General features: G+C 70.1%; 54 protein-coding genes and 2 pseudogenes (1 of these 56 running past the window's edge). 34 read left to right on the plus strand and 22 right to left on the minus strand.

Annotated features, from left to right (window positions below):
• A protein-coding gene (locus tag BT364_RS15665; RefSeq protein ID WP_256259833.1) for an N-acetylmuramoyl-L-alanine amidase crosses the window boundary here: on the plus strand, window positions 1-850 show its 3' portion. The gene continues 1,217 nt to the left of window position 1, outside the view; the window shows 850 of its 2,067 coding nt (coding positions 1,218-2,067); the start codon falls outside the window, past its left edge; the stop codon is at window positions 848-850.
• Window positions 851-910: 60 nt separating this feature from the next.
• Here the strand turns inward: BT364_RS15665 and BT364_RS15670 are convergent, their stop codons facing one another.
• A complete protein-coding gene (locus BT364_RS15670; protein ID WP_072485759.1) occupies window positions 911-1,438 on the minus strand; it encodes a PadR family transcriptional regulator in 528 nt (175 codons plus the stop codon).
• Between the two features lie 106 nt (window positions 1,439-1,544).
• On the opposite strand from BT364_RS15670, the gene BT364_RS15675 reads away from it, so the two are divergent.
• Entirely contained in the window at window positions 1,545-2,321 is a 777-nt protein-coding gene (locus BT364_RS15675) for an alpha/beta fold hydrolase (RefSeq protein WP_072485760.1), read from the plus strand.
• Between the two features lie 172 nt (window positions 2,322-2,493).
• On the opposite strand, the gene thpR is transcribed toward BT364_RS15675, so the two are convergent.
• Window positions 2,494-3,069 carry an RNA 2',3'-cyclic phosphodiesterase gene (thpR, locus tag BT364_RS15680; RefSeq protein ID WP_072485761.1) on the minus strand — a complete coding sequence of 192 codons (576 nt, stop codon included), beginning with the start codon at window positions 3,067-3,069 and terminating at the stop codon, window positions 2,494-2,496.
• 100 nt (window positions 3,070-3,169) lie between these two features.
• Here thpR and BT364_RS15685 point away from each other — a divergent pair, with 100 nt between their 5' ends.
• On the plus strand, window positions 3,170-3,754 hold the full coding sequence (locus tag BT364_RS15685; RefSeq protein ID WP_072485762.1) for a Uma2 family endonuclease: 585 nt from the start codon (window positions 3,170-3,172) through the stop codon (window positions 3,752-3,754).
• Between the two features lie 76 nt (window positions 3,755-3,830).
• Here BT364_RS15685 and BT364_RS15690 read toward each other — a convergent pair whose 3' ends face one another.
• A complete protein-coding gene (locus tag BT364_RS15690; RefSeq protein ID WP_072485763.1) occupies window positions 3,831-5,165 on the minus strand; it encodes an MFS transporter in 1,335 nt (444 codons plus the stop codon).
• Between the two features lie 95 nt (window positions 5,166-5,260).
• Window positions 5,261-5,701: a MarR family winged helix-turn-helix transcriptional regulator gene (locus BT364_RS15695; protein WP_072485764.1), complete on the minus strand. Its 441-nt coding sequence runs from the start codon at window positions 5,699-5,701 to the stop codon at window positions 5,261-5,263.
• A gap of 145 nt (window positions 5,702-5,846) precedes the next feature.
• Here BT364_RS15695 and BT364_RS15700 point away from each other — a divergent pair, with 145 nt between their 5' ends.
• The gene (locus BT364_RS15700) at window positions 5,847-6,062 is read left to right on the plus strand and encodes a ribbon-helix-helix protein, CopG family (protein ID WP_072485765.1); all 216 of its coding nucleotides are present in this window, start codon (window positions 5,847-5,849) and stop codon (window positions 6,060-6,062) included.
• Here BT364_RS15700 and BT364_RS15705 read toward each other — a convergent pair.
• A complete protein-coding gene (locus BT364_RS15705) occupies window positions 6,055-7,509 on the minus strand; it encodes an NCS2 family permease (RefSeq protein ID WP_072485766.1) in 1,455 nt (484 codons plus the stop codon). The genes BT364_RS15700 and BT364_RS15705 overlap by 8 nt on opposite strands.
• Before the next feature lie 211 nt (window positions 7,510-7,720).
• Here BT364_RS15705 and BT364_RS15710 point away from each other — a divergent pair, with 211 nt between their 5' ends.
• Together BT364_RS15710 and BT364_RS15715 are read left to right on the plus strand one after the other, a co-directional pair.
• The gene (locus BT364_RS15710; protein ID WP_072485767.1) at window positions 7,721-8,011 is read left to right on the plus strand and encodes a DUF2530 domain-containing protein; all 291 of its coding nucleotides are present in this window, start codon (window positions 7,721-7,723) and stop codon (window positions 8,009-8,011) included.
• A 110-nt stretch (window positions 8,012-8,121) separates the two neighbouring features.
• Window positions 8,122-10,602 carry a cation-translocating P-type ATPase gene (locus BT364_RS15715; RefSeq protein ID WP_072485768.1) on the plus strand — a complete coding sequence of 827 codons (2,481 nt, stop codon included), beginning with the start codon at window positions 8,122-8,124 and terminating at the stop codon, window positions 10,600-10,602.
• 49 nt (window positions 10,603-10,651) lie between these two features.
• On the opposite strand, the gene BT364_RS15720 is transcribed toward BT364_RS15715, so the two are convergent.
• The 4 genes from BT364_RS15720 to BT364_RS15735 form a co-directional block, all read right to left on the minus strand.
• Complete coding sequence (locus tag BT364_RS15720) at window positions 10,652-11,425, minus strand: DUF5707 domain-containing protein (RefSeq protein ID WP_072485769.1); 774 nt, start codon at window positions 11,423-11,425, stop codon at window positions 10,652-10,654.
• A 135-nt stretch (window positions 11,426-11,560) separates the two neighbouring features.
• Window positions 11,561-12,448, minus strand: a complete 888-nt coding sequence (locus BT364_RS15725; RefSeq protein WP_072485770.1) for a calcium-binding protein — start codon at window positions 12,446-12,448, stop codon at window positions 11,561-11,563.
• A 178-nt stretch (window positions 12,449-12,626) separates the two neighbouring features.
• Entirely contained in the window at window positions 12,627-15,833 is a 3,207-nt protein-coding gene (locus tag BT364_RS15730) for a sacsin N-terminal ATP-binding-like domain-containing protein (protein ID WP_072485771.1), read from the minus strand.
• Window positions 15,834-16,285: 452 nt separating this feature from the next.
• Window positions 16,286-17,221, minus strand: a complete 936-nt coding sequence (locus BT364_RS15735; protein WP_079179483.1) for a DUF3027 domain-containing protein — start codon at window positions 17,219-17,221, stop codon at window positions 16,286-16,288.
• Window positions 17,222-17,669: 448 nt separating this feature from the next.
• Here BT364_RS15735 and BT364_RS15745 point away from each other — a divergent pair, with 448 nt between their 5' ends.
• The 4 genes from BT364_RS15745 to BT364_RS15760 are packed head-to-tail and all read left to right on the plus strand — an operon-like array spanning window position 17,670 to window position 21,177.
• Window positions 17,670-19,088, plus strand: coding sequence for an MFS transporter (locus BT364_RS15745; RefSeq protein ID WP_072485772.1), 1,419 nt, complete (start codon window positions 17,670-17,672; stop codon window positions 19,086-19,088).
• Between the two features lie 27 nt (window positions 19,089-19,115).
• A complete protein-coding gene (locus tag BT364_RS15750) occupies window positions 19,116-19,595 on the plus strand; it encodes a DUF2771 domain-containing protein (RefSeq protein WP_072485773.1) in 480 nt (159 codons plus the stop codon).
• 27 nt (window positions 19,596-19,622) lie between these two features.
• Window positions 19,623-20,327 carry a futalosine hydrolase gene (locus BT364_RS15755; protein WP_072485774.1) on the plus strand — a complete coding sequence of 235 codons (705 nt, stop codon included), beginning with the start codon at window positions 19,623-19,625 and terminating at the stop codon, window positions 20,325-20,327.
• Window positions 20,308-21,177, plus strand: a complete 870-nt coding sequence (locus BT364_RS15760; protein WP_072485775.1) for a 1,4-dihydroxy-6-naphtoate synthase — start codon at window positions 20,308-20,310, stop codon at window positions 21,175-21,177. The genes BT364_RS15755 and BT364_RS15760 overlap by 20 nt, the downstream gene beginning before the upstream one ends.
• A 64-nt stretch (window positions 21,178-21,241) precedes the next feature.
• On the opposite strand, the gene BT364_RS43950 is transcribed toward BT364_RS15760, so the two are convergent.
• A complete protein-coding gene (locus BT364_RS43950; RefSeq protein ID WP_072485776.1) occupies window positions 21,242-21,625 on the minus strand; it encodes a cold-shock protein in 384 nt (127 codons plus the stop codon).
• Between the two features lie 244 nt (window positions 21,626-21,869).
• Between BT364_RS43950 and BT364_RS15770 the strand changes: the two genes are divergently transcribed.
• The 14 genes and pseudogenes from BT364_RS15770 to BT364_RS15840 all read left to right on the plus strand — a co-directional run bounded on the left by BT364_RS15770 (window position 21,870) and on the right by BT364_RS15840 (window position 33,802).
• Window positions 21,870-22,094 (plus strand): hypothetical protein, encoded by a 225-nt coding sequence (locus tag BT364_RS15770; protein ID WP_072485777.1) that lies wholly within the window; start codon window positions 21,870-21,872, stop codon window positions 22,092-22,094.
• A gap of 319 nt (window positions 22,095-22,413) precedes the next feature.
• A complete protein-coding gene (locus BT364_RS15775; protein WP_072485834.1) occupies window positions 22,414-22,779 on the plus strand; it encodes a DUF6507 family protein in 366 nt (121 codons plus the stop codon).
• An 89-nt stretch (window positions 22,780-22,868) separates the two neighbouring features.
• Window positions 22,869-24,722 (plus strand): hypothetical protein, encoded by a 1,854-nt coding sequence (locus tag BT364_RS15780; RefSeq protein ID WP_072485778.1) that lies wholly within the window; start codon window positions 22,869-22,871, stop codon window positions 24,720-24,722.
• On the plus strand, window positions 24,719-25,735 hold the full coding sequence (locus tag BT364_RS15785) for a hypothetical protein (protein ID WP_072485779.1): 1,017 nt from the start codon (window positions 24,719-24,721) through the stop codon (window positions 25,733-25,735). The genes BT364_RS15780 and BT364_RS15785 overlap by 4 nt, the downstream gene beginning before the upstream one ends.
• A gap of 42 nt (window positions 25,736-25,777) precedes the next feature.
• A complete protein-coding gene (locus BT364_RS15790; RefSeq protein WP_072485780.1) occupies window positions 25,778-26,155 on the plus strand; it encodes a hypothetical protein in 378 nt (125 codons plus the stop codon).
• On the plus strand, window positions 26,152-26,520 hold the full coding sequence (locus BT364_RS15795) for a toxin-antitoxin system YwqK family antitoxin (RefSeq protein ID WP_256259799.1): 369 nt from the start codon (window positions 26,152-26,154) through the stop codon (window positions 26,518-26,520). Before BT364_RS15790 ends, BT364_RS15795 begins: the two co-directional genes overlap by 4 nt.
• 177 nt (window positions 26,521-26,697) lie before the next feature.
• Window positions 26,698-28,104 (plus strand): DUF6177 family protein, encoded by a 1,407-nt coding sequence (locus tag BT364_RS15800; RefSeq protein WP_072485781.1) that lies wholly within the window; start codon window positions 26,698-26,700, stop codon window positions 28,102-28,104.
• A 141-nt stretch (window positions 28,105-28,245) separates the two neighbouring features.
• Complete coding sequence (locus BT364_RS15805; protein ID WP_072485782.1) at window positions 28,246-28,890, plus strand: hypothetical protein; 645 nt, start codon at window positions 28,246-28,248, stop codon at window positions 28,888-28,890.
• A gap of 186 nt (window positions 28,891-29,076) precedes the next feature.
• Window positions 29,077-29,541, plus strand: a pseudogene (locus BT364_RS39175) (transposase); the annotation flags it as partial.
• 268 nt (window positions 29,542-29,809) lie between these two features.
• Complete coding sequence (locus BT364_RS15820; RefSeq protein ID WP_072485785.1) at window positions 29,810-30,667, plus strand: helix-turn-helix domain-containing protein; 858 nt, start codon at window positions 29,810-29,812, stop codon at window positions 30,665-30,667.
• Window positions 30,664-30,849 (plus strand): DUF397 domain-containing protein, encoded by a 186-nt coding sequence (locus BT364_RS15825; RefSeq protein ID WP_072485786.1) that lies wholly within the window; start codon window positions 30,664-30,666, stop codon window positions 30,847-30,849. Before BT364_RS15820 ends, BT364_RS15825 begins: the two co-directional genes overlap by 4 nt.
• A 324-nt stretch (window positions 30,850-31,173) precedes the next feature.
• Complete coding sequence (locus BT364_RS15830; RefSeq protein ID WP_072485787.1) at window positions 31,174-31,983, plus strand: DNA-binding protein; 810 nt, start codon at window positions 31,174-31,176, stop codon at window positions 31,981-31,983.
• 316 nt (window positions 31,984-32,299) lie between these two features.
• Window positions 32,300-32,671, plus strand: coding sequence for a hypothetical protein (locus BT364_RS15835; protein WP_143166497.1), 372 nt, complete (start codon window positions 32,300-32,302; stop codon window positions 32,669-32,671).
• Between the two features lie 135 nt (window positions 32,672-32,806).
• Window positions 32,807-33,802 carry a hypothetical protein gene (locus BT364_RS15840; RefSeq protein ID WP_143166498.1) on the plus strand — a complete coding sequence of 332 codons (996 nt, stop codon included), beginning with the start codon at window positions 32,807-32,809 and terminating at the stop codon, window positions 33,800-33,802.
• Between the two features lie 266 nt (window positions 33,803-34,068).
• On the opposite strand, the pseudogene BT364_RS39180 reads toward BT364_RS15840, so the two are convergent.
• The 5 genes and pseudogenes from BT364_RS39180 to BT364_RS15865 all read right to left on the minus strand — a co-directional run.
• Window positions 34,069-34,176, minus strand: a pseudogene (locus BT364_RS39180) (DUF397 domain-containing protein); the annotation flags it as partial.
• 10 nt (window positions 34,177-34,186) lie between these two features.
• Entirely contained in the window at window positions 34,187-34,600 is a 414-nt protein-coding gene (locus tag BT364_RS15850) for a DNA-binding protein (protein WP_072485790.1), read from the minus strand.
• Entirely contained in the window at window positions 34,582-34,866 is a 285-nt protein-coding gene (locus tag BT364_RS15855) for a hypothetical protein (RefSeq protein ID WP_072485791.1), read from the minus strand. Before BT364_RS15855 ends, BT364_RS15850 begins: the two co-directional genes overlap by 19 nt.
• A gap of 72 nt (window positions 34,867-34,938) precedes the next feature.
• The gene (locus BT364_RS15860) at window positions 34,939-35,130 is read right to left on the minus strand and encodes a DUF397 domain-containing protein (protein ID WP_072485792.1); all 192 of its coding nucleotides are present in this window, start codon (window positions 35,128-35,130) and stop codon (window positions 34,939-34,941) included.
• Between the two features lie 11 nt (window positions 35,131-35,141).
• The gene (locus tag BT364_RS15865; RefSeq protein ID WP_072485793.1) at window positions 35,142-35,375 is read right to left on the minus strand and encodes a hypothetical protein; all 234 of its coding nucleotides are present in this window, start codon (window positions 35,373-35,375) and stop codon (window positions 35,142-35,144) included.
• Window positions 35,376-35,437: 62 nt separating this feature from the next.
• On the opposite strand from BT364_RS15865, the gene BT364_RS15870 reads away from it, so the two are divergent.
• Window positions 35,438-36,007, plus strand: coding sequence for a hypothetical protein (locus BT364_RS15870; protein ID WP_072485794.1), 570 nt, complete (start codon window positions 35,438-35,440; stop codon window positions 36,005-36,007).
• Between the two features lie 39 nt (window positions 36,008-36,046).
• On the opposite strand, the gene BT364_RS15875 is transcribed toward BT364_RS15870, so the two are convergent.
• The 3 genes from BT364_RS15875 to BT364_RS15885 form a co-directional block, all read right to left on the minus strand.
• On the minus strand, window positions 36,047-36,241 hold the full coding sequence (locus tag BT364_RS15875; RefSeq protein ID WP_072485795.1) for a DUF397 domain-containing protein: 195 nt from the start codon (window positions 36,239-36,241) through the stop codon (window positions 36,047-36,049).
• 93 nt (window positions 36,242-36,334) lie between these two features.
• Window positions 36,335-36,529 carry a DUF397 domain-containing protein gene (locus BT364_RS15880; RefSeq protein ID WP_072485796.1) on the minus strand — a complete coding sequence of 65 codons (195 nt, stop codon included), beginning with the start codon at window positions 36,527-36,529 and terminating at the stop codon, window positions 36,335-36,337.
• An 11-nt stretch (window positions 36,530-36,540) separates the two neighbouring features.
• Complete coding sequence (locus BT364_RS15885) at window positions 36,541-37,392, minus strand: helix-turn-helix domain-containing protein (RefSeq protein WP_072485797.1); 852 nt, start codon at window positions 37,390-37,392, stop codon at window positions 36,541-36,543.
• Window positions 37,393-37,603: 211 nt separating this feature from the next.
• Here BT364_RS15885 and BT364_RS15890 point away from each other — a divergent pair, with 211 nt between their 5' ends.
• The gene (locus tag BT364_RS15890; protein WP_072485798.1) at window positions 37,604-38,038 is read left to right on the plus strand and encodes an ATP-binding protein; all 435 of its coding nucleotides are present in this window, start codon (window positions 37,604-37,606) and stop codon (window positions 38,036-38,038) included.
• A gap of 33 nt (window positions 38,039-38,071) precedes the next feature.
• Here BT364_RS15890 and BT364_RS15895 read toward each other — a convergent pair whose 3' ends face one another.
• Complete coding sequence (locus BT364_RS15895; protein WP_072485836.1) at window positions 38,072-38,689, minus strand: HAD family hydrolase; 618 nt, start codon at window positions 38,687-38,689, stop codon at window positions 38,072-38,074.
• A gap of 139 nt (window positions 38,690-38,828) precedes the next feature.
• Between BT364_RS15895 and BT364_RS15900 the strand changes: the two genes are divergently transcribed.
• From BT364_RS15900 to BT364_RS15915, 4 genes are all read left to right on the plus strand, one after another.
• Window positions 38,829-39,839 carry a FecCD family ABC transporter permease gene (locus BT364_RS15900; protein WP_072485799.1) on the plus strand — a complete coding sequence of 337 codons (1,011 nt, stop codon included), beginning with the start codon at window positions 38,829-38,831 and terminating at the stop codon, window positions 39,837-39,839.
• Window positions 39,836-40,918, plus strand: coding sequence for a FecCD family ABC transporter permease (locus BT364_RS15905; RefSeq protein WP_072485800.1), 1,083 nt, complete (start codon window positions 39,836-39,838; stop codon window positions 40,916-40,918). Before BT364_RS15900 ends, BT364_RS15905 begins: the two co-directional genes overlap by 4 nt.
• On the plus strand, window positions 40,915-41,775 hold the full coding sequence (locus tag BT364_RS15910) for an ABC transporter ATP-binding protein (RefSeq protein ID WP_177328139.1): 861 nt from the start codon (window positions 40,915-40,917) through the stop codon (window positions 41,773-41,775). Before BT364_RS15905 ends, BT364_RS15910 begins: the two co-directional genes overlap by 4 nt.
• Before the next feature lie 68 nt (window positions 41,776-41,843).
• Entirely contained in the window at window positions 41,844-42,833 is a 990-nt protein-coding gene (locus BT364_RS15915; RefSeq protein WP_072485837.1) for an ABC transporter substrate-binding protein, read from the plus strand.
• 49 nt (window positions 42,834-42,882) lie between these two features.
• Here BT364_RS15915 and BT364_RS15920 read toward each other — a convergent pair whose 3' ends face one another.
• Window positions 42,883-43,941: a hypothetical protein gene (locus BT364_RS15920; protein ID WP_072485802.1), complete on the minus strand. Its 1,059-nt coding sequence runs from the start codon at window positions 43,939-43,941 to the stop codon at window positions 42,883-42,885.
• 278 nt (window positions 43,942-44,219) lie between these two features.
• Here BT364_RS15920 and BT364_RS15925 point away from each other — a divergent pair, with 278 nt between their 5' ends.
• Entirely contained in the window at window positions 44,220-46,679 is a 2,460-nt protein-coding gene (locus tag BT364_RS15925) for a helicase C-terminal domain-containing protein (RefSeq protein ID WP_072485803.1), read from the plus strand.
• A 113-nt stretch (window positions 46,680-46,792) separates the two neighbouring features.
• Window positions 46,793-48,436, plus strand: coding sequence for a DNA repair helicase XPB (locus tag BT364_RS15930; RefSeq protein WP_072485804.1), 1,644 nt, complete (start codon window positions 46,793-46,795; stop codon window positions 48,434-48,436).
• A gap of 11 nt (window positions 48,437-48,447) precedes the next feature.
• Here the strand turns inward: BT364_RS15930 and BT364_RS15935 are convergent, their stop codons facing one another.
• A complete protein-coding gene (locus BT364_RS15935; RefSeq protein ID WP_072485805.1) occupies window positions 48,448-48,639 on the minus strand; it encodes a hypothetical protein in 192 nt (63 codons plus the stop codon).
• 375 nt (window positions 48,640-49,014) lie between these two features.
• Here BT364_RS15935 and BT364_RS15940 point away from each other — a divergent pair, with 375 nt between their 5' ends.
• On the plus strand, window positions 49,015-51,096 hold the full coding sequence (locus BT364_RS15940) for a HelD family protein (RefSeq protein WP_072485806.1): 2,082 nt from the start codon (window positions 49,015-49,017) through the stop codon (window positions 51,094-51,096).
• A 42-nt stretch (window positions 51,097-51,138) separates the two neighbouring features.
• On the opposite strand, the gene BT364_RS15945 is transcribed toward BT364_RS15940, so the two are convergent.
• Complete coding sequence (locus BT364_RS15945; RefSeq protein ID WP_072485807.1) at window positions 51,139-51,828, minus strand: copper homeostasis protein CutC; 690 nt, start codon at window positions 51,826-51,828, stop codon at window positions 51,139-51,141.
• 247 nt (window positions 51,829-52,075) lie between these two features.
• Here BT364_RS15945 and BT364_RS15950 point away from each other — a divergent pair.
• Window positions 52,076-53,823, plus strand: a 1,748-nt coding sequence (locus tag BT364_RS15950) for a heavy metal translocating P-type ATPase (protein ID WP_072485808.1), incomplete at its 3' end; no start/stop codon positions are given.

Consider the following 53,823-nt stretch of genomic DNA (forward strand, 5'->3'; position numbering starts at 1 on the left):
CACCAGGTCCGCGGTCACCGTGGGCTGGTCGGCGAGCACCCCGAGCGTGTTCGTCTCCAAGTACGAGCTGCTGGTCGACGGCAAGTCCGTGGCCACCACCGCGGGCACCGCGACCTCCGCGCCGGCCACCCTCGCCATCGGCTCCCACACGATCCAGGTCCGCGCCACGCACCAGTCGGGCAAGGTCACCACGTCGGCGGCGGCCACCGTGGTCGCCGAGCAGACGGCGCCCGCGTTCTCCACCAAGCCGAACCTGGCGCTGCGCACCGGCACGGTCAACACCACGGCCGTCCCGCTCACCCTGAAGTGGAAGGCCACCGACGCCGCTTCGCTCAAGGAGGTCCGGCTCACCGCACCGGTGGCCAGGACCTACGGCCCGACGACCACCAGCGCCTCGCACACCGCCAAGTCCGGCGCGGCGACCACCTGGTCCATGAAGGCGTACGACCAGGCGGGCAACACGGCCACCGCCTCGGTCGCCGGTACGCCGGTCATCGTGCAGGAGAGCTCGGCGACGAAGTCCGGTTCGTGGACGTCGCGGTCCTCGTCGAGCTACCTCGGCGGCAAGTCGTACTCCAGCTCGTCGAAGGGTGCCGCGCTGAGCTGGACGTTCACCGGCCGCTCGGTCGCCCTGGTGACCTCCCGGGCGACCACGTCCGGGCAGGTGTACGTCTATGTGGACGGGGTGAAGGTGTCCACGGTGGATCTGAAGTCCAGCACCACCAAGTACCGCGACGCGCTGTGGACGAAGAGCTGGTCGTCCAGTACCAAGCACAGCGTCAAGATCGTCGTCGTCGCCACCTCGGGCCGGCCGACGGTCACCACCGACGGCATCGTGTATCTGAAGTAGCCGGGGCCGCTGCCGCCCTCGCCTCCGGCGGGGCGGCGGCGGCCCGTTTCCGTACCCGGCTCAGGGCGCGTCCAGTTCCTCCAGGGTCGCCGCCAGCCAGTCCAGCTCTGCCTCGCTGGTCGCGCGGGCGATCCTCAGCAGCCCGCGCCGGAACGGGTCGTCGAAGGACTCGGCGCCGAGCGGGCGCTCCCCCTCGTAGAAGAAGCTGCTCGGCTCCTCCAGGAACGCGAGCCTGCGGCGCAGCACCTCCGCCTGCTCGGCCGGGGACGGCAGATGGCGGAGGAAGGCGAGGACGGTGAACCAGCGGTTCTCGTCGCTGATGTCCACCTCGCCGGCCTCCCGCAGGCGTCGCCGCAGCTCCTCGCGCCCCGGGCCGGTCAGGGTGAGGGTGTGGCGGGGGGCGGCCCTGCTGCCGGGTTCGGTGCGGCGCTCCAGCCATCCGGCACGCTCCAGGCGCTTGATCGCCGGGTACAGCGTGCCGTCCGCGATGGGGCGGACGTGCCCGGTGAGGTGGGCGACCCGGCGCTTCAGCTCGTAGCCGTGCAGCGGTTGCTCGTACAGAAATCCAAGGATGGCCAGTTCCAGCATGTGCGTATCCTCTCCGACGCATCTTATACATCGGCATCTATGTATAGTCTTCCCGATGCTCAATGGCAGCGATGGCGATGGCAACAGCGATGACGAGGAGGACGACATGCATGACGCCCGGGTGACCGCCGACGGCGCGCGCATCAGGTGGGTGGAGCTTCCCGGCCGCCCCGGCAGTACCCGCACCCGGGTCTGTCTGCACGGGCTCGGGGCCTCGTCCGGCCCGTACTTCACCGCGAGCGCCGCCCATCCCCTGCTGGCCGGCAGCCGCACGCTGCTCATGGACCTGCTGGGCTTCGGCATCAGCGACCGCCCCACCGATTTCGGCTACACGCTGGAGGAGCACGCCGACGCGGTGGCGGCGGCGCTCGAGGCGGCCGACGTGTACGGCGCCGACGTGATCGCGCACAGCATGGGCGGCGCGGTCGCCATCGTGCTCGCGGCACGCCATCCGCACCTGGTGGCCCGGCTGGTGCTGGTCGACGCCAATCTGGACCCGGTCGCCCCCGGCCCCGCCCGGCCGGGCAGCAGCGGTATCGCGGCGTACTCGGAGGAGGAGTTCCTGGCGCACGGCCGGCCCGAGGTGCGCGAGCGGGTGGGGCCGCACTGGTGGGCGACCATGCGCCTGGCGGGCCACGAGGCACTGCACCGCAGCGCGGTGCACCTCGCCGCCGGGACGACGCCGACCATGCGTGAACTGCTGCTCGACCTGAAGATCCCGCGCACCTTCCTGCGGCCGCTGGACGACGGGCCGCTGCCCGGCGAGGAGGTGCTGGTCGAGCACGGGGTGCGGGTCGTGGCGGTCCCGGAGTGCGGGCACAACATCATGCTGGACAACCCGGAGGCGTTCGCCGAGGAGACCGCGCGGGCGCTCGCCGTCTGAGAAGGGGGTGCGCCAGGTCCCCGTCCTGCCGCCGGACGACGCCCGCCGGCCCCTGCCGCGTCACGCCCCGACGGCGGCCGCCACGGCGACGACGACGAACATCAGCACGAGCACGGCCGCCATGATGCGGTTTCTGGTCTTCGGATCCACCCTCCGAGCCTAACCGCCGGTCTCAGTGCCCCAGCGACCAGGATGCGACCACCTCGTACCTGGGCCGCTCGCCCGGCACCCCCGCGACCGGCAGATCGCTGCGTACGAGGGCCATCTCGCCGACCTCCCAGCCGGTGCCCTCGAAGCCCGCGAGCGCCTCGACGCAGGGGCGCAGATCGACCTCGGCGCGACGGCTGCGGGCGAGGGTGAGGTGCGGGTGGTAGCGGCGGTGCTCGTCCATCGGGATGCCGGTGCGGCGGGCGGCGGCGTCGGCGCGCTCGGCGAGCAGCCGCAGCGTGTCGAGCGCGCCCGCGGCCCCCACCCAGAGCGCCCGCCCGCCGAACCGGCCGGCGCCGTGGATGCGGAGCGGGAAGGGGTCGGTGCGGTGGGCGGCCCGGGCGAGGCGCTCCTCCAGCTCGGGCAGCAGTTGCTCGTCCACGGGCCCGAGAAAGGCCAGCGTGAAGTGCCAGTCGGGCACACCGGTCCAGCGAAGGTGCCCGGCCTCGGGCAGCGCGTGCAGCGGGGCGACGGCACGGCGCAGTTCCTCGGCGGCGGGGGCGGGCGGCAGCACGGCAACGAAGAGTCTGAGACGGCTCATGGGCCGAGTGTCGCACCGTACCGGCGTGTCCCGGCCTCCGTACGTATCGTTGTACTACGCGGCTGCCCGCGCCCGCGCGGCAGCGGGGAGGAGCGCCACGATGACCGTCGTAGAGACCGACAGGATCGAGATGGCCGACAGCAGCGACGAGCGCACTCTGGACATGATGTTCGAGTGGCTTGAGCCCACCCCCGAGGGATTCAAGGTCGAGATCGTCGAGGGGATCATCTACATGTCGCCGCAGCGGCGCACAGACTGGCGGATCATTCTCGACATCATCGAGCAGTTGCGCGCAAGGTACCCCCGGGAGCGCCTGCTGTCCGATGTACGCATCGACTTCCCCGGGCTGCTCAACGGTTTCGCCTCCGATGTCGTGGCACTGACCGAAGGTGCCACCGAGGACGCGAACGGCCGATGCCACTACCAGGACATCGAGTTCGTGGCGGAGGTGGTCTCGAAGAGCACCGCTGCCAACGACTACGGATCGAAGAAGGCCACCTACGCCACCGCCGGTGTGCCCGTGTACCTCGTCGTCGACCCGTACACCGGTACCTGGCACCTCCACACGCTCCCGAAGGAGGACGAGTACCGCAGCGTGCTGAGCCTCGACTTCGGCACCCCGGTCGACCTCACCTCGACCGTGGTGGGCCTCGCCCTGGAGACCGGCGACTTCCCCCGCGACTGACGCTTCCCGACACACGGCGGCCTCCGACCGGTACTCACCGGTCGGGGGCCGCGCCATGTGCTTCGCGAGGCAGCGCTCACGCCGCCGCGGCCAGCTGCTCCCGCGGGACGAACCGGACGTGCGGGCGGCCGGGCCGCAGGTCGACGCGGAGGCGCAGGCCGCCGACGCGGGCCAGCATCAGGCCGACACCGAGCGCGGCCACCAGCGAGAACGCGCCGCCGACGGCCATGCCCGTACGGACCCCGTAGGCGTCGCTGATCCAGCCGACGATCGGGGCGCCCACCGGCGTACCACCGGCGAAGACCATCATGTACAGACTCATGACCCGGCCGCGCATGGCCGGGTCGGCGGCCATCTGGACGCTCGTGTTCGCGCTGATGTTGGTCGTCAGGCCGATCATGCCGATCGGGACAAGCAGGATCGCGAAGAGCCAGACGGACGGCGACAGGGACGCGATGATCTCCAGCAGACCGAACGCCGTGCCCGCGGCCACCAGCATCCGCAGCCGGGAGGAGCGGCGGCGGGCGGCGAGCAGGGCACCGGCCAGGGATCCGGCCGCCATGAGGATGTTGAAGAACGAGTACATCCCGGCGCCGCCGTGGAAGATCTCGTCCGCGAAGGCCGTGAGCCAGATCGGGAAGTTGAACCCGAAGGTGCCGACGAAGCCGACCAGGACGATCGGCCAGATCAGCTCGGGATGGCCGGAGACGTAGCGCAGGCCCTCCCGCAGCTGGCCCTTGGCGCGGGGTACGACGGTGGTCTTGTGCAGCTCGCCGGTACGCATCATCAGCAGGCCGATGAGCGGGGCGGCGAAGGACAGGCCGTTGAACATGAAGGCCCAGCCGCTGCCGACCGTGGTGATCAGGACACCCGCGACCGCCGGGCCGATGAGCCGGGCGGACTGGAAGTTCGCCGAGTTGAGACTGACCGCGTTGCGCAGCTGCGCGGGTCCGACCATCTCGGACACGAACGACTGGCGGGCCGGGTTGTCGACCACCGTCACCATGCCGAGCAGGAAGGCGATGAGGTAGACGTGCCACACCTGGACCACACCGGAGAGCGTGAGCACCGCGAGGGCGATCCCGCACAGGCCGAGCGCCGCCTGGCTGACGAGAAGCAGCTTCCGCTTCGGGAGGCGGTCCGCGATGACGCCGCCGTAGAGGCCGAACAGAAGCATGGGGAGGAACTGGAGGGCCGTGGTGATGCCGACGGCGGTGGCGGACCCGGTGAGGCTCAGTACGAGCCAGTCCTGCGTGATGCGGGACATCCAGGTACCGGTGTTGGAGATCACGGCGCCCGTGGCGAACAGGCGGTAGTTACGGATCTTCAGCGACGAGAAGGTCCCGCCGGGCTTGCTCTCGTGGGTGGAAGTCGGTGCGGGGGCGGAGTCTGCTCCGGATCCCGTACTCAAAAGGGTTCGCCTCCTCGGGCGTATACGTTTCGCTGACTGACAGGGTGCGGCGGTACGGGCGGTGCGCCGGCTGTGGTCCGGCGCGGCCCGCTCCGCTACAGGTGGGCGAGCTTCTCCAGCACGGGCGCCGCCTTGCGGAGCGTCTCCCACTCGTCCTCGTCCAGGCCCTCGGCGAGGGCGGTCAGCCAGGCGTTCCGCTTGGAGCGGCTCTCTTCGAGCATGGCTTCCGCCTGCTCGGTCTGGCTGACCACCTTCTGGCGACGGTCATCGGGGTGCGGTTCCAGTCTGACCAGCCCCTTCGCTTCGAGCAGCGCGACGATGCGAGTCATCGACGGAGGCTGCACATGCTCCTTGCGGGCCAGCTCGCCCGGTGTGGCCGAGCCGCACCGGGCGAGCGTGCCGAGCACCGACATCTCGGTGGGGCTCAGTGACTCGTCGACGCGCTGGTGCTTGAGGCGCCGGCTGAGCAGCATCACGGCGGAGCGAAGGGAGCTCACGGCGGCCGCACTGTCGCCGTCGTGGATCAGGTCAGGCATGTTTATTAGCGTAACTCATTACCTACCCTAAAGACCATTCGTGTTACACGCGCGAGAGGCACTTCACCCAATCGGTCACCCGAACGAGTGAGTCAGATCCGTAAAGTGACGCGAAACGACCCGCTGGGCCGTAACCCTGCTTGCCATGGGATCGACTGTGCTCAGCCTGCGGATAGACGGTGAGCTGCTCGACCGGCTCCGGCAGCATGCCGCCAAACGCGGAATGAGCGTCCAGGACTATGTCGTCCGGACGCTCATTCGCGATGACTTCGACGAGCGCTTCAAGGCGGCCGTCGACGAGACGGAGAGGTTCTACGGCCCCGAGGGGACCGCGGGGATCAGGGCCGAAGAGGTCACGTGAGGCCGAGGGCCGGCATCGCGTAGTAGAAGACGAAGACGGCCGACACCACGTACATGGGCACCGGCACCTCGCGCCAGCGTCCGGCCGCCACCCGCAGCACGGAGAAGGCGATGAAGCCGATGCCGATGCCGTTGGTGATCGAGTACGTGAACGGCATCATCACCATGGCCAGGAAGGCCGGGATGGCGAGCGTGTAGTCGCTCCAGTCGATGTCCCGCACCGAGCCCGAGATGATCAGGAAGCCCACCGCCAGCAGCGCGGGGGTGGCCGCCTGCGAGGGCACCATGGTCGCCAGTGGCGTCAGGAACAGCGCCACTGTGAACAGCAGGCCCGTCACGATGCTCGCGAAGCCGGTGCGGGCGCCCTCGCCGACGCCCGCCGTGGACTCCACGAAGCAGGTGCCCGCGGAGGCGGAGCTCGCACCGCCCGCGGCGACGGCGATGCCGTCCACGAACAGCACCTTGTTGATGCCGGGGAAGTTGCCGTCCTTGTCCGTCAGCTTCGCCTCGTCGCCGACCCCGAGGATGGTGCCCATCGCGTCGAAGAAGCAGGACAGCAGCACGGTGAAGACGAAGAGGATGCCGGTGAGCACACCGACCTTGTCGAAGCCGCCGAACAGACTGACCTCGCCGATCAGCCCGAAGTCCGGGGTGGCGACCGGATTGCCCGGCCACTGCGGGACGGTCAGACCCCATGCCTGGCCCGGCAGATCGGCGATCGCATCGATGATCATCGCGAGGACCGTCATCGCGACGATGGAGATCAGGATCGCGCCCGGCACCTTGCGGACGATCAGCGCGAGGGTGAGCAGCGCGCCGAGGATGAAGACCAGGACCGGCCAGCCGTTCAGGTGGCCGTCGCCGCCGAGCTGGAGCGGCACGGTGGTGTGCGCGATGTCCGGGACCCGGGAGACGAAGCCCGAGTCGACCAGGCCGATCAGCAGGATGAAGAGGCCGATACCGATCGCGATGCCCTTGCGGAGCGAGGTCGGCACGGCGTGCATCACGCGTTCCCGCAGACCCGTCGCGACCAGCAGCATCACCACGATGCCCGCGAGGACGACCATGCCCATCGCGTCCGGCCAGCTCATCCGGGGGGCGAGCTGGAGAGCGACGACGGTGTTGACGCCGAGGCCGGCCGCCAGCGCGATCGGCACATTGCCGATGACGCCCATCAGGAGCGTGGAGAACGCGGCGGTCAGCACGGTGGCGGTGACCAGCTGGCCACCGTCGAGCTGATGGCCGTACATGTCCTTCGCACTGCCGAGAATGATCGGGTTCAGCACGATGATGTACGCCATCGCGAAGAACGTGGCGAATCCGCCGCGGATCTCGCGCGCAACCGACGACCCCCGCTCGGAAATCTTGAAGAAGCGATCCAGGCCGCCTTGCGGCTGGGGAGCCGGGGGCTGCTTGGCGTCGACCGGAGCGGTGGCCGAGGGGGACATGTATGACCTCAGTCGTACGTAGAGGGGGAATGAAAGTGGTCAGCTTTGGACTTTTACACGAATAATTCGAGTCAGCCGTAAGCAGATTCAGTATGAATACATAAGGCGAAGATCGCTATCTCCGCGCGTAGACCCTTGGGCCGCCCGGGCTGCGGAGGCTTCGGCGCCGCCGTCCTCACGGGGCAGTGAAGGGGCCCCATACACTGAGGTCATGGCGAAGTGGACACCGAAGCACGAGGCACCCGAGCCCCTGGAGGGGCCCGTCGTCGCCACCATCACCGGCGGCACGATCCTCTGGTTCGTCCTCTTCCTGGTCCAGCTCCCGTTCTACGGCTGGTTCGACGACCACGGGCACCTGTGGTGGGTGTGGACCTGTCTGGCCGGTGCGGGGCTCGGCCTGATCGGCATCTGGTACGTGCGGGGACGTGACGCCGCGATCAAGCGGGCGGCCGCCGCGGCCGCTGCTTCCACCGACACCTCCGCGTCCACCGACAGGCTCTGAGGGTCCGGCACCGGCCCCGTACCACCACAGGACCATTCCCCTCCTCCCCCGGTCTGATCTTCGGGCCCCTCAGTGGGTGAACCGGAACATCGCCCCGTACCGTCGAAACCATGACGCAGCGGGCACCCCATTCCTTCGGTGAGCAGACTCCCGAAGCAACCGGCTCCACCGGCCACCCCGGTTCGGCCATGATCGACGCCGGGGCCGAGCTCGACCCGGTCCACCCGGTGAGACTGCCCGCCCCGGCCGTGGACCCACGCGGGCTGACCGCGGCCGAGGTGGCCGAGCGAATCGCCCGCGGCGAGGTCAACGACGTACCCGTCCGCTCGTCCCGCTCGCTGCGCGAGATCGTCCGCGCCAACGTCTTCACCCGGTTCAACCTGATCATCGGCGTGCTCTGGCTGATCATGCTGTTCGTCGCGCCGGTCCAGGACAGCCTCTTCGGCTTTGTGATCATCGCCAACACCGGCATCGGCATCATCCAGGAATGGCGGGCCAAGAAGACCCTGGACAGCCTCGCGGTCATCGGCGAGGCGAAACCCACGGTCCGGCGGGACGGGGTCTCGGCCGAGATCTCCACCTCCGAGATCGTCCTCGGCGACCTCGTCGAGCTGGGCCCCGGCGACAAGGCCGTCGTGGACGGCACGGTCGCCGAGGCCGACGGCCTGGAGATCGACGAGTCGCTGCTCACCGGCGAGGCCGACCCGGTGCTGAAACACCCCGGCGACCCGGTGATGTCCGGCAGCTTCGTCGTCGCCGGCGGCGGCGCCTTCACCGCCACCAAGGTCGGCCGCGAGGCCTACGCCGCCCAGCTCGCCGAGGAGGCGTCCCGCTTCACCCTCGTCCAGTCCGAGCTGCGCACCGGCATCTCCACGATCCTCAAGTACGTCACCTGGATGATGGTGCCGACCGCGATCGGCCTGATCATCAGCCAGCTTTTCGTCAACAACAACGACTTCAAGAGGTCGGTCGCCCGGACCGTCGGCGGCATCGTCCCGATGATCCCCGAGGGCCTGGTGCTGCTCACCTCGGTCGCCTTCGCGATCGGCGTCATACGGCTCGGCCGCAAGCAGTGCCTGGTACAGGAGCTCCCCGCCATCGAGGGCCTGGCCCGGGTCGACGTCGTCTGCCTGGACAAGACCGGCACCCTCACCGAGGGTGGCATGGACGTCACCGAGGTGCGGACGCTGGGCGGTGCGGACGACACGTACATACGCAGTGTGCTGGGCGCCCTCGGCTCGTCCGACCCCCGCCCCAACGCCAGCCTCCAGGCCATCGTGGACGCCTACCCGGACGGCGAGCAGTGGCGGTGCACCCAGACGCTGCCGTTCTCCTCGGCCCGCAAGTACAGCGGCGCCGCGTTCGACGAGGGTGGCGGCCGGGAGTCGTCCTGGCTGCTCGGCGCCCCCGATGTGCTGCTGCCCGAGCAGGATCCGGCGCTCGCCGAGATCGAGCAGCTCAATGAGCAGGGCCTGCGGGTGCTGCTGCTGGCCCGCGCCGAGGGTGCGCTCGACGGGACGGACATCGCGGCCGGGGCCGTGCCGAGCGCCCTGGTCGTCCTGGAGCAGCGGCTGCGGCCCGACGCCGGGGAGACCCTGGCGTACTTCGCCGACCAGCAGGTCGCCACGAAGGTCATCTCCGGCGACAACGCGGTCTCCGTCGGAGCGGTCGCCGGAAAGCTGGGGCTGCCGGGTGCCGAGCACACCCTGGACGCGCGCCGGATGCCCACCGACCCGGACAACATGGCCACGGCCATGGAGGAGAACGCGGTCTTCGGCCGGGTCACCCCGCAGCAGAAGCGGGACATGGTCGCCGCCCTCCAGTCCCGCGGTCACACCGTCGCCATGACCGGTGACGGCGTCAACGACGTTCTGGCGCTGAAGGACGCCGACATCGGCGTCTCCATGGGCTCGGGCTCCGAGGCGACCCGGGCCGTCGCCCAGATCGTGCTGCTGAACAACAGCTTCGCGACGCTGCCGTCCGTCGTCGCCGAGGGCCGCCGGGTGATCGGCAACATCACCCGGGTCGCCACCCTGTTCCTGACCAAGACCGTCTACTCGGTGCTGCTGGCGGTCCTGGTGGTCTGCTTCCAGGTCGACTACCCGTTCCTGCCGCGCCATCTGACCCTGCTGTCGACGCTGACGATCGGCGTCCCGGCGTTCTTCCTGGCCCTCGCCCCCAACAAGGAACGGGCGCATCCGCACTTCGTGCGCCGGGTCATGCGGTACGCGATCCCCTCGGGCGTCATCGCCGCCGTCGCCACCTTCGTGACGTATCTGATCGCCCGGCACCACTACACCGGTGCGGGCGCCCTCGAAGCGGAGACCAGCGCGGCCACGCTCACGCTCTTCCTGGTCTCGATGTGGGTGCTGGCGATCATCGCCCGCCCGTACACCTGGTGGCGGATCGGCCTGGTGCTGACGATGGGGCTGGCGTTCCTGGTCGTGCTGGTGGTGCCGTGGCTCCAGGACTTCTTCGCGCTGAAGCTGGTCGGGACGACGATGCCGTGGGCCGCCGTGGGCATCGCGGCGGTGGCGTCGGCCGGCCTGGAGTACGCCTGGCGGCTGGTCAGCCGACGCTTCCCGGCGTAGGGGGCGGTCCCCCGCCCCCTACGTCACGGCACGTCGCTGCCTCGCGTCGTCACTTCACGTCGACGAAGTCACCGGCGGTGGTGACGGCCGGGGTGGTGGACGTACCCGCGAAGCTGTAACGCCAGTAACCGTCGACCGAGGCCTTGACCGTGGTCTTCAGGTTCCCGACGCTGTTCGTCCTGATCGTCTTCACCGTGGTGTACGTCGAGCTCGTCTTCTTACGGAACTGGAGCTTCACCGGCTGCGTCGCGTAACCGTGGTACGCGTGGTCCTCCCAGTTCGCCCGCGACAGCTTCCCCGTCACCGTGATCGTCTTGCCCTTCTTCACCGGCTCCGGCGAGGCATTGACGGTCAGCTTCGAGTAGCGCTGGACGTTCGTGGTGGCGGCGAAGTCGGAGTAGTAGCTGGAGCCGTCCTTGGCCTCGGCGCCCGCGAGGACGTGCCAGGAACCCGCGAGCGCGTTCTTCGGCAGGTCGACCCTGGGGTCGACGGTGATGGTGAGGGAGCAGGTGCTGGTGGTCGCGCTCGCGGCCTTGCACGTCGCCTCGTCCTCGTTCGGCAGCAGGGCACCGTCCATGCCCTCGTCCTGGTCCTTGCCGTGCCACAGGATCAGCCAGCCGGATTCGATGCCGGAGGCGTGCGAGGCGGTGACCGAGACGGTGATGGTCCTCGGCGCCGTCACTCCCAGGACGGTGCTCTTGCCGCCATTGATGGTGACCTTGGAGATGACGGGGTCGGCCGATGCCGCGTGCGCCGCGGGGACGGCGAGGGCGGACAGGACCAGGGCGCCGGAGGCTGCGGCGACAGTGGCACGTATGCGCATGGGTTTCTCCGTGGAGAAAGGCCTTGGGGGCCGGATGGGATGCACGGGGCGGGATGCGTGAGCAGCGGGACCCCTCGCGGAGGGATCCCGCTGCTCACGGGTGACCACAGGTGGCCGGATGCGGCCGAAACGGGACTACTTCACGTCGACGAAGTCACCGGCGGTGGTGACGGCCGGGGTGGTGGACGTACCCGCGAAGCTGTAGCGCCAGTAGCCGTCGACCGAGGCCTTGACCGTGGTCTTCAGGTTCCCGACGCTGCTCGTCTTGATCGTCTTCACCGTGGTGTACGTCGAGCTCGTCTTCTTACGGAACTGGAGCTTCACCGGCTGCGTCGCGTAACCGTGGTACGCGTGGTCCTCCCAGTTCGCCCGCGAGAGCTTCCCGGTGACCGTGATGGTCCCGCCCTTCTTGACCGGCTCCGGAGCGGCGTTGACCGTCAGCTTCGACAGCCGCTGCACCCGGGCGGTGCTGTAGAAGTCGGTGTAGGCGATGTCCATCTGGTTACCGGCGAGCGCGCCCGCGGAGACGTGCCAGGTGCCGGCCAGGGCGTTCTTGTACAGGTCGTAGCGCGGGTCGATCGTGAACGTCAGCTTGCAGGTCGAGGTCGTCGCGTTGACCTTGGTGCACGTCGACACGTCCTCGTTCGGCAGGATCGCGCCGTCGATGGTGTCCGGCGAGTCCGGGTTGGTGCCGTGCCACAGGTCGGCGTAGGCGTCGACGACGCCGGAGGCGTGCGAGGCGGTGACGGAGATGGAGATCGTCTTCTTGGCGGTGGTGCCCAGGACGACGTCCTTGCCGCCGTTGACGACGACCTTGGAGATGACGGGTTCCGACGCGTCGGCGGCGGTGGCCGCGGCGGCCTTCGAGACCCCCCGGGCGGCGGCGGTGCCGAAGACCTCGGCACCCGACGTCGGCTTGTTCAGGTTCGGAACGGAGTGGTCGCCCGCGAGGGCGGCCGGGACAGCCAGAGCAGACAGGGCCAGGGCGCCGGAAACGGCGGCCACGGTGGCACGAATACGCATGTGTTTCCCCAGTGGAGAAAGGCCCCGCGGGCACGTGATGCGCCACGGGCGGGGCTGGTTCGGACTGTGAGTCTGCTGACTCGTCAAACCAGACCCGCAACGCATGTGAAGGGTTGTACACGGAGATGAAATTCTTGCGAAGATCCCTCCGCAGGCGTACCCGGGCGCCCGTGACCCGTCAGTCGAACCAGCGGTCCCGGGCCAGCTCCTCCGTACGGGAGGGGTCCTCCAGCAGCGCCGCGACCTCGAAGCGGCGCGGCCACTGCCCCGCCGCCCAGGCCAGGCCCGCCGCGACGCCCTCCAGCGTGGCGGCGTGCACCATGCCGTCGGGGGTGCGGCGCCAGTCCAGTTCGACGCCGCCCGCGCGCAGTTCGCCGTGCTCGACGTACACGTCCGGGGTGCCGGCGCCGAGCAGGACCCGTACCGCGTCCGGCACTTGGTGCTCCTCGCCCTCGGTCGACACCTCCGCCTCGACGCTCTCGCCGAGCCGGCGCACCTGGAACAGCTCGGCCAGTTCGGCCGCGCGCGTCGGGGCGACCGGGAGCAGCGGGAGCCCGTCGGTGAGCGGCAGCAGATCGGGGGCGTCCGCGATCACGGCGTCCGCCGCGTCGACGACCCGCGCCTCGCCGTCGACCACGGCCCGCAGCTCGTCCGGCAGCGTGACCTGTTCCGGGTCGAGGTCTGCCAGGGCGGTGTACAGGGAGTGCAGCTGTACGGGGCCGACCGGGCGGTCCTCGTCCGCGAGCCGGCCGAGGAGTTCGGCGGCGCCGCCCGGCTCGTCGAGCAGGGCGGCCACGGAGGTCCGTACGCCGAGTGCGCGCAGCACCTGCGCGTCGTCGAACCCGGTCGCGTCGGCGGAGTCGTACAGCCCGGCCAGCCGGGGGTCGCCGCCCGCGGCCCGCAGTCCGGCGGGGCGGCGGCCGTCGAGCACCGGGTGGTCGCGCAGCCACCAGGCCGTGTAGGGGCGGACGGACTGCGTGGTGCCGTCCGGCAGCAGCACCCGCACCGGCTGGGTCAGCGCGTCGCGCAGCGGCGGCCGGGCGAGCATGGCGAGCGCCTGCGGCCAGGCCTCGTCGTCGACCAGGTCCAGGTCACGGACGGCGACGATCTCGGTGGCGACCGGCGGTACAGAAGTGTCGGGCAGCTGGTCGAGGATGTCCTCGCACCACACGTCCACGGCGTCCAGCAGACCGGCGTCGTCGGGCTCGGCGAAGTCGCCCTCGCGCGGCTCCAGTTCGTCAGGGTCCAGCACGACATCGGTGGTCCGTACGAGGGCGAAGGTGGCCAGCACCCCGCAGGCGGTGAGCGGCTGCTCGCCCCAGCGGTCGGCCAGTTCCTGGTCGCAGAGGGCCAGTTCGCCCTCCCGCATGACGGCCGCGAACGGGCTCGCGGGCAGCACGAGTTCCCCGGCGGGGGCCGGTTCGCCGTCCTCGTCGGGGAGGGCGAGCGCACCGAGCCAGGGCTCGTCGCCGGGTGCCAGCTCGGCGTCCCGGACGAGGGTGAGGACGGTCTCGGCGAGCTCGTCGCCGTCCAGGGCGTCCTCGTCCCAGATCTCGCCCGCGTCCAGCGAACCGGCAACAGCGGCCCGCACCTGCGGGGTCTTCAGCACGGCGCGCGGGGTGGCGGGCAGGGCGCCCAGCTTCTCCAGCAGCGGATGGGCGGCGTCCGGATGGGCGACCTTCAGCCCGAGCCGGGCGAGGCGCTCCAGCACCGGTCCGGCGAGCGCATCGGGGAGCGGGAGGAGGACCTGGCGGGGTCCGATGGTGGTGCGGGGCACGGCCGGGGTCCCGGGGTCCGCGGTCTCCGGCGTTCCGGCCAGCGGTACGGGCAGGCCGGAGAGGCGGTCCGGGTCGATGCCGGACAGGCTGTCGTACAGCCGCCGCCACCAGCCGGGGTCGCGTTCCAGACCGGCGAGCCGGTCGATCGCCTCGGTCAGCGGGACGCGGGCGACCTGGAGCGTGCGCAGCTCGCTGCGGCGTTCCAGTCCGGCGGGCAGCAGACACGGCAGGACCTCGGCGAGCACCCGTACGGTCTCGGCGCCGACGCCTTCCAGCACCTCGGCCTCGATGGGCCGCAGCGCGGTGGTGGCAGCCCCGGGGAGGCCGTCCTCCGCCGCGTCCCAGGTGTCCCACCGGTCCGTCCCGGCGGTGGGGTCGCGCGGGGCGGCGGGCGCCAGGAACGCGATGCGCGGCAGCCGCTCCAGGATCGCGCCGCGCAGCGCACCGTCCAGTTCGCCCTTGCCGAGCGGTCCCGGTACGAGGTCGATGGTGTCGACGGACACCGGCTGCCAGCCGGCGAGCAGTTCGGCGTACGCGTCGGCGGCGCGCTGCACCAGGAAGTCGGTGAGCGGTCCCGGCGCGAAGTGGCGGCGGGCGGTGTCGAGCGGCAGCGAGGCGATGAGCAGCGCGGGGATGCCGAGGGGTTCGTCGGTGGGGGTCGGCGCGTGGACGACGGGGAGGGTGCGGGGGCGCACCGGGGCGCCCTCCGTGTCGACCGGGACCGCCCAGGTGACCGACCAGTGCGGGCGCAGCCGTTCCTCGCGGGGGCGGTCGGCGAGGAGGGCGGGCTCGACGGGGCCGTGGTGGGTGACGGTGCGCCAGCGGTTGGTGCCGTGCGCGGAGTCCTTGACATGGGTGTACGGGCCGTGCTCGGAGCGGCGCAGCGTCCGTACGGTGTCCGGGGTCTCGATCACGATCTCGTCGAGGCCGCGCAGGGTGAGCAGCAGGGCGTCGTCGACCGCGTCGAGCAGCCGGAGCACGAGGTCCTCGGCGCCGCCGTCGCGCAGCGGGAGGACCACGACGGTGTCGTACCCGTCGGGTGCGGTGCCCTCGGCGGGCAGCGGGAGGCGGAGCAGCGGTACGTGCCCGTCGCGGCGGCGCAGTTCGTCGCCGAGGCCGGGGCTGGCGACGGCCGCCCGCGCGGCGAGGTCCCGGGCCTCGGCGAGGGACCAGCGGACACCGCCGTGCCGGCCGACGACGGCGGGCTCGTCGCTCACCGCGAGCACGGCGGCGAACCCGACGCCGAACCTGCCGACGGCGCCTTCGTGGCCCTCGCGCTTGGCGGAGGCGCGCAGCGTGGAGAGCGACTCCACGCCGGTGGCGTCGAGGGGCGCGCCGGTGTTGGCGGCGGCGAGGACCGCGGGGGTGTCCGGGGTTGCCGGGTGCAGGGTGAGGCGGAGCCGGCCGGGGACCTGTGCGCGGGCGGCGGCGTCGGCGGCGTTCTGGGCCAGCTCGACGACGAGGCGGTCGCGGTAGCCGCCGAGCGCGAGGTCCTCCTCGGCGTTGGCGTCCTCGCGGAACCTGGCGGGGCCGGCGCCCCAGGCGTCGAGCACACCGCGCCGCAGCCGCGCGGTCCCGAACGGGTCGGCCCCCTCGGTCGCATTCATGCTCACGCTCTGACTCCGCTCTTTCCGGTTACGCACTGCCCATGCCGCCAAGTGTGCGCCCGAAGGTACCGGGTCCTCGCGCCGGACGGGCACCGCGGAACAGCGCATCGGCCGGTTCGGGCCCTTGGGCTCCGCCCCCGGCCGGAGTCTGCCGCGCCGCCCACCACGGCCAGGGTTCCGTCCTCGATCACCGGACGGGCCGGGGTTGCCGGGCGAGCGGCAAATAACCCGAACGCGCGGAAAGTCTCCGAGGGGCGGGAAAATCCCCGGGCCGACGGAGAGTTCCCCGGACGGGCGGCAAGAACAAGCCCGCCCGGCGATTGAGGGCAAAGCGGTGCGCCGGGGGCGCCCGGCATCCCGCTCAAGCCCGTCCGGCGCTTGAGGACGGAACCGGCCCGCCGGAGCAACCCGCAACCCGCACCCGAGGGAAGCCACACCGCCCCGGCCACCGCCTACGAGTGGCCGAGGTCCTCCGTCGGCGCGTCCGCCTCCGCCGGGACCGAGCCGGAGTCCCGGGCCGGCCGCAACGGATACTCGTCCACCTGCATCGTGTCCAGCGCGTGCGGCGCCGGCTTCGGCGGCTTCGGCATCACCGCCGCCTCCGAATGCCCACCGCACCCGTACGACAGCGACACGACCCGCCCGTCCGCCGGACCGAACTCGTTCGCGCACACCCCGAACGCCTGCCTGAGCGAACCCGCCAGCGGCACCAGGAACGCACAGGTGACGCACGAGGCCGGGGCCGCCTGCGCCATCGGCGTCTTCGCGCCGAACGCCTCGTCCCACCGGTCGGCCGCCGCGTGCAGCCCGTACCGGGACAGCACCCGCGCCCGCCGCATGCCGAGCTCGTCCGCGACCGCCGCGATCGAGCCCCGGCTCGTCGTCGCGGGGCGGGTCGTCAGCTCCGCGTCCTCCGCGTCGACGAGGTCGGCCATCTCCTGCGACACCTCGGAGACCGCGGAGTTCGGCGGCGGCTCGTCCTCGCCGGTGTAGCCGGGCTCCAGGCGGATGTCGTCCGCCTCGGTGGGCAGCAGATCGCCCGGCCCCATGTCGCCGGGGCGCAGCCGCTCGCTCCAGGGCACCCACTCCGGGGCGAGCAGCGCGTCGCTGCCGGGCAGCAGCACCGTTTCGTCGAGGGTGACGTACTTCGCGCGGGAGGCCCGCGCGACGGTCACCGCCCAGCGCCAGCCCCGGTAGCCGGGCTCCTCGCACTCGAAGAAGTGCGTGACGACCCGGTCCCCCTCGGAGACCACGCCCACATGCTCACCGACGACCCCTGGCGCGGCTGCCTCCTCGGCCGCCGCGCGGGCAAGGTCTACCGCCTCGGCGCACAGACGGTCGGGAACAGGGGTACGGGCCGTACGGCTTCGCGTCGTCGCAGCACTCACAGGTCTCGCTTCTCTCCTACGCCAGTCTCACGAGCGCGCCAGCACATCCATCGATTTCGGCCATGACGGATGCGGGCGGAGCGGACCTGGGGGCCGCGTCGACGTCCACACCCGTTGCTGCCTGCCTCGGGCGCACCTTCTGCAACCCATTCTGCGGGATCGCCGAGAGGCGCGCGGCCGAGAACAACCGCCGGTGGCGCGCTAGGCACGCTACCCTCTCCGCCGCCCCCCGCCCACCTGCCCGTCCCAAACAAGGCCGTATCCGGTGTCGTGTGCTCGGCGAATCCCCTGCGAATCCCTCACGAATCCGCTGGGAAAACCTCCCCCGGCCACTCACGGACGGCCCCGGCCCCGGGCCGGGCCGGATCGCTGGCCCGACAGGGCGGAGTGCACCGCGCCCCGCGCCGATGCCGGTTCGCCGCCACCTCTGCTGGGGCACTATGACGAGGTGACTTCCGCCAGGTCGCACGAGGGGCCCGGCCCGCTCCGCAGGACGGGCCGGGCGATCGGCCATGCTCTCCACCTGCCGTTCACCGGTACCGCGAGGGGCATCCGGAAGGCGACGCACGCCCATGGCGCCGGGGAGTCCGGGCTCGGCAAACTGATCGAACTGCATGCCGTGAACGGCGCGGGCGACGTGATGATCACGGTCGCGCTCGCCTCGACGGTGTTCTTCTCCGTGCCGACGGACGAGGCCCGCGGCCGTGTCGCCCTCTACCTCGCGATCACCATGGCGCCCTTCACGCTCCTCGCCCCCGTGATCGGCCCGCTCCTGGACCGGCTGCCGCACGGCCGGCGCGCCGCGATGGCCGCTGCGATGCTGGCCCGCGCGGTGCTCGCGCTCACCATGTCGGGCGCGGTCGCCACCGGCGGCCTGGAGCTGTATCCGGCCGCGCTGGGCGTCCTGGTCTGCTCGAAGGCGTACGGGGTGGTGCGCAGTGCGGTCGTGCCGCGTCTGCTGCCGCCGCGTTTCTCCCTGGTGAAGGCGAACTCCCGGGTCACGCTCGCCGGGCTGCTGGCGACCGGAATCGCCGCCCCGGTCGGGGCGGGGCTGCAGATCCTCGGGCCCGGCTGGCCGCTGTACGGCGCGTGCGTGATCTTCATCGGCGGGACGGTTCTCGCCTTCACGCTGCCGCACAAGGTCGACTCCTCGAAGGGCGAGCGGAAGGCCCAGCTGGTGCCGCCGCACGGCACGGTGGCGCCCGGGTCCGGGACGAGGGGGCCCTGGAGGGGCCGGGCGAGGGGCCGGGAGCGCAACGGCGGGAAGCGGCCCGGTCTGCGGTCCGTGGGCCCGTCCGTGCTGAACGGGCTCCAGGCCAACACCGCGCACCGCGCGCTCTCCGGCTTCCTGATCTTCTTCCTGGCGTTCCTGCTGCGCGAGCACCCGTTCTCCGGGCAGAGCGCCGCCGTCTCGCTCGGCATCGTCGGCGTCGCGGCCGGCGTGGGCAACGCGTCCGGTACGGCGGTCGGCTCCTGGCTGCGGGCCCGCGGCCCCGAGGTGATCGTCGTCTCGGTGCTGGCCCTGGCCCTGGGGGTCGCCGTGCTCGCCGCGCTCTTCTTCAGCACGGTCATGGTCGCCGCGCTCAGCGCCACGGCGGGTTTCACGCTGGCCCTGTCGAAGCTCTCGCTGGACGCGATGATCCAGCGCGACGTACCCGAAGAGGTGCGCACCTCCGCGTTCGCCCGCTCCGAGACCCTGCTCCAGATGGCCTGGGTGGTCGGCGGCGGCATCGGCATCCTCCTCCCCCTCAACGGCGTACTGGGCATGTCGGTCGCCGCGGGCATCCTCGCCCTCGGCGCCGCAACGTCCGTACGGGGTCTGCTGGGCGCCGCGCGACACGGCTCGCCGCACCCCCGCGTGGCGTGAACCGGAGCGACCGATAGCCTTCGGCCCATGACCGTTGCGTTCTTCTCCGGTAAGGGCCGCCGAATCGGCGTCGCTCTTGGTGCCGTGTCCGCGGGACTCCTCGTCCTCTCCGCCTGCGACAAGCCGACGCCGCTCGCGACCGTAACGGTCGGCGGCAACTCGGTGAGCTCCGAGGCCACCTGCTACAACGACGGCAAGCCGCTCAAGAAGTCCGAGTACCAGAGCTGCCTCAACAAGAAGGCGGAGAAGTCCGTCGAGGTCGCGATGGACGACAAGGTCCGCTTCGGCGTCGACCCGGAGATCGCGGACAACGGCTGGACCCTGTTCATCAACGGCCAGCAGGCCGAGCAGGAGCCGTACAAGAAGACCTACCGGTCCATCCCGGGCAGCGCGTTCTTCTCCAGCCAGACCGGCGAGACCACGGACAAGACGCAGATCAGCATCGTGGAGACCAGCGGCAAGCAGCTGACCGGCGTCTGGCACTTCGAACTGAAGAAGTCCTCCTGACACCCTCCTGACCTCGGAGGTTCCCCCGTGCGTGTGCTCGTCGTGACCGCTGTCCCCGCAGAACGGGACGCGGTCACGCGTGCGTGCGGGGACATTTCCGAGGTGCGGGCGCACCGGGTTCCCGGCGCCGAACTCCACCGCGCGGGCCCCTTCGACGTCCTCGCGGGCGGCGCCGGACCGGCCGCCGCGGCCGCCGCGACGGCCTTCGGCCTCGCCTCCGGACCGTACGGCCTCGTCGTCTCGGCCGGCATCGGCGGCGGATTCGCACCCGTCGCCCCGGTCGGCTCGCTCGTCGTCGCGAGCGGGATCGTCGCCGCCGATCTGGGCGCCGAGACCCCCGAGGGCTTCGTGCCCGTCACCGGCCTGGGCTTCGGCCGCGACCGGTTCACGCCACCGCCCGCGCGGGTACGGGACGTGGCCGCCGCCACCGGGGCGCTCACCGCCGAGATCCTCACCGTCTCCACCGTGACCGGCAGCGCCGAGCGCGCCGCCGCGCTGCTCGCCGCGCACCCGGCGGCCGGCGCCGAGGCCATGGAGGGCTTCGGGGTCGCGGAGGCCGCCGACCGCGCCGGCGTGCCCGTCCTGGAGATCAGGGCCGTCTCGAACGCCGTCGGCCCGCGCGACCGGGACGCCTGGCGCATCGGCGACGCGCTGTCCGCGCTCACCGAGGCGTTCGGGAAGCTCGTACCCGTACTGGAAGGTTGGACCCACCATGACCGAAACGACTCCTGACCCGTCGAATCCGCTGCGGATCGCTTTCTCGCCGTGCCCGAACGACACCTTCGTCTTCGACGCCTGGGCGCACGGAAGGGTCCCCGGCGCGCCCGCCCTCGATGTCACCTTCGCGGACATCGACATCACCAATGGAATGGCCGAGCGCGGTGAGCTCGACGTCCTCAAGGTCTCGTACGCGGTCCTGCCGTGGGTGCTCGACGAGTACGCGCTGCTCCCGTGCGGCGGGGCGCTGGGCCGGGGCTGCGGACCGCTCGTCCTCACGAAGGACGGGGCGGACACCGACCTGACGGGCCGGACCGTCGCCGTACCGAGCGAGCGTTCCACCGCCTATCTGCTGTTCCGCCTCTGGGCGGCCGAGGTGGTGCCGGGCGGAGTCGGCGAGATCGTCGTGATGCCGTTCGACGAGATCATGCCCGCCGTGCGCGACGGGAAGGTGGACGCCGGTCTCGTCATCCACGAGGCCCGGTTCACGTACCAGAACTACGGGCTGCACAACCTCGCCGACATGGGCCGGCACTGGGAGGAGACGACCGGGCTGCCGATCCCGCTCGGCGCGATCATCGCCAAGCGGTCGCTGGGCGCGGACACGCTGAAGCTGCTCGCCGACTCGGTGCGCACTTCGGTACGGATGGCCTGGGACGACCCGGAGGCGTCCCGGCCGTACGTGCTGGAGCACGCCCAGGAGATGGACCCGGCCGTGGCGGACCAGCACATCGGGCTGTACGTCAACGAGTTCACGGCCGACCTCGGCGAGGACGGCTACGCGGCGATCCGCGGACTGCTGACCCGCGCGGCGGCCGAGGGGCTGGTACCGCCCCTCGGCCCCGACGCACTGTCGTTCGTCTGAGCCGCGCCCGTTCTCGGACGTCGAGCAGGGTCAGACGTCGAGCGGGACCGGACGCCGAGCGGGATCAGACATCCAGCTGGTCGGCGACCGCGCGCAGCAGGCCGCCGATCTTCTTGCCGGCCGCCTTGTCCGGGTACCGGCCGCGCTCCAGCATCGGCGTGATGTTCTCCAGCAGGGTGGTCAGGTCCTGCACGATGGACGCGAGCTCGTCCGGCTTGCGGCGCTGCGCGGCCGCGACGGACGGGGTCGGGTCCAGGATCGCCACCGAGAGCGCCTGGTCTCCACGCTGACCTGCGACGACCCCGAATTCGACGCGCTGGCCCGGCTTGAGGGCATCGACGCCGTCGGGGAGCACGGAGGAGTGCACGAAGACGTCGCCGCCGTCGTCGCGGGAGAGGAAGCCGAAGCCCTTCTCACTGTTGAACCACTTGACCTTGCCAGTCGGCAAAGCACGCACCCCATCTCAACCCGTATGCAACCTGTATGCCGGAACAAATCCTCAGCAGGTCAGGCTATCCAGTGGTGGTGCTCCCCTGCTGGCAGCAGCCTCCCCAGGGGGAGTACCCCCCGTCAAGCCTGGTCATCCGGACTCTGTCCGGAAACGGCGCCTGCTTCACACACCGGTCACCACGGGGTTGACGGCGGGGTTGACCGCGGGGTTGACCGCCGCTGCCGGGAACTACCCTGGCGGGGTGAGTACTACACCTTCTGGCGCAGGTGACCGGCTGGTCCGGATCGGCGCGATCGTCTTCTTCATCGGCGCACTGTCCACCCTGGCCACCATGGCCCCCCTCTTCCTCGGCACCCACCCGCTCCCGTCCATCGCCTGGTCGCTGTGCATGCTGATGGGCGTCGGCTTCCTCATCGCCGCGGCGGGCGTGATCCGCTCGGTCCGGGCGGGCTCGCCGAAGCGATAGCGCGGCCGGGACGCCCACACACACCCTCGTTCCCTGGCGCAAACACCACCGGCCGCACCGCCCAGCCGTCCGGCCATAGCCTCGCGGGTCGACGACAAGAGACAGAGAAGACGGATTCAGCTGCTCACCTGACAGCTGGCTGCGGTCGCCACAGCACTCCGACACCACGTTGTGTGTCCAATCCAACACACGTTTGGCTTGAATTGCGTTGCCAGTGCTAATAGCCCCTTGATACAGATGAAGATCTTGTCGTCGGCGGCACGCGTGTTGCCGGACGCAGGTGACGAGACGTATCGGCCGGGGGATGCAGGGGAACGGCATGACGGGGTGGGACATCAGGCCGAGCGGGGTGGAGTCCGTTCTGTCGTTGGTGGGTCTGGCCGCCGAGGACCTGAGCAAGAGCGTCAGGGGCTACGGCGAGAGCGTGGAGGATGCCGCGCTGCACGCGGGGACGATCAGCGGGCCGTACTGCGGCGAGGCACCGGCGGGACCGGTCGGCGCCGCGGTGGCGAACTTCATCTCGGACACCCAGCAGCGGATCAGGTTCATGGCCGCCCGCACGAAGAAGTCGATGGACGGCACCGTCAAGGCCACCACCGAGTACATCGAGGGTGACCTGGCCATGGCCGCCCGCGCCCAGCACGAGGCGAGGCCAAGCCGCACGCCGACCGGCTCAAGCAGCTGAAGCTGGACGCGATCGGCTTCGTCGACGGCGTCCGGGGCGATGACGACTGGACCAAGGACGAGAAGAAGACCGACGCGCACCAGGCGTTGATGGACGGCGTGGATGCGGCGCGCGCGGCCTTCCAGGAGGCCGAACGCAACGCGGCCAACAAGATCAACGCGATCAGCCCCGCTGCCTGCCGCCCCGCGTGGATCATCGACGACGGCACCCACGGGCTCGGCATGTACGGCCAGAACGCCGACACGCTCAAGGGCATGAAGGACCTGCCGTGGGGCAGCCCCGAAGGGCGTACCTATGAGCGCTGGAGCCTGGAGTGGTGGGGGCACGGGGCCAAGAGCTGGGCGTGGGACGGCATAGCCAAGGACAGCATCTGGGGCGGTATCGACGGCCTGGGCACCCTCGTCGGCTTTCACGGGGGCGAGGCGCGCGACCAGGCCTGGGACGGTCTGCGACGCACCGCCGTCGGCGGCTACGCCTACGGCATGGACCTGTTCGGCCAGGACGAGCACCTGTCCGACTGGCAGCGCGACAGCAAGGCGTACGCGAAGGAGTTCGGCAAGCAGTTCATCGCGTACGACATGGCGAACGAGGATCCCGCTCGCGCCCACGCCGTGGTCTCCTTCAACATCCTCACCCTCGCCACCGGCCCCTTCGCCGCTGCCGCGAAGCTCGGCAAGGGCGGCACGATCGCGAAGGTCGCCGGCACCATGGCGAAGATCGGCGACGCCCTCGACCCGCTCTCCGGCACGTTCAAGGCCGCCAAGGCACTTTCGGACCTGCCCAAGGTCTCCCAGGTCCTGGCCAACGTCAGCGACCACCTCCAGATCCCGAAGACCAAGTTCCCCGACGGCGCCTTCGACCTCGACAGCCGCTACCGGGTCGACAAGGACGGCAAGTTCGTCCCCCTGGACCCCGACGGCAAACCCAACCTGGCCCCGGCCAGGCACGAACCCTCCGCCGCCGAACGGGGCGCCGGCCGGCCGAACGGTGACCGCGAACCGGTCGGCGTGGGCGCTCGAACAGGCGAGAGCTCGGCACATGCGGGCGACCGCAGGTCGCCACAAGCGAGCCATGACACACCCGGCGAGAACGGTGATCGCACCGATCCGATGAATGAGGGGCAGGGCGGTCAATCCGGTGAACATGGGAGCGCGGACGGCCATCCTGATGACGGCGTTCCGAACGGAGCGGGCGCATCCCATGGCTCCGACGGCCGCGGTGGGTCCGACGGGGATGTTCCCGCGACGCCTGACGGTCCATCGCCGGACGGCGATGGACAATCCATGGTTCGCGGGGGCGAGACAGAACAACGCATTCGTGACGCGATCAAGGGAATCCCTGGCAAGGAACGGCCGAAGCCTAATGTCCTTGAGAGGGTGTTTGACCGGCTCGCTTCGGAACCCGACGGCCAGCGGGTAGCCGATGTCATCGCCTCTGGGCAATTCAATCAAAGCGACAGGCTCGGGCAGGTCATATCATCCTTGGGGGCAAAAAGGGAGCAAATGTTCCAGCCCAGTGCCGACCAGCTCATCTTCGCAGACGACCTGGTCAGGAGTGGCGTGCCCGCACACGCCATCGACTTTGAGCAGAAGGTTCCGGTCGGCGCCGACATGGACATCCGTATCAAGGACGAGTTCGGTGCGGTCTACGGCTACCAGATGAAACACCTCAACGACCCCATGGATCCAGTCAGCGAAATCACCAGAGGCCATAACTTGCTTCAGCTGGCGAGAGCCGAAGCTGACCACCACGTGCTGCTCGTGGACGGTGGGCGAGGGACTCGCGCGGACTGGATGACAAACGGCTCATACGATGCCCTGATGGACATTCATCGCGGCGGGAACGGACCGAAGGGCGAAGGCATCGCATTTGTCGTACGTCTGGAGGATGGAAACCTCGTGATCCCGCCCGGCAGCAAGCTCGACCCCAAGGACATGTTGTGATCACCTCGACGCCCATTGGCGACTGGACGTGGGAACTTACTGCGGATAGTGGTGAGATCCGGCCCACCCGTGCCGCACAGATCGCGGCAGCAATCTGGAACGAGCTGGCTGAACGGGAGCTTGCCCTGCCCGGCAGGGAGGTCAGCGTTCGAGTCAATAACCGGGACAACCCACGTGATGTCCTCCTCGACGTGAGGAGCCTGCGTATGGAGACGGCCCCCCTGGCTCCACAATCGGCCCTCGCGCAGGCTGTGGAACAAGCCGAGGCGCTCGATGGGAACTTCGTCGTCACCATCCGCATCGAATGCCCTGGCTTGTGGCTGGAGCCAGGATTCAAGTATCGCGCGGAGAAACTGTTCGCAATCCATCTGGAGGTTTGGGGCGGCAAACTGCTCGTCGCGACGTTGGAGACGTACTCCGACGCCTGGCTGACGATGGACACACGCGACCGAGAACAGCCTGAGGTGCACGCGGCGAACGCTCCCCGGCTCGCTGCCGCGCTGCAGGGCATCTCGGTACTGCTTGGCAGGGCACCCACACCCGGGGACGAGAACCGCTACGCGGCACCGAGCGAGACCGGTTTCAAGGACCTGCGGATCGAGGGTCCCGCCTACGACGATTCCTGGGGGACGTTCGAAGGGTTTAACCGGGCAAACCTGCTGCAGTCCCGCATTCCGCACTCCGAGGACGAGTACGAGCAGATCACTGAGCACCCGGTTCGGTACTTCACCATTCAGCGGGACGGGAGGACGCTCGGTTTCGTCTGGGCTTCCGTCGGCGATGCTGCCGCTGGTTATGCACCCCGGACTGCGGCCGGAGACGAGGCGTTCGACGCGGGAGCAGCCTGGCTGTTGAACTTGCGAGAAGCACACGGGCGAGGTCTCGTCCCGCTCGCAGCACTGGACTGGCTGGCCAAGTGCCCGGCCCGGCCCGAGATCGGCGTGATCGCTGAGGACACCCCTCAGGAGGCATCGTCCCTGGACGCCTTGGAGGAGTTGTCGGGTCGGTACTGACACCAGCCCCGTATCCCCACTTCTCGTGCCAGGAAGCAGCCAATGACTCAGGACGTCATAGCCCTCACCCCGCAGATGCCGGACACCAGGACGCTGTTGGCCGGGCTCCTCGCCGGCGGTCCCGATCTGCTCGTGAATCGGGCGGGCGACGGGTCTGTCGCCCAGCTGTGCACGGCTGCCGGGCAGGCACTGGTGTCGCTCGAAGCACCCCGGTACGTCCAAGTGCCGGGTGAGGTGGCCCGGTTGGTCGGCCCGGACGTGCGCGCGGAGTCGCCCGTGTGGTGGACCGAGGCGCGGGCGACCAGTTCCGTGGAGGGGGCCGCGCGGCTGGCCGGGTCCGTCGCCGGGCGGCTGGTCACCGTGCACGGGGGCGGTCGATTTACGGGCTATCCACCGAGCGACGAGAATTGGATTCCATGATGAACCAGGTGCATCGCATCGACATCGATGACCCTGATGTCGATATGGACATGGGGCATCGCCTACTCTATCGCGGAGAGTTGTTCACGGGAGAGGCCGCAGAATATCAGGACAGGCAAATGGTCTGCCTCGACACCTACGTCGATGGAATCAAGAACGGATTGTCCCAGATGTGGCATCCGGATGGCTCTTTGAGATTGCGGGGAGCTGTTATCAATGGCGTCGCATCAGGGGAGTTCCTGGAATGGCACCCCAATGGCGCCCTGAAGTCTCGAAAGTTTTTCGATAATGACATCTATTCACTTCGGGAAGAAACCACTTGGGACGATAAAGGTAACATTGTCCGCGACTGGCATCGCGAATAGACGCCTGTGCGGGCACCTCTCCCGCTCCTCAAGAAGAGCATGCCCGGCCGCGCATCTGCGTCATCTGGAGCCGGTTCTTCTTCTCCGGCTGTCCACACCCTGCGGGACTGACGCTGCGGTTGGCCTCTCAAGCCCACCGAAGAGGGATGACGCGTTCCACCACTTCAGGAGCAGCCAATGACTCAGGACGTCATAGCCCTCACCCCGCAGATGCCGGACACCAGGACGCTGTTGGCCGGGCTGCATGCCGGCGGTCCCGATCTGCTCGTGAATCGGGCGGGCGACGGGTCTGTCGCCCAACTGTGCACGGCTGCCGGGCAGGCGCTGGTGTCGCTCGAAGCGCCCCGATACCTCCAAGTACCGGGTGAGGTGGCCAGGTTGCTCGGGCCGGACGTGCGCGCGGAGTCGCCCGTGTGGTGGACCGAGGCGCGGGCGACCAGTTCCGTGGAGGGGGCCGCGCGGCTGGCCGGGTCCGTCGCCGGGCGGCTGGTCGCCGTGCACGGGGGTACCGTCTGGCCGCGCGAGACCGGTCACACCGACGTCGTGACCGATCTCGCCGACACTGCCGCGGACACCTTCCCCCTGGGCGTCGACCTGCTCACCGAGAAGGCCGCCGTCGTCATCCAGGGCCGCCCCGTGATCGCTGCCACGACCTGGCTGACCGACGTGGTGCGCAACGCGGCCCGCACCGAACGCGAACTCCAGCTCGTCACCCCGCCCAGCACCCGGCTCACCTTCCCCGCCCGCACACTGCTGGACGGGCTGCCCTCCCGCTGGGTCGTGAGCGACCCCGAGTGCGGGTACTACGACGGCCTCTCCGGGGCCGTACTGCACTGGCACAACGGGCGATTCACCCACACCGCCGACGACAGACCTCAGATCGCGGACGCTTTCCGTCCCCGACCCGGCACCGAAGGCGAACGGCAACTACTGCTCTCCATCCGTACGGTCCACCCCGCCGACGGGCATCTCGTCCTGGGCGGCGCCCTGGAACAGGCCTGGCGCACACTCACCGGAGCCCCGCCCGCCGGATGGGCAACCGCCGAACCCGTCAGCGTTCCCTGGTCACCACGGCAGTTGACCGACCTGGCCCGCACCCGCGCCCAGCAGTCCCTGCCCACCTGGGCCGTGGCAATCGGCACCCCCGACCACCCGGCGATCGCCACCGTGCGCACCGCCCGCACCCGCCTCGGCGTCGAAGAGCACATCACGCTGGCCGTCGGCTACCGCGCCGATCAGCACACTCCGGTGGATGCCATGCCCGAGCTGGCCGGATCCCTGGCGGCCAGACACAACCTCGCCACGATGGTCGGCCAACTGCGCACCGCACGAGCGGATCTGACCACCCCGGCCCACCACGAGCCTCCCCCGGTGCCTCTCGCCTTCACCCTCGGCCCCGACGCCGTGGCCGAGCTCGGCCTCGACCACGCCCGCCGAGCCCTCACCGACACCGCTCCCGTCCACCTCGGCCCGGCCACCCGACCTGCCCTGCACTACACGCTCGGCGACGGTACCGACGCCGCCGCCTGGCAGCGCCTGCGGCAGATCAACGACTACTTGGCAACCAGCACTGGTGGAGACTGAGCCCCCGCCCAAGCCGGGATCGTCCGCGCTCCACAGGAATATCGCTGTCAAACCACACCCAGGTCGACTCATGTGGCCACGAGTATCCGCTCCCTCACTTGTCGCCCCACCAGACGCGCCTGGTTTTCTCTGGAGGCTCTTGTGTCGACCTTGAAGCGTGCGCCGCGGGAATGCGGTTCCTGGCGCTGGGACCTCTATGACACTGCAGCACCGGGGCTGGAGTCTGCCCTCTCGGTCGCGGCGCGGATGTGTGACGTCCTTGCCCGGGTGGAGCTCCTCGCCCCCATCGAGCTCAAGTACAGCTGGTACGTCCTGGACGTCGGACCGACCGGCATCACAAGCACTCTTGAGCTCACCAGGCCACTGGGGGAACCGAGCGTCCCAAGTCGGGTGCGGGGCAGCCGCCCCTCTGCATACCCCTCCGCCGACATCGCGGACATCAATGTGATCGGCCCGGGTACGTGGATCGACGCGGTCAGGCAACCCCGAAAAGAGCCACAGCTGGTCGGCCTGTCCCTCTCTACCGCACCCACCGGCCTCTCGGCCGAACTGTCGGTGCACCACGACATCTGGGGGTGGTACGACTTCGCGGGACGCCCGCACCCCGAGGTCTACCGGAACAACGCTCCACGACTCACCGCCGCGCTGGAAGAACTCGTTACCCTGCTCGACGCGCCTCCCGAGCCCGGCGAGCCGACGTACTTCGGAGCCGCCACGCCCGAGGGGCTCGCAACGCCGGACGCGTACGAGGACGGCCTGGGACCCGACCTGACCAGCAGACTCTGATGAGAAAGCGCCCGCCGACAGGTTCGCGACCTCGAGAGTCACTGTCGATCAGATGGGTGGGCCCGGATCCTGTTCGCCGAAACCGCCCATTCGATTCCCGCGAGGATCCTCAAATGCCAATGGTGATGCGCGCCCCGCGGAACTGCAAAACGAACGGTGTAACTCCTGATCGAGGAAGATGCATCGATGACGAGCGACGGCGTGACCGAACTCGAGGAGTCCGAAGCTGGTGAGCCGGGCCAGGGCCTTCAGCTGACCGGCGAGGGCGGGCTGTTGCAGCAGCTGACCAAGCGGCTGCTGGAGTCCGCGCTGGAAGGTGAGATCACCGATCACCTCGACTACGACCGGAACGATCCGGCTGGGAAGAACGGCGGCAACTCCCGCAAAGGGAGCCGCTCCAAGACGGTACTGACCGACATCTGACCGGTGGAGATCACCGTGCCGAGGGACCGCGAAGGCTCCTTCGAGCCGAAAATCGTCCGCAAGCGGCAAAAGCGCCTGTCCGGCGTGGACGAGGTGGTCATCTCGCTCGCCGCGAAGGGCCTGACGACCGGCGAGGTCCAGGCCCGCCTCGCCGAGGTCTACGGGGCTGACGTCTCCCGGCAGACAATCTCGACCATCACCGACAAGGTCCTCGAGGACATGACGGAATAGCAGAACCGCCCGGTCTACCCGGTGGTGTTCATCGACGCCATCCACGTGAAGATCAGGGTTCTTTCGACGATCTTGCGACAGACCTGGCACCGGACGAACTAGTTGCCCACAAGGGTGACTTCGGCGTTCCGATGACTCAGCGTGTCTGCCGACTCGTACTCTGACGAGTAATGACACCACGACGCCGAGTAGCCGTACGGGCACGCCCAGTCGGCCGTGCGGGAAGTCGGCCGTGACCGGGCGGGCAGAGAGCGGTGCGGGACATATGGCAAACGAAGAACGGCCCGAGCGGCCGGCCGAATCCGATGGAACGGCGCATCTTTTCAGGGCACTCGGCAGAATGATCAAGGTGCTGCGCGAGCGCGCGGGCATGAGCCAGCGGGAACTGGCCCTCTCCACGCACTGCAGCGAAGACCTGATCTCCGCGATGGAACGGGGAGTGCGGACCCCTCAGCCCGACTTCCTGATCCGGGTGGACCCGATCCTGGGTGCGAACGGGGTGCTGCGGGCCACCACCGACGAAGTGCGGGAGGCCCTGGCGAGGGCTCGGACCCGGCACCCGGACTGGTTCCGCGGCTTCGCCCACCTGGAGTTGGGCGCGGTGGCAATCCACGAGTACAGCAACCAGGCGATCCCTGGCCTGCTCCAGACGGAGGGGTACGCGCGGGCAGTGTTCGCGAAGCGGCGTCCCCTGCTGGACGAGGAGACGCTGGAGAAGCGCATCGCGGACCGGCTGGCCCGTCAGCAGATTTTCGAGCGCTGGCCAGCACCGACCCTCAGCTTCGTGCTGGAGCAGGTACTCCTCCAACGCCCCTTCGGTGGGCGCGACGTTCACATCGCCCAGCTGAAGCGGCTGCTGGAGATCTGCCAACTGCGCACGGTGGAGCTCCAAGTCATGCCGACCTGGCTGGAGGAGCACGCCACGATGGACGGCCCCTTCACCCTGCTCACTCCGAAGGGACACCAGGAGGTGGCGTACACCGAGATTCAGGGGCATGCTCGACTCATCACCGGCCCGGACGAAGTCCGTCTGTTCAGCGAACGCTATGGAATCATGCGGGCGCAGGCTCTCACCCCCAGGGAGTCCTTGACGCTGATCGAGAAGATGCTGGGAGAACTATGAACACCGAGCAACTGCACTGGTTCAAGAGCAGTTACAGCGGCGGCGAGGGCGGGACCTGCGTCGAGGTCGCGAGCTGCCCCACCACCGTCCACGTCCGCGACTCCAAGAACGTCCAAGGGCCCCACATCGATGTCGCGCCCGGCGCCTGGTCGGCCTTCGTCACGTACGCGCAGCAGGGCTGAACGCCCTGCTCCGGCAGGTGCGCACCGGGTCGTGACAGCCGCGACCCGGTGTACCACGACGCGGCCGACCGGGACGCGGTGTGCCGTGACGTAAAAGCTTTTAAGTCTTTGTCTTGAGGACTTCTGAAAACCCGACCCAACCCCGCCGTTTTAACCCGCGGGCCCCTGTCACTCGCTCGGGTGACCTTGGCCAACTCAGCTGGATCTCGAGGCAGCTTGCGGGCATATGCTCACGCCAACACAACCCCGAACGCACGTCGGCCCTCGACCGGGAGTAGTGATCCCGAGCGAGGGCCTGACCACCAAGGAAGTTGGCCCTTCCCGATGGATACCCAGCAGGTTAGCGTGCCCGCGCACGCCTCGTCCCCAGTTTCCGGCGTCGTGCACGTCAACACCCGCCAGACCAGCCGGTTCACGATCATCGGCAACCACCTCGCCCAGCACCGCGAGATGTCACTGCTGGCGATCGGACTTTCGACATACATCCAGTCACTCCCCGCCGGAGCCCGGATCGGCATCAAGAAACTCGCCGAACGCTTCCCCGAGAGCGAGGCCCGCATCGCCGCCGCGCTACGGGAGCTGGAGACCCACGGCTACCTGAGCCGCACCCGCGAACGACTGCCCAACGGCAACGTCGTCACACGCACGTGCTCGTACAACCAGCCGCTCAGCACCGTATGCCGCCACCCCGAACCACGCCCCGAGCCCCGCCGCTACATCCCGACTCCCCCCGCACCCGCCCCCGCGGCCCCCGTACCACTGCCCCACCCACGCAAACCGCTCCCCCAGTACGTCCGGGCGGCCACGGCCCTGCTCGCCGACCTCCACCGGCACGCCCCGCAAATCACCCTCACCGAGAAGGACGTCACCCTCCTCGCCCCCCTCGCAGTCACCTGGTTCGAACGCGGCTCCACCCCCGGCGCACTACGCCACGCACTCACCGCCGACCTGCCAAAGCCACTCAAATACCCCGCCAAACTGCTGCGCCACCGCCTCACCGTGCTCCTACCACCCCCGGCAACCCCGGCGACGCTCGTCGACCCACTCCAGAACTGCAACAACTGCGACCGCGCCTTTCGTGCCCCGTCACCGGGCTACTGCCGCGACTGCGAGGCTCACCCCTGCGAGGCGTAGTGGCTCGGCGCATCAGGTTCAACATTCCCGACAGCAAACAAGAACCGCCCCTCGCGACCACGCTGCACGCACAACGCGATGCACGATTGGCCTGAAGTACATTGCCTTGCTACCGCCCCGTTGATACAGATGAAGTCCAGGGGACATAAGGGGGGTTGGTGGTGTACGCGCTGGTAATGATGGCCCGACGCGAGACGGTCACTCCGGAAGCGCCCCTCAAGCGAGGCAATTCGAAGATTATGCACGATGGGGTACGAATCGTGGGGTTGTTCGACAAAAATGGCATGCCTAAATTCTTCCCGAGCGGGTGAACTTTGTGACACTTTCGACCGAAGGGCGATGGACCTTCTCTTACGATGAGGATGATTTCATCATCGCAAACCGCCCCGGTGCGAATGAGGCCGTGCAGGAGGCCTTGTCCAACCATCTCGACGATGCCCGACGTCTGACGTCAGTGGAATGGCTCCTCTCGGAATGGCAGGTCGTCAAGGCGAGCTACCCCGAAGACCCCATCGGGGTAGCATTCAATGCGACCAAGGCTACGCTCTCAGGCGTTGGCGTCGTCACTATCTCGTCCCAGTATGAACAATTCGATTCCGTTACGATCTCGGAAGAGAATTTTCTTTCTGCTGTTCTCGACTTTCGCGACTTTCTGTCAAGTGCTGAGGGCAGCCAGCGGGAGTCTTGAGTAGAGGGTGTTGGAAATAGCGAGGGCAGGTGCCCCAACATCGGATATCGAGCAATTGATCGGAGACGGGACGATCACGACCCCTCCGATTGCCAAAGCCGGCCCGCGAGGTGTCCTTTGATTACAACAAACCCTGTGGGTAGCTGGTCCTGGGAGACCAGGGAAGAAAAATCGGGGCAAGGCCTCGCGCTGCGTTGTGGCCGCACAGCCCTCAAGGCGTGGGCAGCGATCCACGCTCTCGGCATCGTCAGCGGAGATGCAATGGCAGACATCACCATGCGCGCCGAGGACGACCATGCCGTCTTGTTCGCGCGCAAGCGAGTACGCGCGGCCCTGGCCGACGCCGCAGATGACAGCGAGCTCTTCGCCGCCCTGAGGTCGACGGACCTGGGGCAAGTCAGCGTGGTGGAGGTAAACCTGACCACGCCAGGCACCTGCATGCGCAATGGGAAGGCCCACCGGGTCGAGAAACTCTTCGTGATTTCGGCCGAAGAGTGGGCAAGCGGCGCTGGAACCGTAACACTTGACACCTACAGCGACGCCTGTATGTCTCACGATCTGCGCGGCCATCGGCAGCCAGAGATTCAGAAAGAGAATGCTCCACGCCTCAAGGCTGCGCTCACTGCGATTACACGGATGGTTGCAGTTGAGGTCGTTGCCTCGGACTTCACCTCCTACGGAATCCCAACCAAGGACGGGTTCGAAGATCTCCCGGACGAAGACCCTGACATTCTGGATTCCTGGTACATGGCAGAAGTCCCGCGTCGGACCGAGTGGCTCCAGTCATTCCTGCCGCCGAACTCACCTCGCTTTGCGGCAGAGACTGATGCACCGGTCAGCTTCGTCGAAGTGGCTAGAGGTGGACGTACAGTCGGCTATCTCTGGGCAGCAGAGGACGGAGTTGCAGCAGGGTTTGAACCTCGCACCCCGGCCGGTGATGAGGCACTCGACGCCGGACAGGATTGGCTGATGCGCCTCAGCGAAGCGAAGCAGCGCGGGCTGGCACCTGCCCAAGCGCTGCATGAATTGGCATCCTGGCCCGGCAGCACTCGTTCCGGAACCGTTGTGCCTGGGACTCAGCAAGAAGCCTCCTCCCTGGAAGACCTGCAGGACCTCTCGGGACGCGAGTGATGTTCCAACACCACGAACAAGAAGTCCGGACCGCTCGCGAGGGCAAACCGGCCTCCCTGCCTCCTGGCTCCGGCTGCACGGAGCGCACATGACCCAAGACGTCATAGCCCTCACCCCGCAGACGCCGGACACCAAAACGCTGCTGGCCGGGCTCCTCGCCGGCAGGGAGCGGGTTCGCAAAGAGTGGAACTCCGACGACGACTATCGCCAGCCTGCTCTCTACTGCGCACAGGACATCTCCCGACCGGACGCAGACTCTTCGGGAGTCAGTCCTGGCGGTGGCCCTCCTTGAGAGTGCGTACGAGGGCAGCCCACGCGCCGGGTGTGGTGCGGAGTATCGCTCCGGTGGGGTCGCTGCTCTCAGTGAGCTTGACCCCAAGTCGCTCACACCACGACGAGGCGCACCCTGTCGCCGCACAGTTTTCTCATGTCGTCAACGTCTGAAGTCAGCATGACAACAGGACGCTGCTGCCGCAGAGCGGCCTCGGCCACGGCCGCGTCGATGGCGTACTTGTGGCCGTGCAGCCCAGCCGCCATCAACAGCGCCGAAGCCGCCTTCGCCTCTTCGTCGCCCACCGGGACGGTACGCAGGCCGGACAGCACCCAAGCCAGCCGGGCCTTGTTGGTGCGGGCATGCACGGCTTCGATGATGGTGAGTGCAGAGATGACCACTTCCATCCCCCTGGACCGCGCCTCCGCGACCAGAGCCACCACCGGCTCGTCATCACCGAGCAGCTTGGAGAGTCCTTCGCTGTCGAGGACGAGCGTCCCTTCGTGGCTCAGCTTGCGGCGGGCCACTGCCCCTCCTCGGCGAACACCTCGTCGAAGACCTGCCGCGCCCGCTGCCGCGCTTGCTCGGAGACCGGACCCTTGCGGCTCTCGTAGTCCGCCAGGTATTCGTCCAGCACCTGCCCTCGAAGCTCCCGCTCGACAGCTGCTGCGATGAACGCGGAGAACTCCCGCTTGCCCGCCCGAGCTCGGATCGCTTCAGCGGTCCCTTCGGGCAGGGAAAGGCTGACCCGGGTCGCCGGTCCCTCGCCGATGCCGTACGTCGTCTCGGACATGAGCCCATCTTATCAAACGAGTAGGAAATGAATGATTCCGGCGCCTGCGCGCCTTCTACGCCAGCGCGGGAGTCAGCCCTGGCGGGGAGTCTCCTTGAGAGCGCGCACAAGGGCAGCCCACGCGTCGGGTGTGGTGCGGAGTATCGCTCCGGTGGGGTCGCTGCTCTCAGTGAGCTTGACGCCGCCGGCGGCGTCCGCAGCGATATGGACGCAGGATTCGCCCTGTCCGCAGTACGAGGACCTCTGCCATGCGTGCTCGTTCATATCCAGTTCCTTCACCGGTCGGCGATCAGACTGTGGATGAAGTCCCGGGACTCGTCCGGCGCCAGCGCCACGGCTTCCATGCGTGCCAGCAGGAGGCGGTAGGCCTCCAGCCCCGCCTCGGCATCCACCATGGCGGGGCAGTGCGACTGGTCCGGCGGGACCGTGTCGAGACGGGGCACCGAGCCGTGTACGTATTCCGTGATACCCAGCAGCGGGAAGGCAGTACCGCGCGGCTTGTCTCCCACCAGCCTGCGGAACGTTCCCGGCGAGACCGAGCAAACCTGGACCTCTACAAGGGGACCTACCGATGACATACAACCTCTTCACCATCGATCGCCTGCAGCCGGCCCGAGTCTCCAATGCCCTGGCGTCATGCCTGCGCGTTGAGCCGAACTCCGTCGATGTCGCCGACATCGACGCCGATCAGGACAACCGCAATTGGGATGCGCTTGCCCTGTGCGACTACTCGGATGTCCTTGGCGACGTGTCACTGACTCTGGACGTCTTCGTCCAGGAAGCCGTCTCCCAGCAGCCGACCGAGCCGGAATTCGCTTCACGTTTCGCCGTTGCGGCACGGTCCGTGGTCCTGTATCCCGCCGAGGAGCACCTTCCCAGCGCATATTGGCTGGTGACTCCAACCGGTTTGGTGACCCGCGCACGCCTCCTGGCGTCGGACGACGAGCGACCCGAGTACTCCATCGATGCTGTGGAGGCTGCCGTCCCTCAGCTTCCCGGCATTCGTGTCATGCAGCTTCCGGAGATCGCCCGCGAACACCACGTCCCCACACCGACCACCTCGGAATGCATTCACGCCATGCCGACTTCGCGAGTCTGCGCAAGTTCTGCGCCCGCGCGGCCGAAGCCGGAAACGCTGTGAACAAGGACATCTCCTGACCGGTCGCAGACCCTTCGGGAGTCAGTCTTGGCGGTAGCCCTCCTTGAGGGCGCGTACGAGAGCGGCCCACGCACCGGGTGTGGTGCGGAGTGCCGCCCCGGTGGGGTCAGCGGACTCAGTGATTCTGATCCCTCCGCCGGTGTCTGTGGCGACGTGGATGCACGAGTTGCCCTGGGCGCAGTGAGATGACTTCTGCCAGTGGTCGTATGCGGGCATGAGCGTTCCTCTCGCAGCTTCTTCCTGATGGGGCGGATCGGATTCCGGGTGCCCTCGGGGCCGGATCAGATCCAAGGGAAGCCAGTGGGGGCGTCAGCCATGGGCACGGCTCTCCTTGAGGGTGCGTACGAACGCGGCCCACGCGTCGGGTGTGGTGCGGAGTATCGCTCCGGTGGGGTCGCTGCTCTCGGTGAGCTTGACGCCGCCGGCGGCGTCCGTGGCGACGTGGACGCACGAGTCGCCCTGGGCGCAGTGAGATGACTTCTGCCAGTGGTCGTATGCGGGCATGAGCGTTCCTCTCATAGCTGCTGACTGATGCGGTGGATCAGGTCTCGGGTGTCCTCGGGTGACAGCGCGGCACCCTCAATCCTGCTGAACAGGGTCCGGTATTTCTGCAGTTGGGTCTCGGCGTCGAGGAACGCGAGGCCGTGGGACTGGTCGAGGTGGACGGTGTCCAGTTCGGGGACTGGGCCGTACGCGTAATAGATGGACTGGCCGGAGCCGGGAACCGCGCCCGCCTTGAACGGGATGACCTGGATGGCGATATGGTCCCGCTCGCCCATGTCGAGAAGGTGTCGCAGCTGCGCCCGCGCCGTCTTGGGACCACCGACTTCGGTGCGGAGCGCGGCCTCATGGATGAGTGCTTGGTACGAGGTCGGCTCGGCACCGCACAGCACGGCCTGGCGCTTCATCCGGAACGAGACGCGGTGCTCGACATCCGACGGCGGAAGCTCCGGGACGTGCTGCCGGAAGATCTCCCGCGCATGGTCGGCGCTCTGGAGCAGTCCGGGGATGTGCGCCGTAATGGCGCCGCGCAACCGTTCTGCATGGTGCTCCAGCTCCGCAAGATCCAGGAGAGAGGTCGGCAGGAGCTCCTGGTAATCGGACCACCAGCCGCGCTTCCGGTCCTTGACCATGTCGACCAGAGCTTCGATGAAGACGCGGTCGGAGCACTCGTAGTTCTGCGCCATGGTACGTAGACGCTCACCACTCACCCCGAACCTGGCCGTCTCGATGTTGCTCAGCTGGCCCTGGCCGATGCCGTGCACACGGGCCGCCTCGGTGGCGGTGAGACCGGCGCGCTCGCGCAATTTGCGCAGCTCGGTAGCGATCCGGATGCGCCGACCAGTCGGGGCAGACCTGCCAGCCATGTAACTCCTCCTTTACGGAGTCGAGTTCGACTCATCGCTCACGCGAGGGAATCTGCATGCCCTTTCGCGCATGCGATGCAAATAGAACTTGCGGAGACCCTAGTCTCGGTCTCAGGCCACCCGCCCGGAAGTACCCCGCTCGACGGAGCGGCCTCGTCACCGGGCAACCGGAAATCCGCGATCCAACTTCCTCCCGTGAACGGAGACTTCCATGGTCGGTTCCACGGTATCCCCGCCCTGGACATACACCCTCCAACTCCCGCAGGATCCCCGCGCCCCCGGCGTCGCCCGTGCCACCCTCCGCAACGTCCTGCGCGTGCACGGCATGCCCGAACTCACCGAAGTGGCCGAGCTGTTGGCCAGCGAGCTGGTCACCAACGCCTACCTGTACTCCTCGGGGCCGTACTCCCTGCGCCTGCGCGACGCCGGACGCAGCCGCATCCGACTGAGCGTCTGGGACACCGATCCGCACATCCCCGCCCCGTTCCGATGGGGCGCCCAGACACCGGAAGAACTGGCCGAACGCGGGCGCGGGCTGTACCTCGTCACGCTCTACGCGGAGTCCTGGGGCGCGTACCCGATGCGGGGAGGGCTGCCGGGGCAGGGCGGGAAGCTGCTCTGGGCGGAATGCGCGGCGAAGGCGTAAGAAGGCGCTCCGCGAGCCCGTGCCCCGCGTGCATCAGCCCGCCGCGTACCCCTCCAGCCAGGCCGGGAACTCCGTCAGGGACGACAGGACGACATCCGCTCCCGCTGCCCGGAGTTCCGTCGCGTCGCACGGGCCCGTGGTGACCGCGACCGACAGGGCGCCGGCCGTGCGGGCGCCTCGTACGTCGCCGGTGTGGTCGCCCACGTAGATGTGCGCGCCGTGCTCGCGCAGGGCACGGCCCTTGGCCTCGGCCCACAGGCCGCCGATGATCGCGTCGGGTTCGATCCCGAGGTGATTCATGTGGAGCTCCGCGCTCGGCTGGTGCTTGGCGGTGACGACTATCGTCCGGCCGCCCCGCTCGCGGATCGCCGCGACCGACTCCCGAGCGCCCGGCAGCGCGAGGCTGGGGTCGATGGCGTGTGTGGGATAGATCTCGCGGTAGCGGTCGGCGGTCGCGGCCACCGCGTCGGCCGGGAACCAGTTGCGCAGCTCGTCGTCGACCGGCGGGCCGAGCCTGCTCACCACCAGGTCGGCGTCGATCGGTGTCCCCGTTTCGGCGGAAAGCGCCAGGTAGGCGGCCTTGATGCCGGGCCGGGTGTCGATGAGCGTCATGTCGAGGTCGAAGCCGACCGTCAGGGGGTGCGAGGGCATGACGTCCATTGTCCGCGGGGGCGGGCGTCGCTCCGGCGCCGGTGCGGCCTTCGGGTCCGAAACGGCGGTGCTTAGACTTAGCCAAGCCTTACCTTCGCACCGTTCACGCCACTTGTTCTTCGCCACTTGATTGGGTCCGATGTCAGCCGCCGCACCACGCCGCTCCAGACGCGCACTCGCGACGGCGGCGGCCGTCGTGGCGCTGCTCGTGGCGGTACTCCTCAGCCTGGCCGTGGGGGCCCGTTCCATACCCCCGTCCGAAGTGTTCGACGTGCTGCTGCACGGCGGGCACTCCGACAACGCCGAAGTCATCCGGAACATGCGCGTGCCGCGCACCCTGATCGGGCTGATGGTCGGCGCCGCGCTGGCCATCGCGGGCACGGTGCTCCAGGGCATCACCCGTAACCCCATCGCCGACCCCGGCATCCTCGGGATCAGTCAGGGCGCCTCGGTGGGTGTGGTGCTGGCCATCGCGTTCGCCGGGATCCACACCCTGACGGGGTACGTGTGGTTCGGCTTCGCGGGGGCCGCGATCGCCTCCGTCGCCGTGTACGCGATCGCGTCGAGCGGGCGCGGGGGCGCCACCCCCGTGAAGCTCGCGCTGGGCGGCGCCGCCATCAACGCGCTGCTGGTGTCGGTGACCTCGGCGGTGCTGACGACCAAGGCGTCCGCGCTGGACGAGTTCCGCTTCTGGCAGGTCGGCTCGCTCGGCGGGCGCGAGGCCGAGGTGGCACAGCAGATCTGGCCGTTCCTGTTGGTGGGGACCGTGCTCGTGCTGTCCGTCGCCCGTGGGCTGGACGCGCTGGCGCTCGGCGAGGACGTCGCGAAGGGGCTCGGGCAGAACGTCGCGACGGTGCGGATCGTCGGCGGCATCGGGGCCACGGTGCTGACCGGGGTCGGGGTCGCGGCGGCCGGGCCGATCGCGTTCATCGGGCTCGCCGTACCGCACATCGCCCGCGCGGTCGTCGGCTCCGACCACCGCTGGGTGCTGCCGATGGCTGCGCTGATCGGGCCCGTGATGCTGCTGGTGTCCGATGTGATCGGCCGTATCGTCTTCCCGCCGAGCGAGGTTCCGGCGGGTGTGATGACGGCGCTGATCGGGGTGCCGTTCCTGGTCGCCCTCGTACGCCGGAAGGCGGTGCCCGCATGAGTGCCGGTACGGAGGTCCGGGTGCGGCCCGCCGGGTACCACGTCGTACGGATCGGGGCGCGGGGGAGGTTCCTGCTGCACCGGCGGGCGGCCCTGGTCGCCACCGCACTCGTCGTGCTGCTGGCCGCCGTCTGTGTCGCGTACCTCTGCGTCGGCGAGAGCTTCGTCGCGCCCGGCGAGGTCGTGAAGGTGGTCCTGGGGCAGCCGTCCCCCGACGAACTGGTCGTCGGCACGCTGCGGCTGCCGCGGATGACCGTGGGGCTGCTGGTCGGCACGGCCTTCGGGATCGCCGGCGCGCTGATCCAGACCGTCGCCCGCAATCCGCTGGCCAGCCCCGACATCATCGGCATCAGCCAGGGGGCGAGCGCGCTCACGGTCGGCGCGATGACCTTCGGCATCACCTCGTACACCGTGCTGCCGTACCTCTCCGTCATCGGCGGGGTGGCCGCGGCGGCGCTCGTGTACGTCTTCGCCTGGCGCGGCGGACTGCACGCCACCCGCTTCGTCCTCATCGGCATCGGCTTCGCCATCGCGCTGCGCTCGGTGACCACGCTGTTCCTGACGAAGGGCGACTACCTGGTCGCCCAGCAGGCGCAGATCTGGATGACCGGCTCGCTCAACGGGCGCGGCTGGGCCGAGGCCGCGCCGATCGGCTGGACGCTGCTGATCCTGCTGCCCGCCGTCCTGTGGGCCGCCCGCGCCCAGCGCACCGTCACGATGGACGACGACACCGCGACCGCGCTCGGGGTGCGGCTGGGGCGGGTACGGCTGGGACTGGTCGCGCTCGGAGTGATCCTGGCGTCCGTGGCGACCGGCACGGCCGGGCCGGTCGACTTCGTGGCGCTCCTCGCCCCGCAGATCGCCCGCCGGATGACCCGCACCGCACAGATCCCGCTGCTCTGCTCGGCGCTGCTCGGCGCGGTGATCGTGGTCTTCGCGGACCTGCTGGCACGCAGGCTCTTCTCGCCCACCGAGCTGCCGGTGGGCGTTCTGACGGCGGCGGTCGGCGCCCCGTATCTGATCTGGCTGATCATCCGCGGGCAGCGCGGCGGCCGCGGCCGTAGTGGAGGCACAGCATGAGTTCGACCCCGATGTCCGACGCCACGGTGGCCGGGACCACGACCGGCCGGCTCACCGCGCGGGGGCTGACGCTCGCGTACGAGGACCGCACCGTCGTCGACGCACTGGACCTCGACGTCCCGGACGGCCGGGTCACGGTCATCGTCGGCCCGAACGCCTGCGGCAAGTCGACCACCCTGCGCGCGCTCGGCCGGCTCCTCAAGCCGCGCGGCGGGGCCGTGCTCCTCGACGGCACCGAGCTGTCGCAGATCCCCACCCGGAAGATCGCCCAGTCGATCGGGCTGCTGCCGCAGACCCCGGTGGCCCCGGAGGCGATCACCGTCACCGACCTCGTCGCCCGCGGGCGCCAGCCGCATCAGCACTGGTGGCAGCAGTGGTCGGACGAGGACGAGCGGGCGGTGACGGACGCCATGGCGCGTACGGACATCACCGCGCTCGGCGACCGGTCCGTCGACGAGCTGTCCGGCGGTCAGCGCCAGCGGGTCTGGATCGCGATGGCGCTCGCCCAGGAGACCGATCTGCTGCTGCTCGACGAGCCGACCACATACCTCGACATCGCGCACCAGGTGGAGGTCCTGGACCTGGTGCGCCGGCTCACCGCCCCGGCGGCGGACGGCACCCGCGGCCGGACCGTCGTCACCGTGCTCCACGACCTCAACCAGGCCGCCCGGTACGCGGACCACCTGGTCGCCATGAAGGCGGGCCGGATCGTCGCCGAGGGCCGCCCGCAGGACATCGTCACCGCCGGACTCGTACGCGAGGTCTTCGGCCTCGAAGCGGTGATCGTCCCGGACCCGGTGACCGGTTCGCCGCTCGTCGTGCCGGGCGCCCCGTGGCAGGCCGGACCGGACTCGTGAGCACGACCCCCGGTCCCCTCGGCGCGTACGCGACCGACGACCACCCCCATCCCTACGAAAGGCACCCCATGGCCCCCTCCGTCCGCCGCCGCGGCCTCGCTCTCGGCGCTCTCTCCCTGGCCGGCGCACTCACGCTCTCCGCCTGCGGATTCTCCGAGTCCGGCGGGAGCGCCAGCGGCTCCTCGGACTCCGGCTCCGGCGCCGCGAAGACCCACACCGTCAAGACGGCCATGGGCGACGTCGAGGTCCCGGTGGACCCCAAGCGCGTCGTGGTCCTCGACACCGGCGAGCTGGACTCCGCGCTCACCCTCGGCGTGCAGCCCGTCGGCGCGACGCACTCGGCGTCGGAGGACGGCTTCCCCTCCTACCTGCCCGCCGGCCGGACGAAGGACATCAAGGAGGTCGGCGAGATCGCCAACCCCAACCTGGAGACCGTCGCCTCGCTGAAGCCGGACCTGATCCTCACCTCCAAGGTCCGGGACGGCGACCGTTACGAGCAGCTGAAGGCGATCGCCCCGACCGTGATGACGGAGTCCACCGGAACCGCCTGGAAGGAGAACTTCCAGCTGCACGCGGAGGCGCTCGGCAAGCAGGCCGAGGCGAAGAAGGCCGTCGCCGACTACGACGCCCATGTCGCGAAGGTGACCGAGGCGATCGGCGGCAAGAAGAAGGCCGCCGGCACCGACGTCAACTTCGTCCGCTTCGTCGAGGGCGCCGACATCCGCATCTACGGCAAGCAGAACTACATCGGCTCGATCCTCGCCGACCTCGGCGTGGGCCGCCCCGCGATCACCGACAAGGCCAAGGACGGCTTCTCGTACGACGTGTCGCCCGAGAAGATCGACCTCGCGGACGCGGATGTCGTCTTCACGTCGACGTACGGCGACCCGGCGAAGGCGGGGACGACCAAGACGATGAACAGCGGCCTGTGGAAGGGGCTGAAGGCCTCCAAGGACGGGAAGGTCTTCAAGGTCGACGACCGACTGTGGATCGCGGGCATCGGCTACACCGCCGCGGACGAGATCCTCGACGAGTTCCAGGCGAAGATGACCGGCTGACGTCCGGGTGGGCCGGCCTCCGCCCGGAGCGGCGGCCGGCGCCCGGCCGTCACGACCGTGGCCTCCGCGACCGCCACACCAGGTAGAGCGCGGAGGCCACGGCCGCCCCCCGCACCACCCACGGCCACATCTGGTCGATCGCGTCGTTCATCTGACCGGTCCCGATGGGCGCGCCCCACCGGCCGTCGCTCCGGCCCCACAGCCAGACCAGAGCGCCCGCCGCGACCACGCCCGGCAGCCCCATCGCGACCCACTTCGCCTCCGCGCGGGACAGGGTGCGCGAGCTGTACGCGAGGAGCCAGCCGCCCGCCAGGGCCAGCCAGGAACCCGTCACGGCGCCCGCCACCAGCAGCACCGCGGCGAGCAGCAGCAGCGGGTGGGAGAAGCCGCGGCCACCCGCCCCGTCCTCGCGCGGCGCACGGCGCCGGAGCCGCGGAAACCGGCGGCGGCGCGGCGCCTCCTCCACTTCCTCCTCGGCAACGGGCTCCTCGTCCGGCTCCTCGTCCCCCGCCGCACGCGGGCGCGGCACCACTCCCGCTTCCCCGGACGACGGCAACCTCATCATGTCCGGGATCTCGACACCACCGACGAACCCCGGCACGGCGACCCCGTCACCGAACGGCCCGGGCTCGATCCGCCACCAGTCGGGCTCGCTCCCGGACGGCCCCAGCTCGTCGGTACCGGCCATGTGCGGCGGCGAGGGCACCCGGCCGGCCGGCGCCTCCGGCGCACCGGACCCGGGCTCCTGCGGCTGCGACGCGCCCTTGCCGGAACTGTCTTTGCCGTCCTTCCGGAGCATCCCCTTGCGCGGACGTGGGATGCTCCGGCCTTCCTCCGCCGCGGGCTCCGGCCGCCCCGCGATCTCCACCGTGCCGTCGCCCGACAAGACCGCGGCGGCCACCAGTTCGTCCGGTGCGCCGAGCCTCCCGATGATGCGGCGGACCGCCGCGGGGCTGTCCCCCGACTGCTTCCCGCGCTGCCGGTCGATCTCGCCCCGGAGCGTCGCCACCAGCCTCATCCGGGCAGCCGAGGACAGCTGTTGCTGCTGCGCCAGGTCCCCGACCCGGCTCAGATAGTCGTAGACCAGCTGGTCGCTCTCGATCCCCACGCGATCGTTCCCCTCTACCGCCCTGCACCGACGGTAGCGCCCTCAGAGCCTGCCGGGTGGCCTCCGACCGGGCGGACGCGCCCCGGCACGCACGCTTCCCGCGTTGTCGTCGGTCGCCGACGCGCCTTCCCCGAGCTCTCGGCTCCGCTCGAGCAGGGGAGACCCCGTCCGACTCCCTTCTCCGCCTTGGAATCGCACACACCGGACCACGTCCGCCATCCGATCGAAAGCCTCCGGACAGGCTCTCGGGCCTGTCCGGAGCGACTACCGTGGGACGGATGGGGATGACCACACCACCGCGGACGCTCGCCGAAGCTCTTCGCGCCCGGGACGACGAGTCGCTGGCCGGGCTGCTGCGCGCCCGCCCCGATCTCCTCAACCCGGTGCCGGGCGACATCACCCAGCTCGCGACGAGAGCCGGTACCCGCGCCTCCGTCGTACGCGCGCTGGAGCACCTCGACAAGTTCGCCCTGCAGACCGCCGAGGCGCTCGCGGTGGCCGCCGACCCCGCCCCGTACGAGACGCTGCTCGGGCTGCTCACCGGCGACGGCCGGGACGACGGCGAGCACCGCGACGACGCGGACGCGGCGATCGCGGACGCTCTGCCCGGCGCGCTGGCCACACTGCGCGAACAGGCCCTCGTCTGGGGCGAAAACGAGCGGCTGCGGCTGGTGCGCACGGCGCGCGAGATCCTCGCGCCGTCCCCGCAGCACGCCTCCCCCACCGGTCTCGGGCCGACCGTCGCCGAGGCGACCTCCGGCATGTCGCCGGGCCGCCTCCAGGAGATCCTGGCCGCCGCCGGGCTGCCCGCCACGCACGACCCGGTCTCCGCCGTGGCCGCCCTGTCCGCGCTCTTCACCGACCGGGCCGGGATGGGCGAGCTGCTGGACAGCGCCCCGGCCGAGGCCCTGTCCGTGCTGGACCGGCTGGTGTGGGGGCCGCCGTACGGGGAAGTGACCCCGAACCCCACCCCGCCCGTGAAGTGGCTGCGCGACCACGGGCTGCTGCTGCCCGTGTCGACCCGCACCGTGGTGCTGCCCCGCGAGGCCGCCCTGCATCTGCGTGCCGGACGCGCCCACCGCGTACCGGCACCGCGGCCGCCGGCCGTGGAGGCGGTCGCCGACCGCGATCCACAGGCTGTGGACAGCGCCGCGGCCGGGCAAGCGTTCCTGGCGGTGAACACCGTCGAGGAGCTGCTGAAGAGCTGGAACGGCGGCGGCCCCGCGATACTGCGGGCCGGCGGGCTCAGCGTCCGCGAGCTGAAGAAGACCGCCACCGCCCTGGAGGTCCCCGAGCAGGTCGCCGCGTTCTGGGTCGAACTCGCCTACGCGGCCGGGCTGCTGGCCTCCGACGGGGAGGCCGACGAACGCTACGCGCCGACGCCCGCGTACGACGACTGGGCCGAACTCCCCGCCCAGGAACGCTGGACGGCTCTCGCCACCGCCTGGCTCGCCGCCACCCGCACCTCCGGCCTGGTCGGCGGCCAGGACGCCAAGGGCCGGGCCCTGTCCGCACTGGGCCCCGAACTCGACCGCTCCGCCGCCCCCGAGGTGCGCCACCGGGTCCTCGCGCTGCTCGCCGCCCTGGAGCCCGGCACCGCCCCCGACCCGGAGACCGTCCTCGCCCGGCTGCGCTGGGAACGCCCCTTGCGCGGCGCCTCCGCCTCGGCCGGGGACACCACCGATCTGCGGTCCCGGATCGCCCTGTGGACACTCAACGAGTCCGAGCTCCTCGGCATCACCGGCCGCGGCGCGCTCGCCACGCACACCCGCGCCCTGCTCGACGCCGGGCCCGCCGAGGCCGCCGCGCTGCTCGCACCGCTCATCCCGGAGCCGCTGGACCACGTACTGCTCCAGGCCGACCTGACGGCCGTCGCCCCCGGCCCGCTGGAACGCCCCCTGGCCGACATGCTCTCCGCCCTCGCGGACATCGAGTCGAAGGGCGGCGCGACGGTCTACCGCTTCACCCCCGGCTCCGTACGCCGCGCCCTGGACGCCGGGCAGTCCGCGGCCGATCTGCACGCGTTCCTCGCCGCCCACAGCCGTACGCCCGTCCCGCAGCCGCTCAGCTATCTCATCGACGACGTCGCCCGCCGCCACGGCCACCTCCGGATCGGCGCCGCCTCCTCGTACGTGCGCTGCGACGACGAGGCCGTGCTGAACGAGATCCTGGCCGACAAGCGCTCGGCCACCCTGCGGCTGCGCCGCCTCGCACCGACCGCCCTGGCCGCCCAGGTCGACCCGGCGTCACTGCTCGAAGGGCTGCGCGAGATGGGGTACGCCCCGGCCGCCGAGTCCGCCGAGGGCGATGTCCTGATCACCCGCGCGGGCGCCCGCCGCACCCCGCCCCGCACCGCCCCCGTCCCCGTGCCCGAGGGCCCTCCGGTGCCGGACGACACCCTGCTCGGCGCGGCGGTCCGGGCGATCCGCGCCGGGGACACGGCCGCCACGGTGGTCCGCAAGGACGCCCCGGAGTCCCCCGCCACCACGCCCGGAGCCCTGCCCCGCACGACCTCCGCCGAGACCCTCGCCACCGTCCAGGCCGCCGCGATGACCGGCTCGGCGCTCTGGATCGGCTACGTGAACGCGGACGGCGCCGCCAGCCAGCGCGTCATCGCCCCGGTCCGGGTCGAGGGCGGCTTCGTCACGGCGTACGACCACACGGCGGACGAGGTCCGCACGTACCCGCTGCACCGCATCACCGGCGTCGCCGAACTGGCCGACGACGCCACGGCGTAAGGACGGGGCTGACCGGCGGACGGGCCCCGCACCCAGCACGACCGCGCCCGCATGCGGCACACTGGACGTTTGGCCGCATCCGTGGCCGCACCCCGCAGAAAGGGCCGACGCGCGTGACCGGACCCCTCATCGTCCAGAGCGACAAGACACTGCTCCTCGAAGTCGACCACGACCAGGCCGACGCCTGCCGCCGGGCCATCGCGCCCTTCGCGGAGCTGGAGCGAGCCCCCGAGCACATCCACACCTACCGGCTGACCCCGCTCGGGCTGTGGAACGCGCGCGCCGCCGGGCACGACGCCGAGCAGGTCGTCGACGCCCTCGTGCAGTACTCGCGCTACCCCGTTCCGCACGCGCTGCTCGTCGACATCGCCGAGACGATGGCCAGGTACGGCCGCCTCACCCTCTCCAAGCACCCGGTGCACGGCCTGGTGCTGACCTCCACCGACCGGCCCGTGCTGGAGGAGATCCTCCGGTCGAAGAAGGTGCAGCCGCTGGTCGGGGCGCGGATCGACCCGGACACCGTGGCCGTGCACCCGTCCGAGCGCGGGCAGATCAAGCAGACGCTGCTGAAGCTGGGCTGGCCGGCCGAGGACCTCGCCGGCTACGTCGACGGCGAGGCGCACCCCATCGATCTCGCCGAGGACGGCTGGGCGCTGCGGCCGTACCAGAAGCAGGCCGTCGAGGGGTTCTGGCACGGTGGCTCGGGTGTCGTCGTACTGCCCTGTGGTGCGGGAAAGACGCTGGTCGGAGCCGGTGCCATGGCCCAGGCCAGGGCGACCACGCTGATCCTGGTGACGAACACCGTCTCGGCCCGGCAGTGGAAGCACGAGCTGGTGAAGCGGACCTCGCTGACCGAGGACGAGATCGGCGAGTACAGCGGTACGCGCAAGGAGATCCGGCCGGTCACCATCGCCACGTACCAGGTGCTGACGACCCGTCGCAAGGGCGTCTACCCGCACCTGGAGCTGTTCGACTCCCGCGACTGGGGGCTGGTGATCTACGACGAGGTGCATCTGCTGCCCGCGCCCGTCTTCAAGTTCACCGCCGATCTCCAGGCCCGGCGGCGCCTCGGCCTCACCGCGACGCTGGTGCGTGAGGACGGCCGCGAGTCGGACGTCTTCTCGCTGATCGGGCCCAAGCGGTTCGACGCCCCGTGGAAGGAGATCGAGGCGCAGGGCTACATCGCGCCGGCCGACTGCGTCGAGGTGCGGGTCAATCTGACGGACTCGGAGCGGCTCGCCTACGCGACCGCCGAGGCCGAGGAGAAGTACCGGTTCTGTGCGACGACCGCGACGAAGCGGAAGGTGACGGAGGCGCTGGTGCGCAAGCACCGCGGCGAGCAGACCCTGGTCATCGGGCAGTACATCGACCAGCTCGACGAGCTGGGTGAGCATCTGAACGCCCCGGTGATCAAGGGCGAGACGAGCAACGCCCAGCGCGAGAAGCTCTTCGACGCGTTCCGGGAGGGCGAGCTCAACGTCCTGGTGGTCTCGAAGGTCGCGAACTTCTCCATCGACCTGCCGGAGGCGACCGTCGCCATCCAGGTCTCGGGGACCTTCGGCTCGCGCCAGGAGGAGGCCCAGCGGCTCGGCCGGGTGCTGCGGCCGAAGGCGGACGGGCACGAGGCGCGGTTCTACTCGGTGGTCGCGCGCGACACGATCGACCAGGACTTCGCGGCGCACCGCCAGCGGTTCCTGGCCGAGCAGGGGTACGCGTACCGGATCGTGGACGCGGACGAACTGCTGACCGACAGCTGACCGGCGGGTGCTCAGCAGTCGCGGTGGCGGACGCCCGCCTCCTCCGCGTACTCGCCGAGCACGACCACGCCGAACGTGGCGCGGGCGAAGACCTTGACGGCGCGGACCGCGTCGCCGACGCGGTGGCTGTGGTGGTGACCGGTGGCCGCGGTCGCGCCGTGCGCGGGGCCGGTCCGGCGGGGGTTCAGGCTGACTGTGCTCATGTGTTCCATGGTCCTGCGCCCGGCCCGTGCGGGCATCGGCCCGCGGGCGGAATCCGGGGGCGGCGCGGGTAGGTCTGCGGTCGCATACCGTCCCCTACGGGATGGACCCGGCGGTAATTCGCTCGCCCCCGGCGGACGCGGTCGATACAATCGCCGGTCTGCCCGCCTCCCGCACCGTGGTACCGGCAGCGGCCCGCAAGGGCCCGCCGGCAGCCGGGGGAGCGCCGCCGACCGGACGGAAACCGGCCGACAGCCGTACGCACACCCGCTGTGCGTACCCGTGATCGATCCCCCAGCGGACCGCATCGCCCCCGAGCACCTGCCGGGGACGGGCTGCGGTCCGCCGTCCTGCGTTGAACAGCCGGAGGCAACACCGTGCCCGCGCACGAACACGAGAGCGACACCACCACCGATCCGCTGGCCCGCGAACGCGCCCATCTCACGGCGTCCCGCGCCGCGCTGCGCGCCATGCGCGAGGACGCCCAGGCCCTGGACATCCGCAATGTCACCGCGAACTGGGTCAACGCGGCCGTCCTGCAGGCCCAGATCGACGAGCGCATCAAATCGCTCGCCGATCTCGCCCACACCCCGCTCTTCTTCGGGCGGCTGGACTATCTGCACCGGGTCGGTGCCGAGCAGGCCGAGGGCGCGGAGGGAGAACAGTTCTACATCGGGCGCCGCCATGTCCACGACGCCGACGGCGACCCGATGGTCATCGACTGGCGCGCGCCCGTATCGCAGCCGTTCTACCGGGCGTCCAGGAAGGACCCGCAGGAGGTGGGGCAGCGCCGCCGCTTCGGCTACACCGGCGGTGAGCTGACCGCGTACGAGGACGAGCACCTCACCGACCCCGCCGAGGCCGAGCAGACCAGCAAGCTGCTCCAGGCGGAGATCGAGCGGCCGCGTGTCGGTCCGATGCGGGACATCGTGGCGACGATCCAGCCCGAGCAGGACGAGATCGTCCGCAGCGAGCTCGGCGGGACGGTGTGCGTGCAGGGTGGTCCCGGCACCGGCAAGACGGCCGTCGGCCTGCACCGGGTGGCATATCTGCTGTACGCGCACCGCGAGCGGCTGGCCCGTACCGGCACGCTGGTCATCGGGCCGAACCGGTCCTTCCTCCAGTACATCGAGCAGGTGCTGCCGGCCCTCGGCGAGCTGGCGGTGAAGCAGGCGACCGTCGACGACCTGGTGACGGCCGGCATCGAGGTGCGCGGCACGGACACGGCGGACGCCGCCGTCGTCAAGGGCGACGCCCGGATGGCCGAGGTGCTGCGGCGGGCGATCCGCTCGCATGTGACGCTCCCGACGGAGCCGGTCGTGGTGGTGCGCGGTTCACGGCGCTGGCGGGTGCCGGCGTACGAGCTGGAGGAGATGGTCACCGAGCTGCTGGCCCGCGACATGCGGTACGGGGCCGCCCACGACGCGCTTCCGCAGCGCATCGCGCACTCTGTCCTGGTCCGGATGGAGGAGGCGGGCGAGGCGCCCGACGACCGGGTGCAGAACGCGGTGGCCCGCAACCCCGCGGTGAAGGCGGCCGTGAAGGCGATCTGGCCGGCCGTCGACCCGGCGAAGCTGGTGCTGCGGCTGCTGTCCGACGCGGAGTTCCTGGCCGCCCATGCGGAGGGGCTGCTCACCGAGGACGAGCAGAAGGCGATCCTGTGGACGAAGCCTGCCCGGAGCGTGAAGTCGGCGAAGTGGTCGGTGGCGGACGCGGTGCTGATCGACGAGGCGAACGATCTGGTGGCGCGTACGCATTCGCTCGGCCATGTGGTGCTCGACGAGGCGCAGGACCTGTCCCCCATGCAGTACCGGGCGGTGGGCCGGCGCTGCACGACGGGTTCGGCGACGGTCCTCGGTGACCTCGCGCAGGGCACGACGCCGTGGTCGACGGAGAACTGGGCGCAGGCGCTGCACCATCTCGGCAAGTCGGACGCGGTGGTGGAGGAGCTGACGGCGGGCTTCCGTGTGCCGCGCGAGGTGATCGCGTACGCCTCGCGGCTGCTGCCGGTGATCTCGCCGGGCCTCGCGGCGGTGAAGTCGGTGCGTGAGTCGCCGGGTTCGCTGGAGGTACGGGCGGCGGCCGGTCCGGCGGAGCTGGACGCGGAGGTGCTGGCGGCGTGCGAGGAGTCGCTGGAGCGGGAGGGTTCGATCGGCCTGATCGCGGCCGACGCGCGGATCCCCGCGCTGGCGGAGGCCCTGGCCGCGGCGGGGCACGCGTACCTCTCGCCCGGTGAGGAGACGACCGCCGAGTCCCGCCTGACCCTGGTCCCGGCGTCGCTGGCGAAGGGCCTGGAGTACGACTACGTGGTACTGGACGAGCCGGCCGCGGTGGTCGACGGCGAACCGGACGAACGCACGGGCCTGCGCCGGTTGTACGTGGCGCTGACGCGAGCGGTGTCGGGGTTGACGGTGGTGCACTCGGCGGACCTGCCGAAAGAGCTGACACCTGGCGTCTGAGGAGCGGGGGCCCGGGGGCGGTGCCCCCGGACCCCGCCCCCGCTACGCGTCGAGCACCGTCCGCCACTCCCGTACCGCCGCCGCGTCCACCGGCCCCGACCACCCGTGCGGGCGCGCCGCGCCGCCGATGTGCACGGCGTCGATGCCCGCGGCCAGCAGCTCCGGCAGGTGCTCCAGGCGCAGGCCTCCGCCCACCAGGATCTGCGGTTCGTAGCCGGGCTCGCCCTTGCGCGCCGCCTCGGCCAGCAGCGTCGGGATGCCGTCGTCGACGCCCTTGGGCGAGCCGGCGGTGAGGTACGTGTCCAGGCCGGGCAGGTCCGCCAGCTGCTTGCGCAGGGCGTCCCGGTCGGCGGCCCGGTCGATCGCGCGGTGGAAGGTCCAGCGGCAGCCGTCCAGCTCGGCGACGAGCCGTTCGACGGCGACCAGGTCCGGGCGGCCCTCCTCGTCGAGGAAGCCGAGGACGAATTCCTCGGCGCCCGCCGCGCGCAGCTCGCGCGCCCTGTCCACCAGTACCTCGATGTCGCCGGCCGCGAAGCCGTCCGCCACCCTGAGCATCACCCGCAGCGGAATGTCCACCGCGGCCCGGATCTCCGCGAAGGTCGCACAGGACGGGGTCAGACCGTCCGCCGCCATGTCGGTGACCAGCTCAAGCCGGTCCGCACCACCCGCCTGGGCGGCGACCGCGTCCTCCGCGTCGAGAGCGATCACCTCCAGGACTGCACGGTTGCTCATGGGCCCCATCCTCCAGGAAGCATCAATAGGTCTAGTCCAATGGCCAGCCTACGGGCCGGTACACCGAGGATGCAGCCTCAATGCCAGGCGAAGATACGTGAGGCCAGACGCACATCGGGTGATCGAACACTCACGATCTGGGCTCGCGCGGCATGTCCACCCTTGCGCTTTATAGGGGAGGGGGGTATACCTGAATCAGCAATGCATACCCCCTAGGGGTATCAACGTCTCCGCCAGGGAGGACATCGTGTCCGCGCACACCGCCACAACCGGCACTGCCACCGGCACCGGCACCGCAGAGGTCGAGCTCGCGATCGGCGGCATGACCTGCGCCTCCTGCGCGGCCCGCATCGAGAAGAAGCTCAACCGGATGGACGGCGTCGAGGCCACCGTCAATTACGCCACCGAGAAGGCCAAGGTCAGCTACCGGGGCGAGGACATCTCCGTACAGGACCTGATAGCCACCGTCGAGAAGACCGGCTACACCGCGCACGAGCCCGCTCCCCCGGTACGCACCGAGGAGGACGCCCCCGAGGCCGCCGAGGCCGACGAGCTGCGGCCCCTGCGCCAGCGGCTGCTGACCGCCGTCGCGCTCGCCGTGCCGGTGATCGCGATGTCGATGGTCCCGGCGCTCCAGTTCGACTACTGGCAGTGGCTCTCGCTGACGCTGACGGCACCCGTCGTCACGTACGCCGCCTGGCCCTTCCACCGCGCCGCCTGGACCAATGCCCGGCACGGCGCGGCGACGATGGACACGCTGATCTCGGTCGGCACCTCGGCCGCGTTCCTCTGGTCGCTGTGGGCGCTGTTCTTCGGCACGGCGGGCATGGTCGGCATGACGCACCCGTTCGAGCTGACCATCGGGCGGAGCGACGGCGCCGGGAACATCTATCTGGAGGCGGCCGCCGGGGTCACCGCGTTCATCCTGGCCGGGCGCTACTTCGAGGCCCGCTCCAAGCGGAAGGCGGGCGCGGCCCTCAAGGCGCTGCTGGAACTCGGCGCCAAGGAGGTCACCGTGTTGCGCGGCGGCCATGAGGTGACCGTACCGACCGCCGAACTCCAGGTCGGGGACCGGTTCCTGGTCCGCCCCGGCGAGAAGATCGCCACCGACGGCACCGTCGTCGAGGGTGCCTCGGCCGTGGACGCCTCGATGCTCACCGGTGAGTCCGTGCCCGTGGAGGTCGGCGTCGGCGACTCCGTCACCGGGGCCACGCTCAACGCGGGCGGCCGGCTCGTCGTCGAGGCCACCCGGATCGGCGCCGACACCCAGCTGGCCCGGATGGCGAAGCTGGTCGAGGACGCGCAGAACGGCAAGGCGGCGGCCCAGCGCCTCGCGGACCGGATCTCCGCCGTCTTCGTCCCCGTCGTCATCGCCCTGGCACTCGGCACGCTCGGCTTCTGGCTCGGCAACGGCGCGGGCCTGACCGCCGCGTTCACCGCCGCCGTGGCCGTACTGATCATCGCCTGCCCCTGCGCCCTGGGCCTCGCCACCCCCACCGCCCTCATGGTCGGCACCGGACGCGGCGCCCAGCTCGGCATCCTGATCAAGGGCCCCGAGGTCCTGGAGACCACCCGCCGCGTCGACACGATCGTCCTCGACAAGACCGGCACCGTCACCACCGGCCGCATGACCCTCCTCGACGTCCACACCGCCGACAACACCGACGAGACCGACGTACTCCGCCTCGCCGGCGCCCTGGAGCACGCCTCCGAACACCCCATCGCCCAGGCCGTCGCCGCCGGAGCCGCCGAACGCACCGGCACCACCCTCCCCACCCCCGAGGACTTCGCCAACATCGCCGGACTCGGCGTCCAGGGCATCGTCGAGGGCCACGCCGTCCTCGTCGGCCGTGAGCAGCTGCTCGCCGAGTGGGAGATCCACCTCCCCGTGGAGCTGGCCCGGCGCAAGGCCGAGGCGGAGGCCGCGGGCCGGACGGCCATCGCGGTGGCCTGGGACGGCGAGGCACGGGCGGTGCTCGAAGTCGCCGACGCGGT

The sequence above is a fragment of the Streptomyces atratus genome, assembly GCF_900119365.1.
Lineage (GTDB): Bacteria > Actinomycetota > Actinomycetes > Streptomycetales > Streptomycetaceae > Streptomyces > Streptomyces atratus_B.

Excerpts from the sequence above, each read along its gene's own strand:
- BT364_RS15880 (WP_072485796.1), bottom strand. The coding sequence starts at position 36,529 with ATGCCCGCATACGACCACTGGCAGAAGTCATCTCACTGCGCCCAGGGC.
- BT364_RS15895 (WP_072485836.1), bottom strand. The coding sequence starts at position 38,689 with ATGCCCTCGCACCCCCTGACGGTCGGCTTCGACCTCGACATGACGCTC.
- BT364_RS15780 (WP_072485778.1), top strand. The coding sequence starts at position 22,869 with ATGGACGGCGTGGATGCGGCGCGCGCGGCCTTCCAGGAGGCCGAACGC.
- BT364_RS15760 (WP_072485775.1), top strand. The coding sequence starts at position 20,308 with ATGACCGAAACGACTCCTGACCCGTCGAATCCGCTGCGGATCGCTTTC.
- BT364_RS15905 (WP_072485800.1), top strand. The coding sequence starts at position 39,836 with ATGAGTGCCGGTACGGAGGTCCGGGTGCGGCCCGCCGGGTACCACGTC.
- BT364_RS15855 (WP_072485791.1), bottom strand. The coding sequence starts at position 34,866 with ATGTCCGAGACGACGTACGGCATCGGCGAGGGACCGGCGACCCGGGTC.
- BT364_RS15885 (WP_072485797.1), bottom strand. The coding sequence starts at position 37,392 with ATGGCTGGCAGGTCTGCCCCGACTGGTCGGCGCATCCGGATCGCTACC.
- BT364_RS15860 (WP_072485792.1), bottom strand. The coding sequence starts at position 35,130 with ATGAACGAGCACGCATGGCAGAGGTCCTCGTACTGCGGACAGGGCGAA.
- BT364_RS15730 (WP_072485771.1), bottom strand. The coding sequence starts at position 15,833 with ATGAATGCGACCGAGGGGGCCGACCCGTTCGGGACCGCGCGGCTGCGG.
- BT364_RS15945 (WP_072485807.1), bottom strand. The coding sequence starts at position 51,828 with ATGAGCAACCGTGCAGTCCTGGAGGTGATCGCTCTCGACGCGGAGGAC.
- BT364_RS15800 (WP_072485781.1), top strand. The coding sequence starts at position 26,698 with ATGACTCAGGACGTCATAGCCCTCACCCCGCAGATGCCGGACACCAGG.
- BT364_RS15750 (WP_072485773.1), top strand. The coding sequence starts at position 19,116 with ATGACCGTTGCGTTCTTCTCCGGTAAGGGCCGCCGAATCGGCGTCGCT.
- BT364_RS15870 (WP_072485794.1), top strand. The coding sequence starts at position 35,438 with ATGACATACAACCTCTTCACCATCGATCGCCTGCAGCCGGCCCGAGTC.
- BT364_RS15935 (WP_072485805.1), bottom strand. The coding sequence starts at position 48,639 with ATGAGCACAGTCAGCCTGAACCCCCGCCGGACCGGCCCCGCGCACGGC.
- BT364_RS15700 (WP_072485765.1), top strand. The coding sequence starts at position 5,847 with ATGGGATCGACTGTGCTCAGCCTGCGGATAGACGGTGAGCTGCTCGAC.
- BT364_RS15725 (WP_072485770.1), bottom strand. The coding sequence starts at position 12,448 with ATGCGTATTCGTGCCACCGTGGCCGCCGTTTCCGGCGCCCTGGCCCTG.
- BT364_RS15900 (WP_072485799.1), top strand. The coding sequence starts at position 38,829 with ATGTCAGCCGCCGCACCACGCCGCTCCAGACGCGCACTCGCGACGGCG.
- BT364_RS15910 (WP_177328139.1), top strand. The coding sequence starts at position 40,915 with ATGAGTTCGACCCCGATGTCCGACGCCACGGTGGCCGGGACCACGACC.
- BT364_RS15670 (WP_072485759.1), bottom strand. The coding sequence starts at position 1,438 with ATGCTGGAACTGGCCATCCTTGGATTTCTGTACGAGCAACCGCTGCAC.
- BT364_RS15790 (WP_072485780.1), top strand. The coding sequence starts at position 25,778 with ATGACTCAGGACGTCATAGCCCTCACCCCGCAGATGCCGGACACCAGG.
- BT364_RS15775 (WP_072485834.1), top strand. The coding sequence starts at position 22,414 with ATGACGGGGTGGGACATCAGGCCGAGCGGGGTGGAGTCCGTTCTGTCG.
- BT364_RS15710 (WP_072485767.1), top strand. The coding sequence starts at position 7,721 with ATGGCGAAGTGGACACCGAAGCACGAGGCACCCGAGCCCCTGGAGGGG.
- BT364_RS15825 (WP_072485786.1), top strand. The coding sequence starts at position 30,664 with ATGAACACCGAGCAACTGCACTGGTTCAAGAGCAGTTACAGCGGCGGC.
- BT364_RS15925 (WP_072485803.1), top strand. The coding sequence starts at position 44,220 with ATGGGGATGACCACACCACCGCGGACGCTCGCCGAAGCTCTTCGCGCC.
- BT364_RS15695 (WP_072485764.1), bottom strand. The coding sequence starts at position 5,701 with ATGCCTGACCTGATCCACGACGGCGACAGTGCGGCCGCCGTGAGCTCC.
- BT364_RS15830 (WP_072485787.1), top strand. The coding sequence starts at position 31,174 with ATGGATACCCAGCAGGTTAGCGTGCCCGCGCACGCCTCGTCCCCAGTT.
- BT364_RS15795 (WP_256259799.1), top strand. The coding sequence starts at position 26,152 with ATGATGAACCAGGTGCATCGCATCGACATCGATGACCCTGATGTCGAT.
- BT364_RS15890 (WP_072485798.1), top strand. The coding sequence starts at position 37,604 with ATGGTCGGTTCCACGGTATCCCCGCCCTGGACATACACCCTCCAACTC.
- BT364_RS15720 (WP_072485769.1), bottom strand. The coding sequence starts at position 11,425 with ATGCGCATACGTGCCACTGTCGCCGCAGCCTCCGGCGCCCTGGTCCTG.
- BT364_RS15715 (WP_072485768.1), top strand. The coding sequence starts at position 8,122 with ATGACGCAGCGGGCACCCCATTCCTTCGGTGAGCAGACTCCCGAAGCA.
- BT364_RS15675 (WP_072485760.1), top strand. The coding sequence starts at position 1,545 with ATGCATGACGCCCGGGTGACCGCCGACGGCGCGCGCATCAGGTGGGTG.
- BT364_RS15705 (WP_072485766.1), bottom strand. The coding sequence starts at position 7,509 with ATGTCCCCCTCGGCCACCGCTCCGGTCGACGCCAAGCAGCCCCCGGCT.
- BT364_RS15685 (WP_072485762.1), top strand. The coding sequence starts at position 3,170 with ATGACCGTCGTAGAGACCGACAGGATCGAGATGGCCGACAGCAGCGAC.
- BT364_RS15875 (WP_072485795.1), bottom strand. The coding sequence starts at position 36,241 with ATGCCCGCATACGACCACTGGCAGAAGTCATCTCACTGCGCCCAGGGC.
- thpR (WP_072485761.1), bottom strand. The coding sequence starts at position 3,069 with ATGAGCCGTCTCAGACTCTTCGTTGCCGTGCTGCCGCCCGCCCCCGCC.
- BT364_RS15820 (WP_072485785.1), top strand. The coding sequence starts at position 29,810 with ATGGCAAACGAAGAACGGCCCGAGCGGCCGGCCGAATCCGATGGAACG.
- BT364_RS15915 (WP_072485837.1), top strand. The coding sequence starts at position 41,844 with ATGGCCCCCTCCGTCCGCCGCCGCGGCCTCGCTCTCGGCGCTCTCTCC.